40 protein-coding genes, 1 tRNA gene and 1 pseudogene (2 of these 42 only partly in view) are annotated in these 57,671 nt (G+C 63.1%); 17 read left to right on the top strand and 25 right to left on the bottom strand.

What is annotated here, in order from left to right:
• The 3 genes in view from PPN31114_RS23495 to dctP are tightly spaced (at most 11 nt apart) and all read right to left on the bottom strand, a layout consistent with a single transcriptional unit that may run on beyond the window.
• Positions 1 to 272 carry the beginning of a TRAP transporter large permease gene (locus tag PPN31114_RS23495; RefSeq protein WP_150681941.1) on the bottom strand. Its footprint begins 1,072 nt before the window's first position, so only the first 272 of its 1,344 coding nucleotides appear in the window; its start codon is at positions 270 to 272; its stop codon lies beyond the left edge, outside the window.
• A complete protein-coding gene (locus PPN31114_RS23490) occupies positions 272 to 850 on the bottom strand; it encodes a TRAP transporter small permease (RefSeq protein WP_246182715.1) in 579 nt (192 codons plus the stop codon). Before PPN31114_RS23490 ends, PPN31114_RS23495 begins: the two co-directional genes overlap by 1 nt.
• 11 nt (positions 851 to 861) lie before the next feature.
• Complete coding sequence (dctP, locus tag PPN31114_RS23485; RefSeq protein ID WP_150681939.1) at positions 862 to 1,908, bottom strand: TRAP transporter substrate-binding protein DctP; 1,047 nt, start codon at positions 1,906 to 1,908, stop codon at positions 862 to 864.
• A gap of 345 nt (positions 1,909 to 2,253) precedes the next feature.
• Here dctP and PPN31114_RS23480 point away from each other — a divergent pair, with 345 nt between their 5' ends.
• On the top strand, positions 2,254 to 2,925 hold the full coding sequence (locus PPN31114_RS23480) for a GntR family transcriptional regulator (protein ID WP_150681938.1): 672 nt from the start codon (positions 2,254 to 2,256) through the stop codon (positions 2,923 to 2,925).
• Positions 2,926 to 3,055: 130 nt separating this feature from the next.
• Here the strand turns inward: PPN31114_RS23480 and lgt are convergent, their stop codons facing one another.
• Positions 3,056 to 3,943, bottom strand: a complete 888-nt coding sequence (gene lgt, locus PPN31114_RS23475; RefSeq protein WP_150681937.1) for a prolipoprotein diacylglyceryl transferase — start codon at positions 3,941 to 3,943, stop codon at positions 3,056 to 3,058.
• Between the two features lie 146 nt (positions 3,944 to 4,089).
• Entirely contained in the window at positions 4,090 to 5,007 is a 918-nt protein-coding gene (locus tag PPN31114_RS23470) for a LysR family transcriptional regulator (RefSeq protein WP_150681936.1), read from the bottom strand.
• Between the two features lie 179 nt (positions 5,008 to 5,186).
• Between PPN31114_RS23470 and ilvD (PPN31114_RS23465) the strand changes: the two genes are divergently transcribed.
• From ilvD (PPN31114_RS23465) to PPN31114_RS23455, 3 genes are all read left to right on the top strand, one after another.
• Positions 5,187 to 7,064 (top strand): dihydroxy-acid dehydratase, encoded by a 1,878-nt coding sequence (ilvD, locus tag PPN31114_RS23465; RefSeq protein ID WP_150681935.1) that lies wholly within the window; start codon positions 5,187 to 5,189, stop codon positions 7,062 to 7,064.
• Positions 7,065 to 7,212: 148 nt separating this feature from the next.
• Complete coding sequence (ilvD, locus tag PPN31114_RS23460; RefSeq protein WP_150681934.1) at positions 7,213 to 8,886, top strand: dihydroxy-acid dehydratase; 1,674 nt, start codon at positions 7,213 to 7,215, stop codon at positions 8,884 to 8,886.
• Positions 8,887 to 9,089: 203 nt separating this feature from the next.
• Positions 9,090 to 9,440, top strand: a complete 351-nt coding sequence (locus tag PPN31114_RS23455) for a c-type cytochrome (RefSeq protein ID WP_150681933.1) — start codon at positions 9,090 to 9,092, stop codon at positions 9,438 to 9,440.
• On the opposite strand, the gene PPN31114_RS23450 is transcribed toward PPN31114_RS23455, so the two are convergent.
• From PPN31114_RS23450 to PPN31114_RS23440, 3 genes are read right to left on the bottom strand one after another with little or no spacing between them, the layout of a single operon-like run.
• Positions 9,437 to 9,802: a DUF2486 family protein gene (locus PPN31114_RS23450; protein ID WP_174988430.1), complete on the bottom strand. Its 366-nt coding sequence runs from the start codon at positions 9,800 to 9,802 to the stop codon at positions 9,437 to 9,439. The two genes, PPN31114_RS23455 and PPN31114_RS23450, sit on opposite strands and share 4 nt — an antisense overlap.
• A gap of 2 nt (positions 9,803 to 9,804) precedes the next feature.
• Positions 9,805 to 10,221 (bottom strand): DNA polymerase III subunit chi, encoded by a 417-nt coding sequence (locus tag PPN31114_RS23445; protein ID WP_150681931.1) that lies wholly within the window; start codon positions 10,219 to 10,221, stop codon positions 9,805 to 9,807.
• A complete protein-coding gene (locus PPN31114_RS23440; protein WP_150681930.1) occupies positions 10,218 to 11,729 on the bottom strand; it encodes a leucyl aminopeptidase in 1,512 nt (503 codons plus the stop codon). The genes PPN31114_RS23445 and PPN31114_RS23440 overlap by 4 nt, the downstream gene beginning before the upstream one ends.
• 91 nt (positions 11,730 to 11,820) lie before the next feature.
• Between PPN31114_RS23440 and lptF the strand changes: the two genes are divergently transcribed.
• From lptF to PPN31114_RS23410, 6 genes are all read left to right on the top strand, one after another.
• Positions 11,821 to 12,945, top strand: a complete 1,125-nt coding sequence (lptF, locus tag PPN31114_RS23435; RefSeq protein ID WP_150681929.1) for an LPS export ABC transporter permease LptF — start codon at positions 11,821 to 11,823, stop codon at positions 12,943 to 12,945.
• On the top strand, positions 12,945 to 14,084 hold the full coding sequence (gene lptG / locus PPN31114_RS23430; RefSeq protein WP_150681928.1) for an LPS export ABC transporter permease LptG: 1,140 nt from the start codon (positions 12,945 to 12,947) through the stop codon (positions 14,082 to 14,084). The genes lptF and lptG overlap by 1 nt, the downstream gene beginning before the upstream one ends.
• A gap of 10 nt (positions 14,085 to 14,094) precedes the next feature.
• Positions 14,095 to 14,475, top strand: coding sequence for a sirohydrochlorin chelatase (locus PPN31114_RS23425; RefSeq protein WP_150681927.1), 381 nt, complete (start codon positions 14,095 to 14,097; stop codon positions 14,473 to 14,475).
• Between the two features lie 184 nt (positions 14,476 to 14,659).
• Positions 14,660 to 19,261 (top strand): dermonecrotic toxin domain-containing protein, encoded by a 4,602-nt coding sequence (locus PPN31114_RS23420; protein WP_150681926.1) that lies wholly within the window; start codon positions 14,660 to 14,662, stop codon positions 19,259 to 19,261.
• Positions 19,262 to 19,823: 562 nt separating this feature from the next.
• The gene (locus tag PPN31114_RS23415) at positions 19,824 to 23,636 is read left to right on the top strand and encodes a dermonecrotic toxin domain-containing protein (protein WP_150681925.1); all 3,813 of its coding nucleotides are present in this window, start codon (positions 19,824 to 19,826) and stop codon (positions 23,634 to 23,636) included.
• Between the two features lie 35 nt (positions 23,637 to 23,671).
• Positions 23,672 to 28,219, top strand: coding sequence for a dermonecrotic toxin domain-containing protein (locus tag PPN31114_RS23410; protein ID WP_150681924.1), 4,548 nt, complete (start codon positions 23,672 to 23,674; stop codon positions 28,217 to 28,219).
• A 37-nt stretch (positions 28,220 to 28,256) separates the two neighbouring features.
• On the opposite strand, the gene cobA is transcribed toward PPN31114_RS23410, so the two are convergent.
• From cobA to PPN31114_RS23385, 5 genes are all read right to left on the bottom strand, one after another.
• Complete coding sequence (cobA, locus tag PPN31114_RS23405) at positions 28,257 to 29,060, bottom strand: uroporphyrinogen-III C-methyltransferase (RefSeq protein WP_150681923.1); 804 nt, start codon at positions 29,058 to 29,060, stop codon at positions 28,257 to 28,259.
• Between the two features lie 90 nt (positions 29,061 to 29,150).
• Positions 29,151 to 30,452, bottom strand: coding sequence for a sulfate adenylyltransferase subunit 1 (locus tag PPN31114_RS23400; protein WP_150681922.1), 1,302 nt, complete (start codon positions 30,450 to 30,452; stop codon positions 29,151 to 29,153).
• 122 nt (positions 30,453 to 30,574) lie between these two features.
• Positions 30,575 to 31,522: a sulfate adenylyltransferase subunit CysD gene (gene cysD, locus PPN31114_RS23395; protein ID WP_150681921.1), complete on the bottom strand. Its 948-nt coding sequence runs from the start codon at positions 31,520 to 31,522 to the stop codon at positions 30,575 to 30,577.
• A gap of 100 nt (positions 31,523 to 31,622) precedes the next feature.
• Positions 31,623 to 32,399, bottom strand: a complete 777-nt coding sequence (locus PPN31114_RS23390; protein WP_150681988.1) for a phosphoadenylyl-sulfate reductase — start codon at positions 32,397 to 32,399, stop codon at positions 31,623 to 31,625.
• Positions 32,400 to 32,483: 84 nt separating this feature from the next.
• Positions 32,484 to 33,260 carry a sulfite exporter TauE/SafE family protein gene (locus PPN31114_RS23385; RefSeq protein ID WP_150681920.1) on the bottom strand — a complete coding sequence of 259 codons (777 nt, stop codon included), beginning with the start codon at positions 33,258 to 33,260 and terminating at the stop codon, positions 32,484 to 32,486.
• A gap of 133 nt (positions 33,261 to 33,393) precedes the next feature.
• Here PPN31114_RS23385 and PPN31114_RS23380 point away from each other — a divergent pair, with 133 nt between their 5' ends.
• The 4 genes from PPN31114_RS23380 to PPN31114_RS23365 all read left to right on the top strand — a co-directional run bounded on the left by PPN31114_RS23380 (position 33,394) and on the right by PPN31114_RS23365 (position 36,835).
• Positions 33,394 to 34,335, top strand: coding sequence for a CysB family HTH-type transcriptional regulator (locus PPN31114_RS23380; RefSeq protein ID WP_150681919.1), 942 nt, complete (start codon positions 33,394 to 33,396; stop codon positions 34,333 to 34,335).
• 186 nt (positions 34,336 to 34,521) lie between these two features.
• Entirely contained in the window at positions 34,522 to 35,691 is a 1,170-nt protein-coding gene (locus PPN31114_RS23375) for an ABC transporter substrate-binding protein (protein ID WP_150681918.1), read from the top strand.
• A gap of 7 nt (positions 35,692 to 35,698) precedes the next feature.
• Positions 35,699 to 36,583 carry an NAD(P)-dependent oxidoreductase gene (locus PPN31114_RS23370; protein WP_150681917.1) on the top strand — a complete coding sequence of 295 codons (885 nt, stop codon included), beginning with the start codon at positions 35,699 to 35,701 and terminating at the stop codon, positions 36,581 to 36,583.
• Between the two features lie 167 nt (positions 36,584 to 36,750).
• A tRNA-Leu gene (locus PPN31114_RS23365) sits at positions 36,751 to 36,835 on the top strand.
• Positions 36,836 to 36,905: 70 nt separating this feature from the next.
• Here PPN31114_RS23365 and PPN31114_RS23360 read toward each other — a convergent pair.
• The 4 genes from PPN31114_RS23360 to PPN31114_RS23345 all read right to left on the bottom strand — a co-directional run bounded on the left by PPN31114_RS23360 (position 36,906) and on the right by PPN31114_RS23345 (position 40,101).
• Positions 36,906 to 37,241, bottom strand: coding sequence for a hypothetical protein (locus PPN31114_RS23360; RefSeq protein WP_150681916.1), 336 nt, complete (start codon positions 37,239 to 37,241; stop codon positions 36,906 to 36,908).
• A gap of 175 nt (positions 37,242 to 37,416) precedes the next feature.
• Entirely contained in the window at positions 37,417 to 37,761 is a 345-nt protein-coding gene (locus tag PPN31114_RS23355) for a DUF1640 domain-containing protein (RefSeq protein ID WP_174988427.1), read from the bottom strand.
• Between the two features lie 238 nt (positions 37,762 to 37,999).
• Entirely contained in the window at positions 38,000 to 39,127 is a 1,128-nt protein-coding gene (locus PPN31114_RS23350; protein WP_174988424.1) for an ArsO family NAD(P)H-dependent flavin-containing monooxygenase, read from the bottom strand.
• On the bottom strand, positions 39,124 to 40,101 hold the full coding sequence (locus PPN31114_RS23345; RefSeq protein ID WP_150681914.1) for an AraC family transcriptional regulator: 978 nt from the start codon (positions 40,099 to 40,101) through the stop codon (positions 39,124 to 39,126). The genes PPN31114_RS23350 and PPN31114_RS23345 overlap by 4 nt, the downstream gene beginning before the upstream one ends.
• 116 nt (positions 40,102 to 40,217) lie before the next feature.
• Here PPN31114_RS23345 and PPN31114_RS23340 point away from each other — a divergent pair, with 116 nt between their 5' ends.
• Complete coding sequence (locus tag PPN31114_RS23340; RefSeq protein WP_150681913.1) at positions 40,218 to 41,576, top strand: FAD-dependent oxidoreductase; 1,359 nt, start codon at positions 40,218 to 40,220, stop codon at positions 41,574 to 41,576.
• A 200-nt stretch (positions 41,577 to 41,776) separates the two neighbouring features.
• On the top strand, positions 41,777 to 42,640 hold the full coding sequence (locus PPN31114_RS23335) for an NmrA family NAD(P)-binding protein (protein ID WP_150681912.1): 864 nt from the start codon (positions 41,777 to 41,779) through the stop codon (positions 42,638 to 42,640).
• A gap of 11 nt (positions 42,641 to 42,651) precedes the next feature.
• Here the strand turns inward: PPN31114_RS23335 and PPN31114_RS23330 are convergent, their stop codons facing one another.
• The 4 genes and pseudogenes from PPN31114_RS23330 to PPN31114_RS23320 all read right to left on the bottom strand — a co-directional run bounded on the left by PPN31114_RS23330 (position 42,652) and on the right by PPN31114_RS23320 (position 53,692).
• Complete coding sequence (locus tag PPN31114_RS23330) at positions 42,652 to 43,443, bottom strand: alpha/beta hydrolase (protein ID WP_150681986.1); 792 nt, start codon at positions 43,441 to 43,443, stop codon at positions 42,652 to 42,654.
• A gap of 74 nt (positions 43,444 to 43,517) precedes the next feature.
• Entirely contained in the window at positions 43,518 to 44,729 is a 1,212-nt protein-coding gene (locus PPN31114_RS26665) for a glycosyl transferase family 8 (protein ID WP_370865915.1), read from the bottom strand.
• A gap of 300 nt (positions 44,730 to 45,029) precedes the next feature.
• Positions 45,030 to 45,587, bottom strand: a pseudogene (locus PPN31114_RS26660) (tetratricopeptide repeat protein); the annotation flags it as partial.
• Positions 45,588 to 45,805: 218 nt separating this feature from the next.
• A complete protein-coding gene (locus tag PPN31114_RS23320; RefSeq protein ID WP_150681910.1) occupies positions 45,806 to 53,692 on the bottom strand; it encodes an ESPR-type extended signal peptide-containing protein in 7,887 nt (2,628 codons plus the stop codon).
• A 778-nt stretch (positions 53,693 to 54,470) separates the two neighbouring features.
• On the opposite strand from PPN31114_RS23320, the gene PPN31114_RS23315 reads away from it, so the two are divergent.
• Positions 54,471 to 55,016 carry a glutathione peroxidase gene (locus PPN31114_RS23315; protein ID WP_150681909.1) on the top strand — a complete coding sequence of 182 codons (546 nt, stop codon included), beginning with the start codon at positions 54,471 to 54,473 and terminating at the stop codon, positions 55,014 to 55,016.
• Between the two features lie 67 nt (positions 55,017 to 55,083).
• On the opposite strand, the gene PPN31114_RS23310 is transcribed toward PPN31114_RS23315, so the two are convergent.
• From PPN31114_RS23310 to PPN31114_RS23295, 4 genes are all read right to left on the bottom strand, one after another.
• Positions 55,084 to 56,055 carry a VOC family protein gene (locus tag PPN31114_RS23310; RefSeq protein WP_150681908.1) on the bottom strand — a complete coding sequence of 324 codons (972 nt, stop codon included), beginning with the start codon at positions 56,053 to 56,055 and terminating at the stop codon, positions 55,084 to 55,086.
• Positions 56,056 to 56,080: 25 nt separating this feature from the next.
• Positions 56,081 to 57,055, bottom strand: a complete 975-nt coding sequence (locus PPN31114_RS23305) for a PDR/VanB family oxidoreductase (protein WP_150681907.1) — start codon at positions 57,053 to 57,055, stop codon at positions 56,081 to 56,083.
• An 88-nt stretch (positions 57,056 to 57,143) separates the two neighbouring features.
• Positions 57,144 to 57,620 carry a Rid family hydrolase gene (locus tag PPN31114_RS23300; RefSeq protein WP_150681906.1) on the bottom strand — a complete coding sequence of 159 codons (477 nt, stop codon included), beginning with the start codon at positions 57,618 to 57,620 and terminating at the stop codon, positions 57,144 to 57,146.
• Positions 57,621 to 57,632: 12 nt separating this feature from the next.
• Positions 57,633 to 57,671, bottom strand: partial view of an aromatic ring-hydroxylating oxygenase subunit alpha gene (locus PPN31114_RS23295; protein ID WP_150681905.1) — the 3' portion only. The gene runs 993 nt beyond the window's last position; 39 of the gene's 1,032 nt are visible here — the last part of the coding sequence; its start codon lies off the right edge, out of view; its stop codon occupies positions 57,633 to 57,635.

Genomic DNA, 57,671 nt, shown 5'->3' with positions numbered 1-57,671 from the left:
ATCCACGCATGCAGCGCGAGATACAGATCCTGCCCTGCGCGCGATTTACCGATGGCCGCGCCCTTCAGAATGAAGAGCGGAATCGACAGCAACGTGATGCTGGCCATCTCCTCGTAGACGTTTTGCGTGACCGTGTCGAGCGATGACACAGGCATAAAGCCGAACATGAACGCCACCGCCACCGCGCCGAGGGCGAAGGCAATGGGCATGCCCGAGAACATGGCGACGAGCGTAGCGCCGCCGTACAGCAGACCGATTCCGAGTTCGCTCATCAGTGCGTCCCTCCTGCTCGCTTCGCGCCATGCTCGTCGGCCGCATCACTGGCGCGCGAACCCATCTCGCACGCACCGATCGCCACTTGCAACACCAGTTGCACCGTGAGCAAGGTCATGCCCGCCGCCATCAGCCCATAGGGAATGGCGAGGGGCGGACCCCACGTCGAACTACTCGTCTGCCCGTCGACATAGGCTTCCCAGAAGAGCGTCCACGATTTCCAAGCAAAGAACGCGCAAAACGCCAGCGTGGCGATATCGACCAGCCAGCGCCGCACGCGATTCACGCGCGGCGAAAGCAGTGTCGTGATGGCCTCGATGCCGATATGTCCGCGCAGATGTTGCACGTGCGCGGCGCTCACGAACGTGGCGCCCACTAGCAGGAAGACGGCGGCTTCGTCCTGCCAGTCGGTCGCGAGCTTGAGCACGTGCCGCGCGAACACGCTATAGCTGAGTACCAGCGCGGCCCCCACGAGCGCGAGCATGCACACCACCATGAGCAGCCGGCTCACGCCCTGCAACAGGGCGTCGAGCCGACGTAAAACGCGCGTTCGCGGCACCATAGGATCGGCCCCCATGGCAACCCCGCTCATGCAGGCACCTTCTCGGCGAGGGCGAGCAGCTTGGCGCAGGTATCCGACTTGCTGGCGTAATCCTTCCACGCCGTGCGCCGGGCAATATCGCGCCACTTCATCACCGTCGCCTCGTCGAGGTCATAAACCTTCGCACCGGCCTTGGTGTAGACGCTGGCAATCTGCGCATCGTCGGCCTTGGCGGCTTCGGTGCCGAACGACTCCAGGTCTTTGCCGACTTGCAGAATGATTTGCTGCTGGTCTTTCGGCAGCTTGTCGAAAATCTGCTTCGACATGAGCAGCGGCTCGAGCATGAACCAGTACGACTTGTTGCGCCCCGTGGTCAGATGCTTCGACACTTCTTCGAGACGGAACGACATCAGGCTCGTCGACGACGTCATCGCTGCATCCATCGCGCCGGTCTGCATCGCCGCATACAACTCGTTGGACGGCAGCGAGATCACCGCGGCGCCCGCTTCCTTCAACATCATGTCCATCTCGCGGCTGCCCCCGCGCACCTTCATGCCCTTGGCATCTTCAGGCGCGACGAGCGGTGCCGAGCGGCTGGCGACGCCACCGGCTTGCCAGACCCAACTCACGATCACGATGTTCTTATCGGCAAGCACGTCGGTCAGCACTTTGCCGATTTCGCCGTTGCGCCACGCGTTGCCTTGTGCGTACGACGTCACCAGACCGGGCATCAAGCCGATGTTGAGTTCGCGCACCTCGCCGCCGGCGTACGGCAGCGGGTATAGCGAGAGATCGAGCGCGCCCCGGCGCAATGCCGAGAACTGCGCATTGGTCTTCATGAGCGAGCTGCCCGGATAGACCTGAAATTTGAGCGCCCCATTCGTGCGCTTCTCGACTTCCTGCGCGAACTTGCGGCACAGCCGATCGCGAAAGTCGCCTTCGGTGAGGGTGCCCCCGGGGAATTGATGTGAAATCTTGAGCGGACCGGTCTGCGCGAAAGCGCTGCCCCACGGGCTAATCAGCCCGCCGGTCGCGAGCGCCGATGCGGCGCCGAGCATGAGTTGCCGCCGCAGCGGGGAAGGTGTCGTCTCCATGGCGTCTCCTGTCACTTCTGTCAGTGATAAACCGGCGAAGCACGGTGTCTGACGTCGCCCAGGCCGATGTTCGCCCCGGGTGCACCACCGGCCCAACCGGCACTGCATGTACGGATGACTTGCTTTGTTTTTTGATATTTCGAGCGCAGAAGTTGCCGCACTCGAGATGAAATCGTATAGTTATTCCGTCACGGTGTATACAAATTGGCTTCGTAAAAAATACACTTTCGGCGTTAACCCCGATCTTCAGGCACCGCCCAGCGCGCTACCTTGGTCGGACCGATGTCTATCGAGGCCCCGGCAACGGGGTCGATTTGCGACGAACCACGACCTAGCGAGAGCGTCATGACGGTAAAACCGAAGCGATCGGATGCGCTACGCCAGGCCATCGAAGAGAAGATTGCCCTGGGCGAATATCCGCCGGGCATGCGCCTCGACGAAGCCGAGTTGTCTGCCACCTTTGGCGTCTCACGCACGCCGCTGCGCGAGGCGCTAATTCAATTGGGGATGTCGGGCGTGGTGGAAATGCGCCCGAGACGAGGTGCCATCGTTGCCGAAGTCGATCCGAAGCGGCTTTGTGAAATGTTCGAAGTGATGGCGGAACTCGAAGCGATGTGCGGGCGACTCGCCGCACGCCGAATCACCGAGGCCGAGTTGGCGGAATTGCGCACGACGCACATTGCGAGTCAGGCCGCCGCCGAGGCGCGCGATCTCGACCGCTACTACACGATCAACGCGAGTTTCCATGCGCAGATTTATGCGGCGAGTCACAACGCATATCTGCATGAAACGGCCCTGCAATTGCATCAACGTCTGCGCGTCTACCGCCGGATGCAGTTGCGCGTGCGCGACCGGCTGGGGCACTCGTTTGCCGAGCACGACGCGGTCTTTCGCGCCATTGAAGCGGGCGATGCCGATGCCGCCGCCGAATGCTTGCGCGCCCACGTCACCGTGCAAGGCGAGCGCTTCGGCGACTTGATGGCGTCGTTGCGAGCGCTGGAGCGAAAGGCGGGCTGAGGCGGAGAAAGCTGAGCGTCTAATCGACACAACGAAAAACGGGCTGCCAGAGACGATCTGGCAGCCCGTTTCATTGCGTCAATGCGATTTAGCGAAGACGGTCACCCGACCGCCTGCGCGCCCGAACCTGCTATGCGACCGAAGGTGCCGCGCGCCGATGCGCCCACACCAGCATGACGACGCCCGCGACGATCATCGGCAGCGAAAGCCACTGCCCCATCGACAGACCGAACGAGAGCAAGCCGAGGAAGGCATCCGGCTCGCGGGTGAATTCGGCGAGGAAGCGGAACAGCCCGTAGCCCACAAGGAACATGCCCGAGACAGCCCCCACTGGACGCGCCTTACGCGCGAAGAACCAGAGCAACAGGAACAACGCCACGCCTTCGAGCGCGACTTCGAACAACTGCGACGGGTAACGCGGCAGCCCGTGGAACTGGGCAAACACCATTTGCATTGCGCTGTCGGCCATCGCTTGCGGGTGCGCTGCCGCCCACTGCGCGTCTTCAGCCGCCGCTTGCGGGAACAACATCGCCCAGCGCGAATCCGGGCTCGTCACGCGGCCCCACAACTCGCCGTTGATGAAATTGCCCAAACGCCCTGCCGCCAGACCCAGCGGAATCATCGGGGCAATGAGGTCGGTGCCCTCGAGCAGCGAGTGCCCACGACGGCGCGTGAACAGCCACATCGCCACCAGCACGCCGAGGAAGCCACCGTGGAACGACATCCCGCCTTCCCACACCTTGAAGATGTCGAGCGGGTTTGCCAGATAGAACGACAGCTTGTAGAAAATCACATAGCCCAGACGTCCGCCGAGAATCACGCCGATCACGCCGTAGAACAGCATGTCGTCGAGATCCTGCGCCTTCCATCCTTGCGCGGCCATCGACGGCTGGCGCACGCGCAAACGTCCGACCAGCAAAAAGAGAATGAAGCCAACCAGGTACATCAAGCCGTACCAGCGGATGGCGAGCGGGCCGAGATGAATCGCGACCGGGTCGAATTGGGGATGAATCAGCATGGATCAGAAGATATCGATTCGCGAACAAAAGTTCCAAAATTCGGCACACGACGCGCGCCGACCTTCGTGAGAAGGACATGCCTTTCGCCTCGTGAAACGCCGATTGCAGCGTGCCGTCGGATGGCGTGCACAATACCACGAGCTTGTCACTCGTCGAGCGTCGGTCCCGGCGGCGTGTGCGCCACACCGCGCGCCGTCTCGAGAAAGCCTTCGAGCACCGGCGTCACTTCCGCCGTGCGCCAGAGCAACCCCGTCTCGATCAACGTACTTGTCTCGCGCAACGCACGATACTCGACGCCAGTGCGACGCAGATGACACAGCGACTGCGGCACCAGCGCCACGCCCATGCCTGCCGAGACGAGACTCACGATGGTCTGCATCTGAATCGCCTCTTGCCCAACGCGCGGCGTGAGACCGAGTGCCGCATAGCACCCCATGATGATGTCGTAGAACGCCGGGGCCACCCGGCGCGGGAAGATCACGAGCGGCTCGTCGGCAAAGTCCGCGAGGCTGACCGGCTCACCCGATGCACTCCCCCGCCCCGCAGGCAACGCCAGCATCAGCGGCTCGCGCACGATCGGCAGATACGAAAGCTCGTTCGCAAAGCGCGCAGGCACCGGCGGGATGAACAACCCCGCATCGATCCGGCCATCCATCAGCGCCTCGACCTGCACGTCGCTCGTCGCCTCCAACAGTTGCAGGCGCACCCGCGGATAACGCTCGCCAAACTCACGCAATAGCGGCGGCAGGATGCCGTAATCCGCCGTGGAGACGAACCCGAGCGAGAGCGTGCCCACTTCGCCATGCGCCAGCCCCTGCGCGAGCGCGGGTAACGCCTCGGCATCCGCGAGAATGCGCCGCACCTCGGGCAGCAGTTGACGCCCGACCGCCGTCAGTTCCACCGAACGGTTGGTCCGCACGAACAGCGGCGCGCCGAGCGACGCTTCCAGCGCCCGAATCTGCTGCGAGAGCGGCGGCTGGGTCATCGCCAGACGCTGTGCGGCGCGTCCGAAATGCCGTTCTTCGGCCACCGCCACGAAATACCGGAGTTGACGCAGATCCATGATATGTTTTTCGACCTAATCCGAGTCAAATAATATATTTGACAAGCATGCAAGGAAAGACGAATCTTAACGTCCAATTCCGTCCGGCCAGAGCTTCGCCCGCCTCATTTGCGGCGCGGCTGCCTTAAAAAAGGCCCGGCAACTCATTACCCACAAGCACAGCGTTTCACGAGACGACCATGCCTCACTACCGTTCCCGCACCTCCACCCACGGCCGCAACATGGCCGGCGCCCGCGCGCTGTGGCGCGCCACCGGCATGACCGATGCCGACTTCGGCAAGCCGATCATCGCCGTGGTGAACTCCTTCACGCAGTTCGTGCCGGGCCACGTGCACCTGCGCGACCTGGGCGCGATCGTCGCCAAGGAGATCGAGGCCGCCGGTGGCGTCGCCAAAGAATTCAACACGATTGCGGTCGACGACGGCATCGCCATGGGTCACGGCGGCATGCTCTATTCGCTGCCGTCGCGCGAACTGATCGCCGACTCGGTGGAATACATGGTCAACGCGCACTGCGCCGACGCCATGGTCTGCATCTCGAACTGCGACAAGATCACCCCGGGCATGCTCATGGCCGCCATGCGCCTGAACATCCCGGTCGTGTTCGTCTCGGGCGGCCCGATGGAAGCGGGCAAGGTGAAGTCGGGCGACGGCCAAGTCATCGCCAAGATCGACCTGATCGACGCCATGATCAAGGCCGCCGATCCGAAGATCAGCGACGCCGAAGTGGCCGAAGTCGAGCGCAGCGCCTGCCCGACGTGCGGTTCGTGCTCGGGCATGTTCACGGCTAACTCGATGAACTGCCTGACCGAAGCCATTGGCCTCGCGCTGCCGGGCAACGGCACCATCGTGGCCACGCACGCCTGGCGCCGCGGGCTGTTCGAGCAAGCCGGCCGCCTCGTGGTCGACCTGTGCCGCCGCTACTATCAAGAAGAAGACGCCTCGGTGCTGCCGCGCAATATCGCCACCAAGGCCGCGTTCGAAAACGCCATGACGCTCGACGTCGCCATGGGCGGCTCGACCAACACCGTGCTGCACTTGCTGGCCGCCGCCCAAGAAGCCGGTGTCGACTTCAAGATGGCCGACATCGACCGCATCTCGCGCAAAGTCCCGTGCCTGTGCAAGGCCGCACCGGCAACCGACAAGTACCACATCGAAGACGTGCACCGTGCCGGCGGCATCATCGGCATTTTGGGTGAACTCGCTCGCGCCAACCTGCTCGACACCTCGTGCGGCAACGTGCACAGCGGCACGCTCGGCAACGCCATCGCCAACTGGGACGTGGCTGCCAGCGCCGAGAAGGTGAACGACAAGGCCCAAACGTTCTACAGCGCCGCCCCGGGTGGCGTGCCGACGACCGTGGCGTTCAGCCAGTCGTCGACGTATGCGAGCCTCGACGTGAACCGCGAAACCGGTTGCATCCGCGACTTCGAGCACGCCTACACCAAGGACGGCGGTCTGGCCGTGCTGTACGGCAACCTCGCCGAAAAGGGCTGCATCGTGAAGACGGCCGGTGTCGACGAATCGCAGTGGGTCTTCACGGGCCGCGCCCGCGTGTATGAAAGCCAGGACGACGCCGTCGAAGCCATTCTCGGCGACAAGGTGCAGGCAGGCGACGTGGTCGTGATCCGCTACGAAGGTCCGAAGGGCGGCCCGGGCATGCAGGAAATGCTGTACCCGACGTCGTACCTGAAGTCGAAGGGTTTGGGCAAAACCTGCGCGCTGTTCACGGATGGCCGTTTCTCGGGCGGTTCGTCGGGCCTCGTGATCGGTCACGCCTCGCCGGAAGCGGCCGAAGGCGGCACCATCGGTCTGGTGGAAGACGGCGACGTGATCGAAATCGATATCACCACGCGCAAGATGCATCTGGCCGTCTCGGACGAAGAACTGGCCCGCCGCCGTGCCGCCATGGAAGCCCGTGGCGACCAGGCATGGCAGCCGATCGGCCGCGAGCGTGTGGTGTCGCAGGCCCTGCAAGCTTATGCAGCGCTGGCGACCTCCGCCGACCGTGGTGCCGTGCGCGACCTGTCGCAACTGAAGTTGGCCAAGCGTGGCTAAGCCAACCGGCAAGCTGACGTAACAAGACACGGCGCGCCCCTTTTGGAGCGCGCCGTTTTTGTATCCGACGTGTGATACAACAACGCATGTGCGCGACGCCGAGACGCTGAGCGGCGGGCCGCATCCCCACAGGACAGAGGAGACAGTCATGGCATTCAACCGTCGTTCGCGCAACGTCACGCAAGGCGTGGCCCGCTCGCCCAACCGCTCGATGTACTACGCGCTGGGCTACAAGGAAGAAGACTTCGACAATCCGATGATCGGTGTGGCGAACGGCCACTCGACGATCACGCCGTGCAACGCCGGGCTGCAACGCCTGGCCGACGCCGCCGTCGAGGCCATCAAGACCCACCAAGCCAACCCGCAGACGTTCGGCACGCCGACCATCTCCGACGGCATGTCGATGGGCACCGAAGGCATGAAGTATTCGCTCGTCTCGCGCGAAGTCATCGCCGACTGTATCGAGACGGCCGTGCAGGGTCAGTGGATGGACGGCGTGGTCGTCATCGGCGGCTGCGACAAGAACATGCCGGGCGGCATGATCGCGCTCGCCCGCATCAACGTGCCGGGCATCTACGTCTATGGCGGCACGATCAAACCGGGCAACTGGAAGGGCAAAGACCTGACCATCGTCTCGTCGTTCGAAGCCGTGGGCGAGTTCACCGCCGGGCGCATGACCGAGGCCGACTTCAAGGGCATCGAAAAGAACGCCTGCCCCTCGACCGGCTCGTGCGGCGGCATGTACACGGCCAACACGATGAGCTCGTCGTTCGAGGCGCTAGGCATGTCGCTGCTGTACTCGTCGACCATGGCCAACCCCGATCAGGAGAAAGTCGACTCCGCCGCTGAATCGGCGCGCGTGCTGATCGAGGCCGTGAAGCAAGACATCAAGCCGCGCGACATCATCACGCGCAAGTCCATCGAAAACGCCGTGGCGCTCATCATGGCGACGGGCGGCTCGACCAATGCCGTGCTGCACTATCTGGCGATTGCGCACGCCGCCGAAGTCGAATGGAGCATCGAAGACTTCGAGCGCGTACGTGCACGCGTACCGGTCATTTGCGACCTGAAGCCGTCGGGCAAATACGTGGCGACCGATCTGCACAAAGCGGGCGGCATTCCGCAAGTGCTGAAGATTTTGCTCGATGCCGGGCTGCTGCACGGCGACTGCCTGACCATCACCGGCCGCACCATCGCGGAAGAACTGAAAGACGTGCCGTCCGTGCCGCGCGCCGACCAGCACGTGATCTTCCCCGTCGACCGCGCCCTCTATAAGGAAGGCCATCTGGCCATTCTCAAGGGCAACCTTGCCGAAGACGGCGCTGTCGCGAAAATCACCGGCTTGAAGAACCCGGTCATCACCGGCCCGGCACGCGTGTTCGACGACGAGCAAAGCGCGATGGACGCGATTCTCGCAGACAAGATCAAGGCAGGCGACGTGCTCGTACTGCGCTACCTCGGCCCGAAGGGCGGCCCCGGTATGCCGGAAATGCTGGCCCCGACGTCGGCCATCATCGGCAAGGGGTTGGGCGAGTCGGTCGGATTCATCACTGACGGGCGCTTCTCCGGCGGTACGTGGGGCATGGTGGTCGGCCACGTCGCCCCCGAAGCGTTCGTCGGCGGCACCATCGCGCTGGTGCAGGAAGGCGATTCGATCACCATCGACGCGCACAAGCTGGTGCTGCAACTGAATGTGGCGGACGACGAACTCGCGCGCCGACGTGCCGCGTGGAAGGCACCCGCCGCTCGTTACACCCGTGGCGTGATGGCGAAATACGCGGCGCTCGCGCAGCCCGCCAACAAGGGCGCGGTGACCGGCTAATCGCTGGGTTTTGAAGTTCGAAAGCGGCACAACGGCACGGCTGGCCAGCATGGCAGCCGTGCCGTTTTTCGTTGGGCGATTATTGGAAATAAGACGGGCCGGGACGCACCGTATAATGGCGCGTCGATGCGCCCTGCGGCACAGCCGTCCATTCCTATCACGCAGCCTCGCATCGCGATCCATCAACGATCGGGGAGTCGCACATGAAGGATTTGGGCGAGAGGATCGCCGTAGTGATCGCAGGCCTGCTGGTGGCGATAGCCGCCCCCAACGCCATCGCCCAGTCGTCTGCCAACGATGAGGCCATGCTCAAGCTCGCGCGCGATCGCAATTGCATGACATGCCACGCGGCCGACCGCACATTGCTTGCGCCGGCGTTTCGCGACATCGCCAGGCGTTACGCCAGACAGCCCCACGCCGTGGAAGACCTCGTGAAATCCATTTCAGACGGTAGCCGTGGCACGTGGGGCAACATTCCCATGCCCGCCAGCCCGCAATTGGCCCCGGGCGAGGCCGAACGCCTAGCGCGCTGGGTCTTGGGTTTCACGCGCTAAGAACGCACCTGCTTCGCCACTTCCTCGATGACCGCCTGCCGGATGCGATCCGGCAGTTGCGCCTGCAACGCGTCGGCGACTTGCTTGCCGATCAGTTGCACCAGCCACGCCGTCTGATCGATCAACGCGTCGTGGCAACGACGCTCCACCATCGTCGTAATCTCGTCCGCCAGTTGCAGCGTGAGCCGCGCGCTCACGCGCTCTGCAAACACGGCAACATCGGCCGGCACGCCTTGCTCAGCCTGCCTGACCGGCGCCCCAGCCGCCGCCGGTGCGTTTGAGACCGGCACGTCGTCGCCGGGCGCGAGCACTTCGGTCAGCGTGGGAATGCCGGGGTCGGTGCGCTCGGGCTCATACGTCACGGTCAGCCTCGTTGGTCGTAGTTGTTCAGGGTGTAGCCGCGATCGCGGTAGAAGCGGTAACGCTCACGCGCCCCGCCCAAGTCCTCCGGCGCATCGCCCACAATCTCCACCACACGCTCGAAGCGCGCGAAGTGCGTGGGAACGACGTTCGCCAGATTGAGCAGTACCTGATGGTGTTGCGCTTCTTCGTCCGGCGCGGCCAACACCACGGGCGTCTTGGCGGCCACCTCGTCGCCCGTGAAGCAATGCGGCACGAACTCCAGCGGCGAGAACGTCCACAGCGTCTGGTCGAAGGCGCGCAGCACGTCCGGCTCGCCAACGACCACGAGCGTCTGCCCGGCCAGATAGACCTTGCGCGCGAACCGGCACGCGTAATCGAGCCGGTTCGCAACGTGGGTATGAAAATCGACGCGGGTCACCGGGCCTCGCGATCGATCAGGAACTGCGTGAGCAACGGCACCGGACGGCCGGTCGCACCCTTGGCTGCGCCGCTCTTCCATGCCGTACCGGCGATATCCAAGTGCGCCCACTCGTATTTTTCAGTGAACCGCGCCAGGAAGCACGCCGCCGTCACGCTGCCAGCCGGACGCCCGCCGATGTTCGCCATGTCGGCGAAGTTCGACTTGAGCTGCTCCTGATACTCGTCCTCGACCGGCAGACGCCAGGCGGTGTCGCCCGTCGTGCGACCGGCGGCCACGAGCTCGTCGGCCAGCGTGTCGCTCTTCGAGAAGAGCCCCGAATTCACATGGCCCAGGGCGATGATGCACGCGCCGGTGAGCGTCGCCACGTCGATGACGGCAGCGGGCTTGAAGCGCTCGGCATACGTCAGCGCATCGCACAGAATCAAGCGGCCTTCCGCGTCGGTATTGAGCACTTCGATGGTTTGGCCCGACATGCTGGTGACCACGTCGCCCGGCTTGGTCGCCTGACCGCTCGGCATGTTCTCCGTTGCGGGCACGATGGCGATCACGTTGAGCTTGAGGCCCATCTCGGCCACCGCGCGAATCGTGCCCAGCACCGAACCGGCGCCGCACATGTCGTATTTCATCTCGTCCATGCCCTCGCCCGGCTTGAGCGAGATGCCGCCCGTGTCGAAGGTCACGCCCTTGCCGACCAGCACGATCGGGGCCTGCTTGGCCGGGCCGCCTTCGTACTTGAGCACGATGAACTGGGGCGGCTGCACCGAGCCGCGCGCCACGGACAGAAACGACCCCATCTTGAGCGCCTCGATCTGCTTCGGCCCGAGAATTTCGGCCTTGAGCTTGAACTCGCGCGCCAGCTTGCGAGCCTCGTCGGCCAGATACGTCGGCGTGCACACATTGCCCGGCAGGTTGCCGAGGTCTTTGGTGAGCGTCATGCCGTTGGCGATGGCGTCGCCGCGCTTGGCCGCGACCTTAGCGGCCTTCAGGTCGTCCGGGGCGACGGCGAACACGATCTTGCGCAGCGCCACGTTGGCCGGCTCGACCTTGCTCTTCATCTGGGTGAAACGGTAGGTGGCGTCGCGCAGCGCGATCACCGACGTGCGCACGGCCCAGGCGGCATCCTGCTTGGCGATCTTGGCTTGCGGCAGGGTCCAGAGGGCATCGGTCGCGCGCGAGGCCAGCACGGCACGCACGGCGGCGCGCGTGGCATCGTTGAAACCCTTTTGCGAGAGCTGGTCTTCGCGGCCCAGGCCGACGAACAGCACGCGTGCGGGGCTCCAGCCTGCGACTTCGTGCAGCATCAGGGTGCTGCCGAGCTTGCCGTCGAGTTCGCCGCGTTTGACCATGCGGGCGAGCAGACCCTTGCTGGCGGCGTCGAGCGCCTTGGCGAGGCCCGCGAGCGGCTGTTGCTCGAATACGCCGACCACCAGGCATTCCGTCTTCGCATTGGCGAGATCGGCTAGGCCGGTCTTGGTCGAATCGAAGGCTTTTGTGCTAAAGTCCATCGCGCTTTCCTCGGGTAAAATTCGTACGAGCCGCAATTATCCGCTTTTTTCCGCGCTCGCCCAACCGCGAGAGCTCCCCAATCTTCATCACATGATTTTTCAGCGTTCCCTACAGCGCGAGCTGAACTACACCGCTGGGGCCGTCTTCATGGTGCTGATCACCGTCATGCTCACCACCATGATGATCCGCATCCTGGGCTTCGCCGCGTCGGGGAAGGCCGATCCGCGCGATGTTCTCGTGCTCATCGGTCTGGCCGTGGTCGGCTACCTCGCGGTCATCCTGATCGTCACCCTGTTCGTCTCGATTCTGTTCGTGCTGACCCGCTGGTACCGCGACTCCGAAATGGTCGTGTGGTTTGCCTCCGGTCTGTCGATCACCGACTTCATTAAGCCGGTGCTGCGTTTCGCCGCGCCGTATCTGGCCGTCATCACCTTCTGCGCGCTGGTCGCGTGGCCGTGGGCGAACCTCCAGATCTCTGCCCTCGAAGCGCGCTTTGCCCAGCGCGACGACGTTTCGATGATCGCGCCCGGCCAGTTCCGCGAGAGCGCCGCCAATCACCGCGTGTTCTTCGTCGAGACGGTCTCCCCCGACGCCACCAAAGTGCACAACGTGTTCGTCTCGGGCACCGAGAACGGCAAGGTGAACGTCGTGGTCTCGAAAGAAGGTCACATCGAGACGGCCAAGGACGGCAATCGCTACATCGTGCTGGAAAACGGCCGCCGCTACGACGGCGTGCCCGGCCAGCCCGATTACCGCGTGATGGAATTCGAGCGCTACGGCGTGAAGATCGATAACCCCGCGCCGACCGATGTCGACAACACGCCGACCAAGGGCGTGCCGACCGCGCGCCTGTTCCGCGAGATCGCCAATCCGATCTTCCGGGGCGAAATCGTCTGGCGTATCGGCCTGCCGTTGCTCGCACTCTCGCTCGTGCTGCTGGCTGTGCCGCTGGCGTACCAAAACCCGCGCCATGGCCGCACCATCAACCTCGTGATGGCCGTGCTCATTTATCTGGGCTACACCAACCTGCTGAGTCTGTCGCAGGCCTATGTGGCACAGGAACGCCTGCCGCTCGCCATCGGTGTGTGGCTGCTGCATGCGGTTGCGCTCGTCATCATCGTGCTGCTTTATGTGCGCCGCGTGCGTTTCCGCGGGCTGTTCAGCCGCCGTCGCAATCCCGGCAAAAGCGAGTTGAATGCGGGAGGGACTCGCTGATGCGCGTCTACGAGAAATACTTTGCCCGCCAGATCTACCTGGCGTTCCTGTTCGTCTTGCTGGCGTTTGTCGGTCTGTTTGTCTTCTTCGATCTGGTGAGCGAACTGGGCGACGTGGGCCGTGGCGGCTATCGCTTCCAGCACGCGCTGGCCTACGTGTTGCTGTTCGCGCCGCAACGCATGTACGAAATCATTCCGGTCGCCTCGTTGATTGCCGCGATTTATGTCTGCGCGCAGTTGGCGGGTAATTCGGAATTCACGATTTTCCGCGTCTCGGGTCTCTCGACCGGGCAGGCACTGCGCTCGCTGCTCAAGATCGGCCTGCCGGTGGTGCTTATCACGTTCGCCATCGGGGAATTCGTCGCACCGGGTGCCGAGCAACTGGCGCAGAAGATCCGTCTGGAGGCGTTGGGCAGCTCCGTCTCGGCGGGCTTCCGCTCAGGTGTCTGGGTCAAAGACACCGTCGATCAGGACGGCGGACGTGTGACGCGCTTCATCAACGTGGGCACGCTCAACCCCGACAACACCATTGCCGACGTGCGCATTTACGAGTTCGACTCGGCACTGCGCCTGGACAGCGTGCGTCTGGCGAAGCTCGGACAGTTCCAGGCACCGAACTACTGGCAACTGACCGACGTGTCCGAAACCGTCTTCTCGGCCACCGACGATGCCACTGCAAGTAAAGATCCGCTGCGCGCACTTGTGCAGAGCAAGCAAGTGCACATCGACAAAGTGCAGATGAAGTCGGAACTGACGCCGCAGATTCTGTCCGTGCTGATGGTCTCGCCAGACAACATGGCGATCGGCAGTCTGTACAAATACATCGGCCACTTGAAGGAAAACCAGCAGAACACCGATCGCTACAACCTGGCGCTCTGGCAAAAGCTGCTGTATCCGTTTGCCGTGTTCGTGATGATGGCGCTGGCGCTGCCCTTCGCGTACCTGCATGCTCGCGCTGGCGCGATCGGTTTGAAGGTGTTCGGCGGCATCATGCTCGGCATGAGCTTCCAGTTGCTCAACAATCTGTTCTCGCATCTGGGTCTGCTCAACACGTGGCCGGCGTGGTTCACGGCGGCATTGCCATCGCTGTTGTATCTGGTGCTCGCCATCGGGGCGTTGCGCTGGGTCGACAAGCACTGAGCGCGTAGCCATGAGCGGCAAACCGGGTCTCATCCTGTTCGCCCATGGCTCGCGCGATCCGCGCTGGGCGGAGCCGTTCGAGCGGCTGCATAGCAAACTCCGGGCGCAACGCCCGGACGCCGAAGTCCGGCTCGCCTTTCTCGAATTGATGACACCGTCGCTCGACGATGCCGTCGCCGAGCTCGTGGCACTGGGCAGTCTCGATATCACGCTTGTGCCGGTGTTTCTCGGACAGGGCGGGCACCTACGCCGCGACCTTCCTCTGCTGGCCGATGCCTGTCGGCAAAAGCACCCTGCCATCACGCTGCGAGTGAGCACCGCTGTCGGCGAAAACGACGGCGTACTGCAAGCGCTCGCTACCTACTGCACCGACGAACTCGACCGTCGTTAGCCGCGCGGTCGGCCCGCGCTTTTCTCACGCATTTCGTGGCGACTTCCCAATGTCCGCCACGAGCCGAAATCTGGAATCCCCAACGAGTACGCCGAACGAGCATATGTCTCGATGAAGGCACACGCCCCTCTTCGCCCAGTCATCCGGCCGGCAGGTGCGTGCCTTTCAATTCGGAGCATCGTTCATGCAGGCCATCGCGCCCTCGTTGTCAAACGGCACAGCCCCCCTTGCAGCGCCCGTCGACACCCGCGACATACCCACGCAGCCGCCGGAGCGCAGCCACGCGGCGTACGCCGCGCTCGTTGACGTCGCGCCCCAACTGGCACCCGCGCTCGACTTCACGCTGCGCATCGCTGGGCAAGGTTTGGCAGGGGATGATCTGGCAGCGCTGATCGATCACTCGCTGATCGACATCGTCATCGCACAGGAGGCGAATCCGGACATTGCCGCGCCGATTCTGGATCTCGTCGTCAGCGCAATCGAGCAGCGTCGGCCGTTCGAGACGGTGCACGAAGTCTGCGCACGCGCGCTCTCGGAGAAATCGTTGCGCGACTTGAGGCGCTCCATCGGGCGAGCGCAGGCGCGTGCGACGCCCGGTGAAGTGCACTCGTGGCGCACCCATATCTCACGTTGGCTTGGCGATCTGCGCGATTTCCTTGAGCAAGCACGCTGGGCCGGTTCGGGGCATTCGGTAACGGTGAACGGCAGCGAGCCTTTCGCCGCCCCGCTGCCAGATCCGCTTCCAGCGCCGCAGCCGAGACTTCGGCAAATGAATTTCGCACGCCACGGCGTTGTCGGCTTCGTCTTGTTCTGGCTGTACAACATGCGTGTCGCGCACGGCTCGCCACTGCCCGGCATCCCGGGCATCCCCGACGCCCCCGCCTTCCCCAGCAACCCATTTGCGCAGCAGCATCCGCAGATGCCATCGCACTTTGAGCAAGCCGTCGCCGCGTACCGCAACGTTACCGACACCGCGCAACTTGCCGAACCAGCGATCGTGCACGACAACACGCCGTCAGCGGCTGCGCGTTTGCAACTAACAGCGTCGCGCGCCAAGCGCTTACCCCGCGAAGCCCCCACCGAGCAGGCGAGCCCCGCACTAACGCAAGCAGTCTCGCCAACGCACGCTGCATTGCCCGACGTCGATTTTGGCGATATCTCGTTGGGCCCCACGTTCCAGCAATCGGTACGTACATTCGTTGAAACCGTGCGAAACCGGACCGATTCACACGAAGCCGCGCTCGCCCAAGTCGATTCCGTTGTGAATCTCCGGACGCATCTTGAGAGCAAGCTGAAGCAAGCACTGACCGCAGGGGCTAGTGGGCAGCTTGCTTCTCTTGACGATGTCCGTCTGTACAAATTCGACTCGTTCGGCTTCGCGCGAAACCCCGGCACCTACGATCTGAATCATCTGGAGCGCGGTCGCCCGCAGGCTGGCATTCCTATCCTGGACGCTGCATTGCAGATTGTGAGCGGAGACCTGCCGATTTCACTGTCACCAGACGTGACCACGATGGAGTTCTCCCCTGCCACCTACGGCGTGTACGCCGGTGACCTGCGCGGTGATCACTACTACCGCGCCGATGCACAAGTACCGGGATTGTCGATTACCCAGTTGCTAGGCGTGACCGCAGAGTGGCGATGGCTGGGGGATGAAGGCGAGATGCCCGACACCGGTCTGCGTTTGCTCACTGCGCTCGACGGACCGCAACGATGGCTGGCCCGCGACGATCTCCGCTTGTCGCATACGGCGAAAGACATCTCGACCGAAGCGGCCGTACTGGGGGAGCTCGTTCTAACGCAGCCAGAAGCGACGGGCCGAATCGCCGATGGCGGTGAGCACGGGAACGTCACGGCCTACACGCTGCACGCAGGCCCTCACAACATCGTTGTCGCGGGGGTATTCGCCGCCTCGGAACATCCGAATCGCGGCAAAACACTGCTGTATCTCGCAGGCGATGCACGCCCGTGGCGAGAGTACGAGAGTCCGGAAGCCCTGCAAAGCGCATTGGTGTCGTCCCCTCGTTCAGCGCTGCCGGAAGCCATTCTCGCCCGTCTGCCCGCACGCGTTATCGAGCAAACGCCGGACACTCGTCCAACCTTCCGGCTGACGCTCACGCCTAATGATCCGTTGCGAATCGCGCGCGAGGCGTCACTTACCGTGCTGCGCGATGACATGCGCTTTAACGTGACGCAAGCCTGCACGCCTGCGCGTCGTGCGCACTACGCGGCATGGTTTGCTGGCGCCGCGCCGGATGATCGCTACCACGCACTGCAAGTCGATGCCCGTGAGAATGCGCGCCTTTCACCGGGTAAGCACGGGCCCAACCCCGTCGTTCTGCTGCCGCAAAACATCGAACAATCCATCGAAGCCATGCTCGACTTACGTCTCAGGCTTTCGCTCGCGTTACCTGACGAACGGCGCATTGCCCGTGAGATGGTGCGAGACGCGTTGTCCGACGTCGGCGCCAGCGCCCTCGATCCCGACGACATGCGTTTGGAAATCCGCGCGACTGGCCAATCTGCGCAGAGCACACCGCCCACCGATACCCAGCCGATTGTCACGATGAGCCTGATCGATGCGGCGCTCGCGAAAATCGAGGGCACCTTTCCCGAACTGCATGCGGGACAAGTGTTGGCGCTCACGCGCTCTGAGAACGCGGCCAACGTGCCTACGGCCACGACCGAGCCATTGCCCGACGCCGCCGCCCTGATTAAGCAAATTTCGATAAACGGCTATCGAGACCGCTTGCAAAGTGAAGTAGCGGACTTCGCGAGCGCTAACGCACCGCAGATTCGTCACAACCTGCAAATGGTCTTCGCGCTGGATGCCATTGCGAGTGCTACGCAAGCCAAGCTCGATGCCGACCTTATCGCGCTGGCGCGCGCCGTCGCCGACGGTGCGCAGTGGGGAGACGGCTTGGCACCGCGTGGCGCTGTTCCCATTCACTTCACGCGCGAATGGCTATGCATCAACGGCTACGACTCCACGGCGGTGCTGATCACCGACCGAGCCACGCGAAAAATCCTCATGTTCGCGCCACAGCGTAAAGACACCAGTGTCCTCGGCTTTCAAAACCGGGCGGCACTCGATACGTGGATCGGCGAGCAAGTCGGCGACAGCGCGAAGCGCCTCGAGATCGTCGCCATGTTCCGGCCCACGATACATGCAACGATCAATGAATACCTGCTTGCGAATGTGCGCAGCGAGTCTTCGGACCATCGCGTCGCACCACATCGCGCCCTGATCGACGCGATTTGCGCGCCCGTTGACGGCGACATCTTCAAAGCCGCTGGCGAGCGGCTAGCCCAGTACGCCGAGTCGACGATGACAACGGATCGGTCGCTAGATCCGGATGCCGTACGCGAGTCCGTCGTACAACTCACCCGCACCGTGCGCTATTTCGATTTGGCGCTGGGGGCCGCGTCGTGGGTCGCATATCCCATCAAGCCGTTGTCGTTGGCCATTAGCGCTGTCGATGCCGGATTGGGCACGGTCCTATTGGCGGGAGACGGCGAATGGCGCAGGGAAGGCTTGAAGTCGATTGCCACGGCCATCGGCACACAGGGGCTGGCGGCGTCCAGGTTGAAGGTATTGGGCAGCATCCCCGGTGGTGCACGGTTCCGCTTTTTCCGAGAGGGTGAGGTCTCTGGCGAAGACGGCGTCATCAACGGGCTCTATTTCATCGGTAGCCGTTTTGTCGCGAGAATCGACCAATTCACCCATGCGAATCTCGAGTTCGATACGGAGGTGGCGGAGTTCCGTCTGATGGACCCTCGCACACGAGAACTTGGCCCGTATATGAAGTTGGGGCGCAATGGCGCATGGCGCTGCGTGCCGAAGCCTGCGCCGGGAGACGCCACGACGCTCACCGATCCCCACGTGCTGTACGACATCGAGAGAGCTTTCGGTGAACGCTTGCAGGCCGTGAACACCGATATCGATCATGCGCAGCGCCAAGTGTTTCGCAATGCGAAGCAAGTTGCCATGTTTCGTGCCGATGCTGCGCAACGCCCAAATCTGCTAACACCGTCGGCCTATCACAAGCTGCACTTTATCGCGCCCGAAGTTGTCGACCACGCGGCATTGGGCTCGATTGCGGGCGAAATCGAATCCGCGATGGATGCCGAGGCGGCCCTTGAACTCGTCGGCAACATCGTGAACGAAGCGCCGTCGCTGGGTGCCGTCGTCACGACCGTGCAAACGGTTGCTGGCATCAATAACCGCGAGATCGAAGGCGGACTGGTGCGCGCCATGGCCGTGGCAGTGCGCGACAGCCGGGAAGGCACGCTGCTCACGCGGCACGGGGAATACGCGATGGCCCCCACGTCGTCGGCCACGCGGACCTATCTCACGTCGTTGCGGCAATTGGGCACCAGCCAAGCGGCTGACGAAACCATCGAGCTCGGCGGCAACATCGCACTCGCGCGAGACGTCGGCAGTTTGAGCCGCGCCCTCGACGGCAAAGCCACCACCCCCATCACGTATCAGCTCAGTACGCCGCGACACACGATGTTGTTCGGGCGGCGGGTGTCCGAATTGGGCAATCCCGAATATTTCTTCTTCGACCCGGCTGTCGCCTGCATCGTGCACACCGACAGGAAAGTTCTGCTCGAACTCGTGACACGCCATTTGAAGTTCATGCGCCCCACCTACGGTTCCTTCGAAACGCCCGGAAGCCCGGTGGTGGTCCTGCGCCGGATCAAGGTCAACGATCTGGCGCAAACGCCGGTGTCATTTCGCGCGGTCGCTGACTTGAGCCGCGCCCCAGTTCTGCCGCATTGAGATTCCCGGCTCACACCCCTGCCCCTTTTGGACAAGTGATATGCAAGGCGTTACGCCCTCACAGACGATGACACCGCCCCAATCGTGGGCACCCGATGCGAACTCAGAAAATCGCCCCGCCCCCGTCGCACGCCCGGCAGCCTTCGAGACAGTCGCTCCGCCCGTCTTGCACGAGCCAAGCGTCGTTCCCCGCTTGAACGCCGCGCCGGACGCCGCATCGCTGACTCGCCTTTTTGAGACGCTCGACGAGCGTTTGACATCAGACGTGATGGAGCCGAACGGCACGCAACCGCAGCGAAATGCGCTAGCGCGCGGGTTCGACGTAGTAATCGATTATCTCGATCGTTTTCGCTGGGCTGGTTCCGGGCATAGGCAAGCGTTGGCGGCCGGACAGTCACCACTGCTCGAGCCTTCGCCCGCCTCCTCGCCTGCGCCGTTCCCCAGATTCAATATTGGACGTAACGGCGCCGCGGATTACGTCGTGGCGTGGCTGTATTTTTTCTCGGGACTTCGTTCACAGACAGGTTCACCGATGGTCGCGACTGGCGCTCCCGGCAATGGCATGCCCTACACGCTCGCGCCGACGCTAGAGGAATCGGCACACCTGAGCCATCTGCGAGTGCGCCGCGACATCGATGCGCTCGACGCTGCCCATCCATTTGTCGTGAACCAGATGACAGCCTCCCCCAGCCGCCCGCACGACATTGCATCGAACGCGAGCGTCGAAACACCTGAGATCGAGACCGACGTCGCCGCGCTGCTGCATGCAGAAACGACCAATCACGAAGTGCAAGCCTACTTCGAAGCACTTCGCCAGCGCACGCGTGCCCATGAGGCCGCGCTTGCCCGCACCGAGAGGGTCTTCAACCTACGGCAGACACTCTCGGCCGAATTCGAGCGCCGCATACAGGCGGCGGCCTCGCCGCACAACGGCACGCCGCCGCGTCTTGACGACGTCAAACTCACGCAGTTCAACATGTTCCGATTCGACGCCTCAGCGCCGGTATACGACAACGCCCATCTAGAGCGCTGGCGGCCTCGCCAGAGTCTGTCCATCGTTGACGCCGCGATGCAAATTCTTGCCGGCACGTTGCGAATCGACGAGTCGATAACTGACAAGAACGGCCACACCTCGCGTTCCGTGCGCCCCGACTACGGCATACACGTCGGCGCGTTGGATCAGAATCGCCGCTACCACGCGCAAGATCAGGTGCCGGGTTTATCGACTGCCGACCTCTTTGACGTCATCCGACAATGGCAATGGTTGACGACCGGCGACGATGACGCCGGGTATAGCAGTGAATTCGTTCAGGCGCTGCATCATTCCGAGCGCCAGCTTGCTTTCGACGATCTTCAACTGTCCTATTTGGCGAGCCACATCTCGGCAGATGCCGTGGTGCTTGGCGAGATCATTCTGCATCTTCCCGAAGCTGCGGCCAGACACGAAAGCGATGGACACCAGGCGGGCGTCACGGCGTATCAAATCTATGTGCAAACGACCGGATCATCGGACCCCATTGCCCCCGCCGGTATGTTCTTCGTTTCAGCACAACCGGCGCGCGGTGCTGGCTTGCTATATGTCGCTGGCGATCCAAATCCGTGGCGCGAATATCAGGATCGCAGCGCATTGATGCAGGATTTGACGGCACCGACCGGCAGCGGACTGCACGACGTGTTGAAGGCGCGTCTGCCGCGCGCAGACGCCTCACACCAGATCACCGCCATCCAGTTGACGCCGACCCCGGACGACCCGTTGCTTGGTGCACGTTATGCGTCCCTATCGGTCGTACGCAGCGAAATGCGCGACGACTTCAATGCGGCGACGTCGCCCGAGCGCGTCTCCGATTACACGAGTTGGTTTTCCGGCGCGGCACCGCATCTGCGTTCACACGCGTTGCATGCGCTTGGCGCGGCCCGCACCCCAGGCATCGCACTCTCGCCGCCGCGCTCACCCGCGCTCGGCCTGCCTGAGAACATCGCAGACGCCTTCCAATCGCTGCTCGACATGCGCCTGCAAATCTCGACGGCCATGCCCACGCAGCGCCGCGTCGCGCGAAGTCTGGCGAGCGAAGTGCTCAGCGAACTGGGCGCAAAAGGGATCGATCCCGACGACGTTCGCCTGACCATTGGTGAACCGTTACGCGAACTCGACGCCGGTTCCCATCGAACGACCGTCTCTTACCGTCTGCCGGATGCCGTTCTCAAGCATGTCGAGGGCACGCTTGCTGTCACGCCGAGCCAAACGATGTCGCTTAGCACGGTCACGGCGCACCGCGAGCCGTCCACGGCCGTATCGTTACCACCGGCCGACCGCTTGGTCGGTCACTTTTCGGTCGACCGCTTCCGGCTCACTTTCGATCGTCAGTTCCGTGGGTTCATGTCCGAACACCGGGACGCGCTTCGCAGAACTGCCGCGTCGACGTTCGTGCTCGACGCCGTCGCCATGCAAACGCACAAGACGCTGAGTGCCGAACACATAGCGCTTGCCAAATCTGTGGCCAAGCGTGCCGGGTTCGACGATCTCGCGAGACTGCTTCCGGGGGCAGACAACCGGCCGTTCCAACAAGCTTGGCTGAGCGTAGACGACATCGCATCGCTGAGCATCGTTCTCACGGATCGAAGTAATGGGTCGGTACTCTTCTACACGCCAACGTCACCGGACGCCGTCTTGCGCGGCTTCAAGAATCGAAGCGCGCTCGACAAATGGTTGGCGAGTCGATTGCCCGATGCCGACGCACGTGCGCAAATCGTCGCCATGTTCCCTGCCGCCGCGCGCGAGCGTGTGAGCACCCGATTCGAGCAGTTCGCCGCACAGCCTTCGACAAACACAGCCCCGTTTGCCGCCGACGACAAGCCGTTCGCAGGCGAAGTCTTTGTGAGCGTTCTGGACAGCTTCATACGGCACGGCGAAACCGTGAAAGGTGCAGACGACCTCGGAGCAGCCAACTTCGGCACCGGTGTTCTGCTAGCCACCGCCCACGCCATCCGCTGGCTCGATATCGGGCTGGGATTGGGCGCGTGGTTCGGCGAATCGCTGGGGCCTCTGTCGTTGGCGGTGAGCGCCGTCGATGGGGCACTCGGCGTCTCGATGGTCATCGGCGGAGGTGACGAGATGCGCGCTGAAGGGTGGTATTCGCTCGCGACAGCGCTTGGCGCCGGTGCAGCCTCCGCGGCCCGCTACCTGACGATAAAGAGCGTTCTCGCCGCCGACGGTTATGCGTACCTGTTCAACGCCCCTGTGGAGAACAACGACCAACTCGTCGACGGTTTGTATTACGTCGGCGACCGATTCGTCGCGCAATTCGGCGACGACGCGGATTCGGCCGCATTCGCCGGGGTCACCCTGGAGCCCGAAACGGGCGAGTTCCGGTTGATCAACATGGATCTGGCGTCGCTCGGCGGCTATGTGCGCTTAAGCCGTACAGGCAAATGGGGCTTCATCCGTACCCCGCCGCCGGGAACCATGCCCGCCATCAACACGCCTCATGTCGCTTACGCCGTCGAGCGCGCCTATGGGCAGCGGTTGAGTGCGGCCATGAACAGCGGCACATCGGCCGAGCGTCAAGCCTTTCGGAGGGCAAAACGTGAAGCGTACGAGCGCAGTCTTCTGGGGCAAGCGGAGCGGGTGCCGTCGATGGTGCAGAAAGTCCGCTTCCTCGACCCTCGACTCACCGATGCGGCAACCCTGGGTGCCATCGCGGGCGATGTGGAAAGCGCGCAGGCGGCCGAAGCCGCCGCGCAGGAGATCGCCAATCTGGCAGCGCAGGCGTCAGCGGCAGGCGCGACAGTCAGAACCGTCCCGCAGATCAGAGGCCTGGGCAGCGGAGCACTCGACCGGGGCCTAGTCAGAATCATGGCCGTGGCGTCTCGCGATGGCCGCGACGGCGCCCTGCTTGGCGAGTTGGACCGGCTGGCGCAGGCACCCGATGCCTCAGCCACGAAAACCTATGTTGCCCGGCTCCAAGCGTTGGGGCGCAACGAGGCCGCCGGGGAGTCGTTCAGCTTTCGCGGCAATGCGCCGAACAGCGTCAAGATTCGCGACCTTGACAGCCTTTTCCGCGGCAAAGCGACCACGCCCGCCACGTTCGAGATCACGACGAGAGACCACGGCATGTTGATGGGCCGTCGACTGACCCACGACCGCGTTGTCGAATACTTCTTCTTCGATCCAGCGAGCAGCTTTGTTGCGCACACCAGCAGGCGCGACATCGTCGAACTCGCCGCGCACCATCTGAGCAGCGCCCGCGCGGCCTACACCCCCTATTCCCTTGCGGGCCAGCCTGCGGTCATGGTTCGCGAGATCGACGTTGCCCGGCTTGCCGAAGGCGCTGCGGGCACCGTCCGCGCGGGAGATCTCGTGCCTCGTGCGCGCTAACGGCGACATTCGTCCGACGACAAGGAACGCATCACATGAATGTATCCCCCTCGAATTTCGCCCAACGCTTCGACACCGCGACACCGCACGAGGCAACGTATCTCGCACGCCGACAATGCCTGCTCGCGCAAGTGGAACGATTCGACGAACTCGCCGATACCGCCTGCGCGGCGCTTGACGCATCGCCCGAAGCCGCCCCGGCGCTGGGTCTGCTGCTGCGCCTCGCCGAAGCGGGCGTTCCCGCACAGGACTTGGCCGCACTCGACGACGCACTCCTCGAACAAGTGGCGCAGTTGCAGGACGAACATCCGGAACTCGTCCGCTTCTGGTTGGCGGGCTTGCCATCGCGTTTGGCCGATCGCCAGCCTTGGCAGTCTGTGCAAGACGCCTTCCGCGCCTCGCTCTCTTCTCAGGCGCTGCGCGATCTCAAACGCTCGGTCGATCGTTCTGCTACCAAGCCCACTCAAACGGCTGACTACGGCGTCAGTTGGCGCACCTATTTCTCGACGTGGCGCACACAGATTGTCGACCTGATGCACTCGGCGATGTTGTTGGGCTCAGGCCATGTAACGAACCGCCGTGAACGCAATTTCAACACGCTGCACGAACCGGACTTCGCTGAGTTAGCCGAGCAGGCCGCCCATCGAACCTCAGTGCACTTGCCAGATTTCACACGCGCGGGAAAAACCGGGTATTGCATCGCCTTCCTTTACGGTCTTGCCATGGCAGGACGAACGGGGCCTTGGGATGATTTCGCGCTGCTCTCACGCCATTCGACATCGCCATATCCTCAGCTTCCACCGCCCGATTCGGAAAGCGGCGCAGCGTCGGCGTCGATACTCGTACCGCTGTCGAAAATCGTGGCGAATGGCTGGAATGCCTTTATGGAAACCACGGGTCACGCGAGCACGTTGGCCCGTCAGTGGCTCGATGCCCCCTTACCGTTCGACCCGCTGCGCATGCCTGCGGCCCAGGCACAGTGGCCGTCAAGCGTACACGCGCGTGGCGCCCTACAGCCGCCCACCCCGCCACGTCTTCCCCAAATTCGCGCGTTCAACGCCACATCCCCTGCGCTTCAACGCCTATTCGACATTGCGCATTTTTGGCGACACCGCGCCGCGCTCCACCACGAGCAGCAAATATCGTCAGCGCCGTCACTGTCATTCCATGCGCCGCCGACCGAGCAAACGCTGCTGTTCGACCTGCTCGACCGGGCGCCTGAACTCAGCGGCCTTGACGTCGACGCATTGCTGCTCAGACGCCTCACCCCAAGCCAGCCCGATTCGCGCGTGCACCGGGTGCACTATTGGCCCCTGCCCGAGGCAGCGCGACTGGTCCGTTCGGGCAAACTCGATATTCTCAACACGGATAGCGGGACATTTTTCGCCGTCAGCGAGACCACCCCTCCAGGGGCGATTTCGATGGTGCCTGCCGTGATGAACGCCGCACGCTTTGCAGAACTCGTCGGCGTGTGGCGCGCCCAGTGCGATGCGCGCGAGCACGAAACTTGGCAACCGCCCGTCTCGTTGGGGGCGCTCCTGAACTCGACGGATACGGCATCCGTACAGCGGGACATGGCCATTAGCGATCTCACCATTGCGTACGAAGCCGGATGGCTCTCGCATCGAGCGTTGCGCTTGGGCCGCACCGGTTTGCTCCCATGGAGCACCGTTGCGCCGGGCCCGGTTTCCGTCTATACCCATCCGCTTCAATTTTCGTCGACGGGCGATGGCGAAACGACGCGCGTCATGCCCGCCGGTACGTTTGTGCTGTGCGAACGGCCGCAGGCGGGCACCACACTGCTCTACTTGATGGGCGAGCCGGTGGCATGGCGAGAATATGCGACCCCGCAAGCGATGTTGGACGCCATCGGGCAGAACGCCAACGGCTTGCGCGACACGTTGCACACGAGACTGCCGCTCGCGGCTCAGTCTGCGGCTGCACCGCAAGCGCTTTCACCCGCCCTCGCGCCGTTCACGACCGCTGCGCCGATGTCAGTAGCGGCAAACGCGACGCTCGGCGTTATCGCGGCCGAAGTACCGCTTCGTTCTGCCGAGGCGCAAACGAGATCGCGTATCAGTGAGTATCGAAACTGGATCGACGGCGCCGGAACAGGCGATCTGGAACGCGGCCTGATGACGGCGGTGACCAACCCCGCCACCGGTACTCGCGCCCCAGCCAACCACGGACTCACTTGGACCGCTTCAGACATCGACAATATCGCGCAATACCAGACGCTTCGCGGCGACTTGTCGTTCGCGCTGCCCGAACCCCGCGAAATTGCACGCCAGTATGTGAAGTCCGTGCTGACCAAGAACGGCATCACGCAAGTCGACCCGGACGATCTCTTCGTCACCGTCGGCCGTATGCTTGCTCGGATGAGCCTGCCGGATGTTCTCATCCGGAAAGCAACGAATCCGGCTTCGCTCACGGTCGGTCAACTTCTGCGACGGCGCGGTGACGGCGCCTTGGTCTCATGGCCCGCCACGCAAATGCCCGGCGATGGCGAGTTGACGGCGACCAAACTGGTCGAGCAACTCTCCGCCACGGAATACCTTAGTGCGGTGAGCGACGCGTTCGACACGTTATGGCGGACACACTTCGACGAAATGCGCCAGTCGCTCAAGGGGGAGTTCATCGCCCAGTGTTGGCTTGGGAAGCACTCGCCAGAATTCTCTGCCGATGTCATGGAAATCGCACGGCGAGTCGGCGGCCCCATCGAGCTGAGTCGCTTGAGACGCGAAATACTCCGGCAAAGGGTTCCGTCGCCGCAAGTCGTTCGCGAGTGGTTGCGCATTCAGGGCCACGAAACATCGCTGATGGCTATCACGATTCAGGGCAAGCCTGCCGTGTTGTTGCTCGCGGGCTATGCCGACGGGCTGCGCGTTCATGGCTTCAATAATCGGGATGCGCTCACCGCGTGGTTCGATGAGCAGACAAGCAGTACGGCCGGACGTCAACGGCTAGCGGGCACCGTTTCCGGCGTCGACGCGATGCCGACCCACGACATGTGGCTCAAAGACGCGAACATCAACTCCCAGGGCGCGGTGGTACCGGCGGGGACCGGCACCTTCACCGCACTCACCCAGTCGTATCGGGAAAAATATTTACGGGAGTTCGAACCAGCCAAAAAAGGCAAATCGCACGAGAGGCTCATCAATGTGATGCATCATCTCTCGCAGCTAGATTTGCTTATCGGCATGGGAACGTGGATTAGCCCCGAGTTGCGGCCACTGAGCGCGACCATCGCCATGGCCGACGTGGGCTTCGGCGTGGTCGGTTTGAGCGTCGGGATTGTCACAGGAGACGGCGCGGCGCGCCGTCAAGGTTGGCAGTCGCTGGCCTCGGCCGTCGGCAGTCAGGGGCTGGCCTCGGCGCGGTTCAAAGCGCAGGCGGTCCTTACCCAAGACCCGAAGTACACGTTCTTCACCGGGGAGGTGCCGATTGCACGGGAAGCCTTGATTCCAGGCCTTCATCGCACAGGACAGCGCCTGTACGCCGCGATCGACTCGAGTACACGCAGCTACCTGTCGTTCGACGAAACCACGGGTTTTTTTCGCGCCGCGCGACCGCCCAGTTCTGTGCACGCGCCGGAGTCTGGGCCGCTCATGCGGCTCTCACCGAGCGGAAGATGGCATACCGTTTCGCTGGAAGATTTGCCGGTGCCGCCGCTGGAAGATCCTCACATCGGCTGGCGTATCGATCAGCGCTTTCTGGCACGCTACGACGCGTTGCGCGCGCAACGCAATCCCGCCTTCGAGGCGACGCGGCGTGCGAGCGTTGGCGTCGACGCAAACACCGCTGGCGGCACAGCCGTCACGCAGTCCAGTTTGCGAATGCTCAAGTTGGAGTTTCTCGACCGATCGGTGCAAGATCCGGCCGAACTCGGCGCCTTAGCCAGGCGCATTGAGGCCGCACAAAATGCCATCGATGCCGCCGACACCGTCGCGTCCAGCCCCTTGCGCCAAATGGCGGAAGCCGCAGGCGCGCAATATCGTCAGGTCATCCAACGCCCGCATACCTATCTGGGCCACGTCCGGCGGGGTCTGGCGCGAGTCACGGCACTCAGCGCACGCACGGGAATGATCGAGGCCGTGCCGATTTGGTTCAATGAGATCGGACGCCAGTCCCCTGCGGCAGCGGCATCGTTTATGGAAGATCTCAGCCGCGCAGGTACGATTGCCGATTCGCTCATCGCCGGGCCGCCGAACACGATCCCCCTAGCGGATTTGGATAGCATTTTCGACGCGTCGCAGGGAACGTACCGGGTTTTCGAGATGCGCGCGGGGACTCGCACCATGGCGATCGGGCATCGCCCCCTCGGTCACGAGGCGACCACGTACTTCTTCTTCGACCCCAACGAAGCCTTCGTTTCGGCAACAGAGCGAGACCAGCTCGTCAGCATGGTGCGCGCGCACTTGGAGGCGATGTCAGACGTTTATCAGATGGCCCGGGAAGGCGAGGCAACGGTCGTGACGATGGCGGAGATCGATGTGCAGCGCCTGTCCGACGCGCCGTTGCTTCAAGAGTTTGAAGTCATGATTCCGGTACATGAAGCTTTCGGCCTCCCCGCCCGCGCCTGACGCGAGGCACCGATGCGCTCAACGACGAAACGCGCGCTCAGGCGGCTTGATAGGCGGCCAACGTCACGTCGTCAGCGAGGTTATCGACGAGGGTATCCGCATCCGCCCGTGCAAACGCCTGACCGATAAGCAACACGCTCGGCTGTGCGGCGTCGAACCACTGCGCGGCTTCGCCATCGCGTAAAGCGCCCAGCGTGAGCGTCACGCGGCGCTCACGCGGCGTGGTGGCAGCTTCGACGATTGCGACCGGCGTCGATGCAGGCTTGCCTGCGGCGATGAGTTCTGCGGCAATTTGCGGTGCCGAGTCGCGCCCCATGTAATAGACAAGCGAATCGGCGGAGGCGTGCGCGGTGATTTCAGCGGTGTCCGGCGCACGGCTTTGCGTCGCGAACGCCACGCTGCGAGCAACGCCGCGCAGGGTCAGCGAACTTTTGAGTGACGATGCACTGGCGAGCGCCGCCGTAATGCCCGGCACTACGTCCACTTCGATACCGGCGGCTTCCAATGCGCGCAGTTCTTCGTCGGCGCGCCCGAACAGCATCGGATCGCCGCCTTTCAGGCGCACGACGAGCGCATGCGTTCGCGCGTTATCGATCAACTGTTTGTTGATGAAATGCTGGGCGCTGGAGTGCTTGCCGCAACGCTTGCCCACGGCAATCAACTTCGCTTGCGGGCAAAGCGCGAGCATCTCCGGCTCAACCAGGGCGTCGTGCAGCACGACGTCGGCTTGCGCGAGCAAGCGCGCGCCGCGCACTGTGATCAGATCAGCAGCACCGGGACCGGCACCGACCAGATAGACCTTGCCGGGAAGCGTGGCGGATTGCGAAGAAGTTACCGTCATGTTGCAGCCGTCGTCGAGGGGGGCCAGCGCCGGCCCCTTCGAGGGGAGGCCGTGCGCTATGGAGAAGTGATTGCGCCGCGCTAATGCAGCTTATGCAGCCAACGACCGGATCATGCCAGCGGCCACCGTGTGATGCGTCGCTTCGTCGATCAGCACGAAAGCGCCCGTGGCCGGGTTCGCGTCGTAGGTGTCAGCCGTCACCGGCTTTTGCAGGCTCAGTTGCACGCGGCCAATGTCGTTCATCGCCAGCGTGGTCTTGTCTGTGCCGTGCAGGAGCGTGGTCACGTCGAGCACTGTATCGACACTGCCAATCTTCACGTAGACCGAGTTCGTCGATTGCTTGAGCACGTACTTGCGCTGGGGCGCGAGCGCGTCCTCGTCGAACCAGCACACGTCGGCCGACAGCTTGCGCGACGGTTGCAGTGCAGACTCTGCGGCAACGAACGTATCGCCGCGCGACACATCCACATCTTCCGACAGACGAATCGTCACGCACTGACCGGCGTAGGCTTCTTCGAGCAACCCGCGCGGTCCGATGATCTCGGCCACCGTTGCATCGCGCCCGGCGGGCAGCACACGCAGCGCCTGCCCCACGCGCACCGAACCCGATTCCACACGGCCCATGTAGCCGCGGAAGTCGTCGGCATGCGAGCCATCTTGACGCGCCACCAACTGCACCGGAAAGCGCAGTTCACCGCCGGTTTGCGTCACCGGCAGCGACTCGAGCACGTCGAGCAGCGGTTCGTCCTGATACCAGGGCATACGCTCGCTCGCCAGCACGATGTTGTCGCCCTTGAGCGCCGACACCGGCACGAAACGCACGTCTTGCAGGCCCAAGCGATGCGCCAATTCGAGATATGCCGCGCGAATCGCGTCGAACGTGGCTTCGCTGTAATCGACCAGATCCATCTTGTTGATGGCGACGATTACATGCTGCAAGCCCAGCAGCTTGACGATGGCGCTATGGCGCTTCGTCTGTGCAAGCAGTTCGGTGCGGCCGTCGACTTCGGTCACGCGCGTGGCATCGACCAGAATGATCGCGGCATGCGCTGTCGATGCACCCGTGACCATGTTGCGCGTGTATTGCTCGTGGCCCGGGGTGTCCGCGATGATGAACTTGCGGCGCGCCGTCGTGAAGTAGCGATACGCCACGTCGATGGTGATGCCTTGCTCGCGCTCGGCTTCGAGGCCGTCGGTCAGCAGCGAGAAGTCGATATCTTCGCCCGCCGTGCGCTTGTGCTTGGAACGTGCGAGGGCCGACAGTTGGTCGGTCAGCACCGCCTTGCTGTCGTACAGCAGACGGCCGATCAACGTGCTCTTGCCGTCGTCGACGCTGCCCGCCGTAATGAAGCGCAGCACGCCGAGGTCTTCTTGGTGAGGGGTCAGGCTCATGGTCAAATCCACTCGAATCCGTGGCCCCGGTGCTTGCGCATTCGCTGCGGCATGCACCGGTGAGGCCGTTATTTCCGTTTGCTCGATAGCTTGTCAGGCTGCAATGTTCTGCGTCTTTCGACTCAGAAGTAGCCTTGCTTCTTGCGCTGTTCCATCGCCGCCTCGGACGCTTGATCGTCCATGCGCGTGGCGCCGCGCTCGGTGATGTCGGTCACCGCCGTCTCGGCGATGATTTCCACCGGGCTCGCGGCAACGCTGGCCACCGGGCAAGTGCAGCTGATGTCGCCCACTGTGCGAAAGCGCACCGAGGCGAACTCGCTCGACTCGTCGTCTTGCTTCGGCGTGAGCGGCGTCACGGGCACCAGCAGGCCGTTACGGCGCACGATTTCGCGCTCGTGGGCGTAGTAGATCGACGGCAGGTCGAGCTTCTCGCGGGCGATGTATTGCCACACGTCGAGCTCGGTCCAGTTCGAAATCGGGAACACGCGCAGGTGTTCGCCGTTATGCAGGCGCGCGTTGAACAGGTGCCAGAGTTCCGGGCGCTGCGCCTTCGGGTCCCACTGGCCGAATTCGTCGCGGAAGGAGAAGATGCGCTCCTTCGCGCGGGCCTTCTCCTCGTCGCGGCGCGCACCGCCAATCATTGCGTCGAAGCCGTGTTCAGCAATCGTCTCGAGCAGCGTGACGGCCTGCGCGGCGTTGCGCGAATCGGTTTCGCGACGCAGACGCACCGTGCCGCGCTTGATCGAATCTTCCACGTGCCCCACCACCAGTTCGGCACCGAGTGCCTTCGCATGGCGGTCACGGAACTCGATCACTTCCGGATAGTTGTGGCCGGTGTCGATATGCACGAGCGGGAACGGCAGCACCGTCTTGCGGTTCGGGCCGAGGCCGAAGGCCTTGAGCGCGAGGTGCAGCACCACGACCGAATCCTTGCCGCCCGAGAACAGCAGCGCGGGCTTGCGGCACTCGGCCACCACCTCGCGCAGGATGTACATCGATTCCGCTTCGAGCCAGTCCAGATGGTCCATCCGCGCGCCGCTGGCCTGCGCGACTTCGTGCATCGCACCCATAGTGTTCCTTTCCTTGACGATTCCGTGATTCGTTTTGCTTCGATGCGCTGCCTGCGGGTTATGCGGCGTCGCGTCGGTTCCGTTGTGGGTCTCGCGTGCGTTAGTTCGATTGCACCGTGACCGGGATCTTGCTCAGGTTGCCTGCGTGCAGCCCGCATTCCTTGCTGTCGCGCGACTCCCACCACCAGCGGCCCGCCCGGCTGTCTTCGCCGGGGCGGATCGCGCGCGTACACGGTTCGCACCCGATGCTCGGGTAGCCACGGGCGTGCAGCGGGTTCACCGGCACATCGCGCGCGGTGAGGTAGGCCCACACTTGCGCTTCGGTCCAGTCGAACAGCGGGTTGTACTTCGCAATGCCGCGCGCGTCGTCCTGCTCGGCGAACGCGAGTTCACCGCGCGTGACCGATTGCTCGCGACGCTGGCCCGTGAGCCACGCGTCGGCGTCGGCCAATGCGCGTCCCAGCGGCTCGACCTTGCGGACGTTGCAGCACGCTTTGCGCAGGTCCACGCTTTCATAGAAGGCGTTGGCGCCGTGCTCGCTGACATACTTCTCTACCGCGTCAGGCTGCGGGGTGTACTGCACCACGTCGTAGCCGTAACGCGACTTGATCTTGTCGATCATGCCCACCGTCTCTTCATGCAAACGCCCGGTGTTGAGCGAGAAGATCGTGATCGGCAGTTGCTGACGCAGGATAACGTGCGTAATCAGCATGTCTTCCGCGGCCAGGCTGCTCGCGAACTTCACGTTGCGATGCAGCGACGCGATGCGCGCCAGACGCTCGGCCAGCACGGCTTCCATCTCATCGAGCAGGGCTGCGTCCAGATGTTCTGCCTGCGCAACCGTCGACGGCACCGCCGTGGCGGATGCCGAGGAAATCGGGGATGCCGGGGCCGCAGACGCCGTCGGCTGCCAACGGGATTCGTTTCGCATGTCGCGAATTCCTTGTTTTATGTGGGGGTGTCAGCCGACCAGCTTCACTGCTGCGAGCGTGAGCGTGGCCGCCAGCGCCCCGCGCACGATGCGCTCGGGCAAATGGCGGGTAAGCTTCGCGCCCAGCCAGATCCCGGGCAGCGAGCCGATCAACAAACTGCCAAGCAGCGCCCAGTGCACCGTGTCGAGCCAGATATGGCCCAGCGCAGCGATGGCTGTGAGCGGCACCGCGTAAGCGATATCGGTACCGGCGACTTCGGCCGGTTCCAACTGCGGGTACAGCATCAAGATCAGCGTTGCGCCCACGGCACCGGCGCCAATCGAGGAAATCGTCACGAGCACGCCGATCACGGCGCCTACTAATACAGTGGCAATCGTTTGTGTGCGCCCCGTCAATTGCCAGTTCGGGTGCGCCCGCAGGGCGGCGAGCAGCTTGGCGCGAAACAGCAGCGAGAGCACCGTGAGCAGCACCGAGGCCGCGATCGTCAGTTTGATGACGTGCAACGCGCTCTCATCGATACCGCCCAAGCGCTTCAGGCCGAGAATGGTCACCAGCGCCGCCGGCAGTGCGCCGACGGTGAGGCGTCGCACGATGTGCCACTTCACGTGGCCGTGCGAGCGGTGCGCCACCGTGCCGAAGCTTTTCGTGATCGCGGCGAACGCCAGATCGGTCCCGACCGCCACCGGCGCGGCGTAACCCAGCAGGAGCGTGAGCAACGGCGTCATCAGCGAGCCGCCTCCCACGCCGGTCAGGCCGACCAGCAGGCCGACGCCAAATCCGGAAATGGGTTCGAGCCACAGCGACATGAATGACGTTCCTGGTGGGGTCTAAATACCTGAAAGGAATAACGTTATCGAAACAGTGGCACCCACTGTAATGAAAACGCTATATACTTCAAACGAATTAAAAATTGTTTGTATATTTTCTAAAGTTATACAAATGAACCTGCACCAGTTCAGATTTGTGCGCGAAGCGGTCCGTCAGAATTTCAATCTGACGGAAGCGGCCAAAGCGCTGTTCACGTCCCAGCCGGGGGTTTCGAAGGCGATCATCGAGCTTGAAGAAGAGCTTGGCGTCGACATCTTTGCCCGTCATGGCAAGCGCATCCGAAACCTCACCGAGCCTGGGCGCATCATTTTCGAGTCCGTCGAGCGGATCTTGCTGGAGGTGGAAAGCCTCAAGCGGATTGGCAAGGACTACGCCGCCCAAGATCAGGGCAGCCTGACCATTGCGACGACGCACACGCAGGCGCGATATTCGCTGCCGCACGCGGTGGCGGAGTTCAAGCGCCGTTACCCGAAGGTGCGGTTGTCGATTCTGCAAGGCAGCCCGACGCAGATTGCCGAGATGGTGCTGCACGATCAGGCCGATCTGGCCATCGCGACCGAAGCCATCGCCGGTTACAAGGATTTGGTCTCGCTGCCCTGCTATCAGTGGCAACACGTGGCCGTGGTGCCGCCCGATCACCCGCTTTTGCAACTGCCGTCGGTGGGGATCGAAGATTTGGCGAAGTACCCGCTGATTACTTACGATCCGCAGTTTGCCGGGCGCGGCAAGATCGATCAGGCGTTTGCGCTGCGCCATGTGCAGCCGGACATCGTGCTGGAAGCCATCGACGCGGACGTCATCAAGACTTACGTGGAACTGGGGCTTGGCGTAGGCATCTTGGCGGGCGTGGCGTTCGACCCCGAACGCGACCGCAACCTCCGGGCGATTCAGGTGGGCCATCTGTTCGGCACCAACGTCACGCGCGTGGCGCTCAAGCAAGGCGCTTACCTGCGCGGCTATGTGTATACGATGGTCGAGCTGCTCTCGCCGATTCTGACGCGCAAGCTGGTCGAGCAGGCATTGCGGGGCGAGCACGAGAGCTACGAGCTCTGAGAGATGCCGCTCGCGGATCAAGCCGCTGGGCTTTGCGCGTAGACGCTAGAACTATCCAACCCTCAGGCGCTGCTATCTATTAGCAGCGCCTTTGTTTTATGTGGCCGGGCAAACATGTCTTTTGACAGCGTTTGCGCGGCCCGCAGCGTACGGTATCCTTGCGTGATTCGACCAAAAGGAGACCCCATGCGCTCACCCCTTCGCGGTATTCGCCTGTCGGGCGTACTACTCGCCATGACCCTGGCGGGTGTGGTGACGGCAGCACGCGCCGACATTACCGTCGGCATCGATCTGTCATCGACCGGCCCGGCGGCTGCCATCGGCATCGCCAGCAAGAACGCCATGCAACTGTGGCCCGACGAGATCGGGGGGCAGAAGGCGCACTACATCTTCCTGGACGATGGCTCCGACCCCGGCACCGCCGTGAAGAATGCCCGCAAGCTCATGAGCGAGAATAAGGTCGATGTCATCGTCGGCCCGAACATCACGCCGAGCGCGCTGGCGATGTTGGACCCGATTTCCGAGGCCAGCACGCCGATGATCACGCTCATCGGATCGGCCGTGGCGGTGGAGCCGCAGGATGCCAAGCGCCGCTGGGCCTTCAAGATGGCCGCCAACGATTCCGCGATGGCTGACGTGATGACGCGCTACATGGCGAACCATGGCATCAAGACCGTGGGTTTCATCGGCTTTGCCGACGCGTACGGTGAGAGCTGGTGGAAAGAATTCTCGAAGTTTGCCGAGCTGCGCAAGCTGAAAATCGTGGCGCAGGAGCGGTTCAACCGCACCGACACCAGCGTGACCGGGCAAGTGCTCAAGCTAATGTCGGCCAAGCCGGACGCGATTCTGGTGGCCGGTTCGGGCACGCCTGCGGCGCTGCCGCAGCGCACGTTGCAAGAGCGCGGCTATGCCGGGAAGATCTACCAGACGCACGGTATTGCCACGTACGACTTCGTGCGCGTGGGCGGCAAGGATGTTGAAGGCACGCTGTTCCCGACGCAACCGGGCGTGGTCGCGAAGACGCTGCCCGCAGGGCATCCGGCGCGCACCGCCGCATTGGCGTTCACGAAGAAGTACGAAGCCAAGTACGGCGCCGATACGGTGACGCAGTTCGCCGCCGACGCGTATGGCGTGTGGGATCTGCTTAACGACGCCGTGCCTCGTGCGGCCAAGACGGCGCAACCGGGTACGCCGGCGTTCCGCGCCGCGTTGCGCGACGCGCTCGAATCGACGCACAACCTGGCCATTCCTAACGGCATCATGAATTTGAGTCCCGCCGACCACGTTGGGCTCGACCAGCGCGCTGGCGTGATGGGGCAGATCAAGAACGGCAAGTTCGTGTACGTCTCGGATTGATTGCGGCATGACGACATACACCATTGCATTTATTGGTCTGGGCGCGATGGGCGGCCAGATGGTGCGGCACTTGATGGCGGCGGGTCACAAGCTGCATGTTTATGCGCGCCGCCCTGAGGCTGCTGCGGCTTATGTCGACGAGGGCGCGCGAGCGTTTTCGAGTCCGGCGCAGGCGGCGGCGGAAGCCGACTTCGTTATTACCAATGTGACGACCACACACGACGTCGAGCAGGTGCTGCTGGGCGAGGACGGCGTGATTCACGGCGCGCGGCCCGGCACGATTTGTATCGACCACAGCACGATTTCGGCGGAGGCGACGCGCCGCATGGCGTTGCGCCTGTCGCGCGAGGGTATTCAGTTGGTGGATGCGCCGGTGTCGGGCGGGCCGTCGCGGGCTGCGGATGCGTCGTTGTCGATCATGGTTGGCGCGTCGCCGGAGGCTTTCGAGAAAGTGAAGCCGATATTGGCGGCGTTGGGCACGACGATCACGCATGTGGGCGACACGGGCGCGGGTCAGGTGGCGAAGGCGTGCAATCAGATCGTCCAGGTGATCAACATCCAGGGGATTGCCGAGGCCATGTTGTTTGCGGCGCGTAATGGCGTCGATCAAGACAAAGTGATCGACGCGATTTCGCAGGGGTTGGCCGGTAGCCGCATGCTCGACATGATGGGGCCGAAGATGTCGCACCGAGATTTTTCGGCGGGCATCGAGGCGCGGCTTCACGACAAGGACTTTTCGATGATTCTGGAAGCGGTGGCGGATGCGGGACTGGCGTTACCCGCGTTGTCACTGGTGAAGGGGCAATTGTCGGCGCTGATGGAAAACGGCTGGGGGCACGACGATACGTCGTCGCTTCTGCGAGTTCTGGAAGGTCAGCAACAGTTGCACTGAACGGGGAAGATGCCGGGTTCGGGTGCGGTATGGCCCGACCTGGCGTCCGATATTACAGATGGGGTTGTCGACATCAAAAATATCGGTCATAATCTCGCCTTCGTCCGGTAGCTGAATTAGCCCTCTAGACGAATCACGCTGCGACACCGTTCGGTGAACGCACACCTGCCCAGGTGGTGAAATTGGTAGACGCAGGGGACTCAAAATCCCCCGCCGCAAGGCGTGCCGGTTCGATTCCGGCCCTGGGCACCACAACAGCCTTATCTGGCTAACACTCCCAAGAATAAAAACGGCCCGCCAACTTCGACGGACCGGAATTGCCTTATCCCATTAGTTTCGGTGTCATCCCAGCCCCTGGGGAATGCAGAACCCGGCTCGGGCTAATCAACTTGTGCGATACCACGGCTGCCTGCGCGAACGTATCGAAGTAGATGGCATATTCAGAATCCTTAACGTGAGCGCGACGGATCTCCTGCTCGGATTCGATCCATGCGTACCCCAGATACTTGCCGTGGTTCAGAAACCAGATGACGTAGCCCTCTCGTGCGAGCGACTCTGGCACCGCGTGCGGTTTCGCTTTCTTAGTGCGCCTACGCGTCGTCGGTGTGAGCTTCGTGGGCTTCGTGGATTGCGTGTCATCGTCTTTCGCGTCAATCATGAATTGCTCCTTGAATGGATGCTCCTAAACCCAATGGGGGGCACATCCATCATCGCAGCAGGATCGTCACGTGAGTTTCAGTAACTTCCGAATCACGTGACACAACGCGTAGACATTCGATAAGCGCCGGTCCTTTTCCCATGCTTTTGCCGGTCTGGACCGAAACTCAACTCGTTCAACCCGCTTTAGTGATGAAGTACGTGGCGGCAACCAACGCAGTACAAACCGTGATCAACGTACCTATCACTCGCCACGTTTGCACCTCGATGGCCCGATGCACATCGACACGGAGTTCACTAACGTCGACACGAAGCTCGCTCATCTCCTTCCTGACGCTGGCAAACTCGGCGCTCACCTCCTTTCGCATCTTGGAAAACTCGGCGCCCATCTCCTGCCGGACCTTCCCGAACTCAAGATGCATCTCCGAGCGCAATCCACCGACTTCACGCGCCAAATCCTCTTTAGTCGCGAGCGTCGGCAGCACCGCCTCGATTTTCGTTACACGTTCGTGGAGCCTCATACTGTCATTCCTATCGTGGCTGTCGGTATCGTCGATACTTGCGCGCGCTTGGCGCGGGTCAAATTTCCGGAGTGTTCCCATCTTCACCTACACCTTCCGCCGTGACGAGACTCCCGAAGGGTCATGTCACAGCGGGCTGAATTCGAAGTGCAGTACGGCTCATTTCGCGAAAAAACACGGGCGTTTTCCAAACTTTCTCCAACGTCCTCACGCGCATTCGCCGTTGCATGGAATCACTCTATCCCGGCACCCCACCCCGTTGGTTCTGCGTAGTTCGCATTTCCCCTTGATCGAGGTACGCCACCACCTCCTGCGCCGTCGCGCGCGCACTGCGCATCACGCCAATTAACGTCGCCGACGCATACCCCGTCCACTCGCCATAGCCGACCAGCCACAGACGTGGCTCGTCGACGACACGCGTCCCTTCAAGATGAATCCGACCCTCGGCGTCGGCAATTCCCAAACCGGCCAAGTGCGTCAGCGCCGGATGGAAGCCCGTACACCAAATCACCACATCCACTGGCGTGTGCGAGCCATCGGTCCACACCACACCATCGTCAAAAAATCGCTCGAAGGGCCTGACGCTACGCAACGCGCCACGCTTTCGCGCCGCCAGCACGGACGGCACCATCACGATGTGTCCGAGCCCGCTATCCGGATAGGGATCAGGTAACCCGCGCTGCTTCGCCTGCCATCGCGCCGTCGCCCGCTCGAACAACACGCGGCCATCGACGTCATCAGGCAAATAGTCGGGTGGCGTCAGCGTGACCCACGTCGCGTCGCACAGCGACGACACTTCCGCGAAAATCTGCGCGCCTGAATTTCCACCGCCGACCACAAGCACGTGCAGCCCGCGCAAACGCTGCGCACCGTCATAGTCGGCAGAGTGCATTTGCTTGCCACGAAACAACGCCTGCCCCGGATATTCCGGAATCAACGGCGCACGCCACGACCCCGTCGCACTGATCACGGTTTTCGCGATCCAGTCGCCGCGATCCGTTTGCACATGCAGCCCGCTCCCGTCCTTCGACGGTACAACGGCCTCGACATGTACCGGCCGCTCCACGGGCACGTCGTACCGCGCTTCGTACGCGCGCAGGTACTGCACCACATCGTCACGAGACGGATAGTGCCGCTCCCCGCCCGGCATCGGCCAGCCGGGCAACGAACTCCATTGCGCAGGAGAAAAAAGCCGCAACGACGGCCACGCGCGCTGCCACGCGCCGCCCGCCTCCGGCTGATCGTCCAGCACGAGGTAATCGACCTTCCAGCGCCGAAGAAAATATGCCGTTGCCAATGCCGATTGCCCGCCGCCGATCACGAGCGTATCGACGTGCCGCAGCAGAGATTCGTCCAGTGCGCTCATCGATCGCCCCTTCTATGTGTCTCGCCCAGCACGCCCGACTCGTCCACTCCGCCCAACTCACCCACCTCTCCTATCTCTCCCACTTCGTTCGCCTCTTCCACCTCGTCTAGTTCCACGCGCGGACCAACCTGCCGGAAATACCGCCCCGGCGACTCTCCGAACGCCCGCCGGAACATCGCGATGAAATTGCTGGGTGTGGAATAGCCGAGCGAGTCGGCAATGGTGCTGACGGGCTCGCCTCTGGCCAGATGCTCGAGCGCACTCACCAGCCTCGCTTGCTGACGCCAATGCGTGAATCCCATCCCTGTCTCTGCGACGAACAGGCGCCGCGCCGTGCGCGACGACACCCCGGCGTGTTGTGCCAGCGACTCCAGCGATGCCTGCCCGCCAAGGTCCGCCAGCACCGCACGCGCGATGCGCACCACGCGGGCATCGATCGGCATGGGCAAGCTCAACGGTTCGGTGGGCGCGCGCTCGATCTCGTCGACCAGCACCTGCGCCAGACGCAACTCGTCTTCGGTCAGCTCATCACGCGTCGCCCACGTCACGGCCCGCTTCACCAGCGCCGCCAGCAACTCAGAGACGCCAACCACACGCGGCGTCACGGGCAAGCGTCCAGCCGCCGACGGTGCCACCAGCACGATCCACCCGCTCACCACGCCGATGAACGCAACCCGGTGCGTCATTCCCGGCGGAATCCAGCCGGCGCGATAAGGCGGCAGCAGCCACGACCCGTGCGGCGTATGCACATGCACCAGTCCTGAGTGGATACAGAACAACTGACCGCGCACATGGCTATGCCAATCCAACTCGCGAGTGCCCATCCTGAAGAGACTGCGCTTATGGTCGTCGCCACCAAACGCCCAGATCGGCGGTCCGTCGAGCCTGTCGTTGGGCTTGTATCGGGCGAAGGGAGAGTCGGAAAACGAGATCAACAGCTCGTCGGTATCCAAAGGCGGCAGGTCGGCGGTCATCAGTTTGTCCGATTTGCATTATTGAATGACCAAACGATGTTATCAGGTCAGTCGCAGGCGCGCCGACAATGATCGCAACGCCACAGCCGACCGCCTGAGCGCGGTCATCGAAAATCATGTCTGCCTTGCATGTGAACATCATCGGCGCTGGCCTCGGCGGTCTGTGCCTAGCCCAAGGACTGCGCCGCGCTGGCATTTCCTTCGACGTTTTCGAGCGCGACAGCGCCCCTGCCGCCCGCTTCCAGGGCTACCGCCTGCGCATCGACGACAACGGTGTCGATGCGCTCGACCGATGCCTGCCGCCCGCTCAGGCGCGCGGCGTACGCGAGTACGCCGCCGTCGCGCGCACTGGGGGACGCTTCGTCACCCCCACATTGGAGAATGCCGAAGTCGTGCTCCCGCCGAGCTGGCACGACTCGCACATCGAGCCGGGCACGGCAACGCCCCCGCCGAAGACGCGTGCCCCCCAAAAGCCGCGCGCCGACGACGTGCATGGCGACCTGAGCCTGCACCGTCAGACGCTGCGTGAGCTTTTGCTCGATGGCATTCTCGATCGCGTGCATTTCGGCAAAGGGTTTACTCACGCCACGGCGGCCACGGCCGATAACCTGCGTGTCGCGCACTTCGAAGACGGCACATGTAGCGCACCGGGTCTGATCGTGGCTGCCGACGGCACGCATTCGCGAGTGCGAGAGCATCTGCTGCCCGGCATGGCGCCGCGCGACACCGGGAACATCTGCTTCTACGGCCTGACACCGGTCTCGACAGCCCTGCTCGTGCTCATGGACCGCCACGGCGAAGCCGCATTGATGGAAGGCAGCACGGTAGTGTTTGCCGACGGCTTTGCCGTTGTGGTCGACGCGATGCTGTTTCGCCGCCCGCAGGAGATCGCCTCGCGGGTCGCCACCGCCGCCGTAGACTCGCGGCGCAACGGCACCGGCGACGCCGCTCGCATGCCGCTCTCGCGCGTGTCCGACTATCTGTACTGGGCTTTCATCGGCCCCTCGCACACGCTGATCGGCCGAGACGGCATGTCGCCCGACGCCGCCGGTCTTGCGCCGCTCGCCCGCATCGACACGCTCACGCGCCATTGGCACCCGCACTTGCGCTCGCTCTTCTCGCACGCGGTGCCCGATACCGTGCGCACGATGCCGGTGCGCAGCACGGCAAGCCCGCTGCCGTGGCAACTCGACGGGGTTACCGGACTGGGCGACGCGGTTCACACGATGAGCCCTGCTGGCGGCCTCGGCGCCAACACTGCGCTGTGCGATGGCGCCATGCTCGCGGACCATCTGCAAGCCGTCGCCAGTGGCAAGCAGTCGCTCGCGCAAGCCATCGCCGCGTACGAGCGAGATATGTGCGAACGCGCGCGCGAAGCGGTGCGCCTGGCCGATGCGGGTGCCGCCATGCTCAACGCACGCCGTGCCGCGCCGCACGAGACGGCACACACCGCCGCTGACGCGGTTCACCTGTAGCCGTATGCGGTAAGTGGTAACCGGTAAGCGGGTGGCGACTCGCGACGTTTCGCAACGATCTGCAACGGACTTGCCCTCGAATGGCGAGGGATTGGCGAGGAAATGACGACGAAGTAACACGCGCACGCCGGAGTCACCGCTGAAGCGTCGACGCTCCCGTGTTACTTTTACGGCAACGACATTGCGCGCGAGGAATGGCCATGTACACCGTAATGGGTATCACGGGGCGAGTTGGCGGCGTTATCGGGCACGATTTGCTCTCGGCGGGGCTGCCGCTGCGAGCCATCGTTCAGGACCCCGTCAAGTCGAGCCGCTGGGCGACGCTAGGCGGCGAGATCGCCGTGGCGGAAAACGGCGACGTGCAGGCGCTCACCAATGCGTTTCGCGGCAGCGAGGCTGTGTTCGTGATGTTGCCGCCCAACGCCGACCCCGAGCCGGACTTCTCGCACGCCCGTCATCTGATCGACGCCATTCGGCAGGCGCTTGCCGCCACCCGCCCGCAGCGCGTCGTGTGCCTCTCGAGCATAGGTGCCGATTGCGAAGCGCCGAGCTTGCTCAGCGCATTGAGCATGTTCGAGACGGCCATGGTCTCCCTATCGCTGCCGGTCACGTTCTTGCGCCCGGCATGGCTGATGGAAAACTTTTCGTGGGATATCGCGCCAGCGCGCGAGCGGGGCGTGCTGCCGAGCTATCTGCAACCGGTAGAGCGCGCCATTCCGATGGTCTCGACCAGCGATGTCGGCCATATCGCCGCGCGCGCCATGCGAGACGATGTCGCAGGCGAGCGCATCATCGAGATCGAAGGCCCAGAGCGCTACTCGCCGGACGATATCGCCGCCGCCTTGGCCCGTGCATTAGTGCGTGACGTGCATGCCGAAGCGGTACCGCGCGCCGCATGGGACCCGCTCTTCCGCGCGCAGGGCATGCGCAATCCGCTGCCGCGTATTCAGATGCTCGACGGCTTCAACGACGACAGCTTCCGCTTTACCGATGACGGCCGACATGCGATTCGGGGCGACGTCACGCTCGTGGAAGCCATTGCCGCGTTGGTACGCGAAAGCTAACGCCGCGCCCCTCAGCGACCACCCTCACAACGCGGCACAACGCGCAGCATAGCGGGCCATTGCTGCGCCCAATCGCCGTCATGAGTGATACCGTCCACAACACGCGTAATCACGCACCGGCCGCCCACGGCGGCGGCAAACCGCGCAGCAACGGCGGGCGGCACCACGGTATCCGTCGACCCGCTGAAGTGCACCTGCGGCATCGCCACCAATTTCGTCGCGACATCGATTGGATTGCGCGATTCGGGCATCGGCGAGACGTGATGCAGTTCATTCACGTAGGCCACGTCGAGATTCCCCGCCACTGTGCGAAGCGAGGCCACGTCCTGACGGCGTGCGGCGATCAATGCGGCAACCGCGCCACCACCCGAGTAGCCGATCAACTCGATACGCTGCCCCGGCACGCGCGCAGCGATGCGACTCACCGCATCATTCATGGCCTCGATGACCTCGGGGGCGAACCGCTTTCCGGTCCAGTAGGGAATGCCACAACGCGGGTTCATCGCCATCGGCGTGAACTGACACGGTCGCGCCAGATACACCACGTTTGCAGACGGATCGACCGCCGCCAGCGACAGCCCAGTGGCAGCCACGGGCGTGGGATCTAGCGAGGGCTCGGTGCGTGAGAGCCACGCCAGTCCATCGCCTTCGATATAGATGCGTACCGGCGCGTCGGCGCGTGTAATGCGCGAAAACGCGGTCAGCACGAAATTCGGCGTCTGCAACGTTTCGCGATGCAGACCCGCGGGCGCGGCGAGCGCTTCGGCGTGTTCATTGCGATCGAGACTCGCGCAACCCGACATCACGAGCACAGCGATAAAGCACGAACCCGCGAAGGCCCGCCCCCCGCGAATCGCCGTGCAAATCGCCGCGCGTATCACTCCGCAACCTCTCTGCGCTCGGCAACCCACTGCGTCAAATCGGCTGCCGCACGCGCGATGACGGGCGCCCACGCCGCACGCTCAGGCTGCCGGAGCAGGCGCATTCCCGGGTACCACGGCGTATCGTCTCGATCGAGCAACCAGCGCCAATCCGGCACAAACGGCAACAGCACCCACACCGGACGGCCCATCGCCCCGGCCAGATGCACAGGCGACGAGTCGACAGAAATCAGCAGATCTGCCAAATGCAGAATCGCCGCGGTGTCTTCGAAATCGCGAATCTCATCGCTCAGTGACACCATCTGCATACCGCTCGGCGGCGTATCGGCCTGCGACGACGCTGGCCCCTTCTGAATCGACAGGAACGTCGCCCCAGATGCGCCCAGCGGTCCCAACTGATCGAGATGCATCGACCGGTTGATGTCGTTCACGTGCTCCGGCCGCCCCGCCCAAACGATGGCAACCCAGGGTTTCGGCAACGCCGCGAGACGTGCCTGCCAGTGCGCAATGCGTGCCGGGTCGGCGCTGAGATACGGCACTTCGCCGGGCAGATCGTCGAGCTTGAGGCCCATCGCCATCGGCAAACTCATCAACTCGCAATGCTGATCGAAGGCAATCGGCAGCGTGCCGCGCGCCACGATATCTTCGTCACCCCACATGCGCTTCGCGATAGAGAACGTTTCCTGATTAACCTCGAAGATCACGCGCGCCTGACTGCGCTCGCGCGCCCAACGCGCCATGCGCATGAACTGGAACGTATCGCCGTAGCCCTGCTCGTCGTGAATCAGGAGCGTCTGGCCTGGAATCGGCTGACCGTCCCAGCGCGGACGTTGCACCTTGCGCTCGATCGATTGGGTATGTTCCAGACTGTAGCGATAGCGGTATTCGCGCCATCCGCGCTCGAAGTCGCCGAGCAGCAGCAACGCTTCGGCATAATCGAACCGATTGGCCAGATCGCCCGGCACTTGCTGCGCGAGCATACCGAGCACATCGCACCCTGCTTGCGCCTTGCCCTGTGCACGCAGCACCATCGCGAGCAATCGCCACAGCGACATCGGCGCAACGCCGCGCGACACTACTTCACCGAGCAGCGCCTCGGCCCCTGCAAAATCTTGTTCCCGCACCAGCGCCAACGCGCGCTCGTGAATCGCCACCACCTCCGATCGCGCTTGGACGGCAACCTGCGCGTCGCTATCTGCCCCCTGCACTGCCGCAGCCGGAGTACCCGACGCGCCGACTTCGATATCGGCGTGTTCAGGAACCCGCTTATCGATTTCCGCTTGAATGACTGCCAGCAAGGCACGCGCCTCGGCACTCTCCGGTTGCAGCGCCGCCGCGTCGCGGGCACAGGCCAACGCTTCGTCCAGACGACCGGCGAGACGCAGAATTCGTGCGCGCGCGCCAAGCGTGGACGGATGCCGTTCAGCAAACGCGCTCATTACCTCGACGATCTGAAACGCCCCGGCGACGTTGCCACGCGAGAGCTCCACATCGGCAAGGTTGCGATACGCGTCGACAAACTGCGGATCGATCTCAATGGCACGGCGCGCGAGGACCTCCGCTTCATCGAGCCGTCGCAGGGCACTTAGCAGCGCCGCCAGATTGCTGAGGGTATCGGCCCGCTGCGGCGCCAATTCGAGTGCGCGGCGATAGTGGGCTTCAGCGGCATCGGTGCGCCCGAGCAAGCGCGCCGTATTGCCAAGATTGTTCTGCGCATCGGCCGACGCCGGTTGCAGTTCGCTCACGCGCAGCAAGCACGCCATGCTCGGCTCAAGCTCGCCCGCCTCCTGCAACACAATCCCGAGATTGTTCCATCCGGCGGCAAACGTCGGATCGATGGCCACCGCATGCCGCGCAGCCGTCTGCGCTTGCTCCAGCCTGCCCGCCTGGCGGCACATTTCAGCCAAGTCCGACCAGAAAGCCGCAGGCGCACCCGGTGCGTCGCATGCCCGCGTCAGGTGGTTGATCGCCATCTCGCGCTTGCCGTAGGCATGCGCCATCAATGCCAGCAAATAGTGCGCATCGGGCTGATCGGGCGCGGCTTCCAGCACGCGGCGGCAAAGCATTTCTGCCTGCGCAGCCTGCCCGGCCTGCCAATGCGACTGTGCCAGTGCAATAGCCTGGGCGAAGGTAAGCGTACCGGGAGCGGAATCGGGAGAGGAGGACATCGGGGATGTGCCGAACGGCAGAGGCGAGCAGAACCCGCGGTGAAGGACTGCGCAATACTTCCACGGCGGTCGCAGCCATGTCAAATGGTGCGACCGCCGGGTGTGACATCAACGCATCAGAAGCGCTGTTGCACGCGCACGATACCCGTGTGCGAGATGAAGCCCGAACCGACTTGCAACTGGTAGCGAACCGAGGCGCTCAGGTTGTTCGCACGCAGGAGCGTCAGGCCCAGCGAGACATCCGCCAGGTCAGACACCGGCGTGGCGCCCACCGTCGTGAAGCCCGTCTGACCGATCGGGTCGGCCGCGAAGCTCGCTCCCGTGGCCAGACGCGTACGGTTGTACTCGTGCACCCAACGCAGGCTCAACTCCGGCACCAGACTGCCGTACGACGTATCGAACGGCAGCGCAAACTTCGCACCCAACGCGCTGCGCACCGAGCTAGCGGATGCGCTGCTCACCGACAACGCCGTGCCATTGCCACCCGTTTCCGTGTAGCTGTTCTGGTTCAGATAGCTATACGTGAGGCTTGCGAGCGGCGTGACCACTGCGCGGCCCACTGCCAACGGATAACCGAACTCGGCGCTGGCCACATACTGCTGACCATCGAAGCTGCCGTTTGCAACGCCGTTGAAGCCTTGCATCGACACGAGACGCGTCGAGTTGTAGCGCTGAAGCACTGCCGAGCCCGACAGGTTCACGTACCACGGCTCGCCCGTGAAGGCGGCGTAGCCGATCAGCCCGTAACCGTTCACGCTCGTGCTGTTGCCCGACGTGCTGCCATCGTTGTTGATGACCGTGCGCGAGAACTGGAACGCACCGCCGGCACGCCAGTGATCGCCGAATGCACGGTCGGCACCGACCAGCAAGCCGCCGTAGTTGGCGCTGTAACCATCGACACCGTCACGTGCCGACTGGCTGGCGTGACCGCCGAACGCCTGACCCCACACGCCCCAGTTCGATGCGCTGTCGCCCGTCGCCACGCCCGTGCCGCCGGCCTGTGCCACGCGCAAGCCGTTCACGTGCGCATTGACGACGCTGAGCGAGTCGAACGTTGCAGCACCTGCCGCACGCGTGTGCTGAGCCGGTGCCAGTTGCTGGCCGACGCGATTGGCCGAACCCGTCGAGTTGTCGCTAAGCGAACCCAGCGTCGCGTTGTACAGATTGAGCAACTGCGGATCGCTCACGCCGGTGTAGCCGAGCAGCCCGCGCAACGACGAGACAGCGTTCGGGTTGGACGCAATGGTGGCATTGCTGCGCGGGTCGAACGTCGGCGTAGTACCGCCGTTGTTGCCGCCTTCGCTGCCACCGTTGTTACCGCCGTTATTACCGCCGTTATTACCACCGTTGTTACCGCCGTTGTTGCCGCCGTTATTACCACCGTTGTTACCGCCGTTGTTACCCGAGCCTTGGGCCAGCGTCACCACCAGATCCTGATGCGTGCCGTTGGCCACGGCAGCGCCGGTTGCTGCAAGCGTCGTCGAGCCGTTGACCTTGTACACCAGCGAATCGGCGTTGTAGTTGGCCGTGCCCGCAGTGTCGATCACCACGTAGCGTTGACCGGCAGCGAACGAGTAGCCCAGCGATTGAAGTGCGACGCTCGAACCTGAGGCAAGCGTCGTGTTCCCGCTCACCACCAGACGGCCGTAGCCGCTGTCCGTGGACATATCGCCCGTGGTCACCGCGTTTCCTGCGACGCCGATTTGCAGCGTGGCACCGGCCGCCTGCGCATAGTTACCCGCGACCTGAAGCGCGCGATTAACTTGCAACACCGACGAGTCGTTGTAAGCCGTACGCGTGCCGTTCAGGGCGAAGTTGTCGTTCACCAGCAGGTTGCCGCCGTTGAAGTGCACATCGGCGTTCGTGCTCACGATGGTGCCCACACCGCCGCCAAAGCCCGTGAGCGTACCGAACGTCGAATCGGTCGCGCCACTGATGCGCAGGTCGTTGACAGAGCGGTTGATGATCCAGCCACCGATGGTGCCCGCGTTGTTGATCTGACCGATGCTGGCGTTTTGGTCCTGATTCGAGATCGCACCGCCAATTGCCGTGATCACACCACCGGCGAGGTTGTTGATCGTATTGATCCGGTCGCTGTTGTAGATCGCGTAGTAATCGCCCGTGATCAGACCTGCGTTGTTGATCGCGCCGATCGTGCCGCCATACACCGAGCCGCCGATGCTCGACGCACCGTTGTGAATGCCGGCAGGCAGACCAGCGCCGGTCGCCGTGATCTTGCCGCTGGCGAGGTTGTTGATGGCATCGATGGTGCCGCCGAAATTCCCCACCCCGTGCGCCGAGCTGTAAATCGTGCCGCTAGCGCCAGCAATCGTGCCGCTGTTCGTGAGCGTGCCCAGCGTAGCCGACGCGCCATTGCCCGGCGCCTGATTCACAACGGCGTTAAATCCGCTGATCAGCCCGCTATTGCTAAGCGAGCCGAACTGACCTGTGTTCACCAGACCCATCGCCACCACCGAGTTATCGGTCGCGGCAATCGTGCCGGTGTTCATGGCGGACGTGATGACCCCGTTGTTGGAAAAGGCCATCAAACCATCGGCGATGCGTCCGCTGTTTTGCAGACTGGTCAGCGTGCCGTTGTTCGTGAGCTTACCGAGCTCGCCGCTGATCGTACCGAAGGTCGTGCCTGCCACCGTCAGGTTGTTACCGTCGAACGTCCACGTCGGCGACGAATTGATCGCCAGGCCCGACACGAGCGGCGTCGTGCCGCCGATGGTACCGATATTGCCCGGCTTGAAGATCGTCACCACCAGGTCGGTCTTCGACCCGTTACCGACGCTCGCGCCGTTCGCCGACAACGCCGGATAGCCGTTCACCACATAGCGCAGCGTGCCTTCGTTGTAATTGGTCGCGCCGGCCGTATCAACGATGACGTAACGCTGGCCGCTCGCAAACGCGTAACCGAGCGATTGCAGGGCAATCGTCGAGCCCGGCGCAATGTAGCTGTTACCCGAGACGACCAGACGCCCGTAGCCGCTGTCGGTGCTCAAATTACCCGTCGTGTTAGCACCGCTCGCCACGCCGATTTGCAGCGTGCCCGACGCGGCCTGACTGTAGTTGCCCGACACCTGAAGCACACGATTGACCTGCAACACCGACGAGTCGTTGTAAGCGGTACGCGTACCGTTCAGATCGAGGTTGTCGTTGAGCAGCAGGTTGCCGCCGTTGAAGCGCACATCGGCGATGTTGCTCGCGATGGTGCCCACACTGCCACCGAAGCCCGTGAGCGTGCCGAACGTCGAGTCGGTCGCGCCGCTAATGCGCAGATCGTTGTTCGCGCGGTTGATGATCGAGCCAGCGATCGTGCCCGCGTTACTGATCTGATCGATGCCGCCTGCGCCTTGATTCGAGATGGCAGCGCCAACGGCCGTAATCACACCACCGGCCAGGTTGTTGATCGTATTGATCCGGTCGGTGTTGTAGATCCCGTAATAGCCGCTCGAAATCAGACCGGCGTTGTTGATCGCGCCGATCGTGCCGCCGTAAAGCGTACCGGCGATGAGCGACGCGCTGTTCTGAATGCCCAAGGCCGCAGCGGTGCCGGTTGCCGTGATCGTGCCACCGGCAAGGTTGTCGATCGCACCGATAGTCCCGCCGTAATTGGCCAGACCTGCCGCCGAGATCGATCCGTTTCCGCTAGCGCCTGCGATGGTGCCGCTGTTCGTGAGCGTGCCCAGCGTGGTGCTCGGCGTGGCGTTGCCCGACGCACGAACCATCACGCCGAAGTAGCCGCTGATGAGCCCGCTGTTGGCGAGCGACGTGAGCTGCCCGGTGCTGATCAAGCCGACGGCGTTCGACGAACCGTCCGTTGCGACGATCGTGCCGTTGTTGACGGCCGAGGTGATCGAACCGCTGTTGTACACGCCCGTCAATCTGCCGGAGATCAGACCGTTGTTTTCCAGACGCGAGATCGACGTCGCGCTGTTCAACCCAGCCATGTTGTCCGAGAGCAGCGTGCCTTGATTGAGCAGCGTTCCGACCACACCACCGTTGTAGATGGCCGAATCGGTCGGGCCGGTCGAATGCACCAGACCGTTGTTCTCGATGCGGGCAATGGCTCCACCGTTGGTGCCAATGGCCAGCGCCGACGTACCGGTCAGCGTGCCGTTGTTCGTGAGCGTGCCGAGCGAGCCGTTGATCGAACCGAAGGTCGTGCCTGCCACCGTCAGGTTGGCGCCGTCGAACGTCCACGACGGCGACGCGTCGATCGGCGTGCCTGCTGCCAGCGCCGTCGTGCCGCCGATGGTACCGAGGTAGGTCGGCGAGAAGATCGTCACCACCAGATCGACGTTGGCACCATTGCCCACGCGCGCACCGCTGGCCGACAGCGCCGGATAGCCGTTCACCACATAGCGCAGCGTCGATTCGTTGTAGTTGCTCGTGCCTGCCGTATCGATGATGGCGTAACGCTGCCCGCCCGCAAACGCGTAACCGAGCGATTGCAGCGCAATCGTCGAGCCCGGGGTGATGTAGCTATTACCCGAGACGACCAGACGCCCGTAGCCGCTGTCGGTGCTGAAGTTACCCGTTGTGTTCGCGCCGCTTGCCACGCCGATTTGCAGCGTACCGGCTGCGGCCTGCGTGTAGTTGCCCGCCACCTGAAGCACGCGATTGACCTGCAACACCGACGAATCGTTGTAAGCGGTACGCGTACCGCCCAGATCGAAGTTGTTGTTGACCAGCAGGTTGCCGCCGTTGAAGTGCACATCGGCGTTAGTGCTCACGATGGTGCCCACACCACCGCCGAAGCCCGTGAGCGTGCCGAACGTCGAATCGGTCGCGCCACTGATGCGCAGATCGTTCGGCGAGCGATTGATGATCCAACCGGCGATGGTGCCTGCGTTGCTGATCTGCCCCAGCGAAGACGTTGCCGACTGATTCGAAATCGCGCCGCCGAGACCGGTGATCAAACCGCCCGCGAGGTTGTTGATCGCACCGATCGTGTAATCGTTGTAGATGCCGTAGTAACCGCCGGAAATCACACCGGCGTTGTTGATCGTGCCGATCGTGCCCTGCGACGTCAGCGTGCCGTTCGCCGCCCCCGAGTTGACGATACCCGAGACGATGGCGCCGCTGTTGTCGGTCGCGGTAATCAGGCCACCGGCCAGATTGTCGATCGTCGTGATCGTTGCACCGCTGTTGCTCACGCCGCGCGACGGGCCCGAGATCGTGCCACTGTTCGTCAGCGTACTCAGCAGCGAATTGGTGTAGCCATTCCCGCCGTTTGCCACGGCCCACTCACCCGACATCTGACCGCTATTGACCAGCGAACTCAGTTGGCCAGTGTTAGCAAGACCACTCGTTACGCCAACGAGTGTGCCGCTGTTCTCGAAGCGTGTGAGCGAGCCGCCATTGTTGTTCACTGCGGCAAAACTCACCGAGGAGATTTTTCCGCGATTGGTCAACGTGCCGATCGTGCCACCGTTGACGAGACCCGAGTTGCTCGAACCGGTCGCCGCGATGGTGCCGTCGTTCTGGATACTTGCGATGCTGCCCGTGCCAGCCACCGAGAACGCGTAAGTGCCAGTGAGCGTACCCGTGTTGGAAATCGTGCCGAGGTTGCCCGTGATCGTTGCAAACGACGTGCCCGTCACCGTCAGGTTCGAGCCATCGAAGCTCCAGTGCGGCACCAGGGATGCCGACGTGCCGCTGACGAGCCCCGACACGCCGCCCATCGTGGCGACATAGTTCGGGCCGACGAGCGAGACGACGAGATCCTGGCGTCCGTTGTAGATCACCTGCGAGCCGCTACCCGTGAGCGTCGGGTTGCTCACGACGTAGTTCAGCGCGCCGGCGTTATAGGTGGCCGAGGCCGCGTCGATGACGACAAAGCGCTGACCGGCTGCCAGCGTGTAACCCATCGACTTGATGGAAATGGTCGAGCCTGCGGCAACCGTCGCGTTGCCACTCACCACCAATCGGCCATAGCCGGTGTCCGCCACCGGATTGCCCGTCGTGAAGGCACCTGCCCCCGCACCGACTTCGAGCGTGGCGCCGGCGTCTTGTTGATAGTTGCCCGTGACCGAAATCGACTTGTCGACGTGAAGGTTGCTCGCCCCGCTGTTGAACATCGTGAACGTGCCGCCGAGGTCGACGGTATCGTTGAGCACGATGTTGCCGCTCGTCAGGCGCAGGTTCGATTTGTTGTTCAGGAAGTAGCCGGTCGACACGCCATCGCTGCCTGCAAACGTGCCGAAGTTGCTGCCCGTGCCGCCCGTGATCGTCAGATCCTGCGTCGTCTGGTTGCCGACCAATCCGAGAATGACGCCGGCATTGTTAATCGCGCCGAGCGTATTCGATGCGCCGGAGCTGATCGCCGCGGTGCCGCCCCAAATCGTCCCGCCTGCCAGGTTGTTGATTGTGCCGATCGAGCCGGAATTGTTGATCCCGTACATCGCGCCGCGAATCACACCGCCGTTGGTGATCGTGCCGATCGTGGCAGTGGTGGCCGTCCCCGAGACGGTAAAAGTCGCATTGTCGATGCCATAGACGAAGGAGCCATTGCCCGTAGCCGAGATCGTGCCTGCGGCGGCATTTCCGTTTGCCCCCGAGTTGACGATCGACGTAATGGTGCCGCCCATGTTGCGCACACCCGAGGTCGCACCGGTGATCGTGCCGGCGTTGGTCAGCGTCCCGATGCTGCGTCCGGCGCCGTCGTTATACACGCCGTAGTCGCCCTGAATCAGCCCGCCGCTCTGGTTGTTCAACGCATCGATACGATTGGACGTATAGACACCGGCGCCCCCACTACCCATCGTGGTGGAGGTCGTAATCTGGCCGGAGTTCGACAGCGTACCCATCGACCCGAAGTTCTGCACCGCGAAACCGCCCTGCCCGTTGCTCGTTGCTGCGATCAAGCCCGAGTTGGTCAACGTACCAAGGCGCGAGGTGCTGACCACCGCGATCGTCGCAGCGGAAATCGTCCCGGAATTGTCGATCGACGTGATCGTGCTTACGTTCTGAATGGCATTGATGCCGCCCGTAATATTCCCGCTGTTCTCGATGGCGGAAATCTGGCCGAGCGCGTTGCGAATCCCGTAGGAGTTGGTGCCCGAGATCACGCCGGAGGCGTTGTTGTGAATCGTGCCGAGCGTCGCCGCGTTGGCAATACCGACATCCGTCCCCGTGATCGCACCGGAGTTCTCGATACGGTCGAGCGAGCCGATGACGTTGGTAGGGGCGAGGTAGTTGGTCGTATTGATAATGCCGACCTGCCCCTTGATCGTGCCCGTTGCGGACCCGGCAATGGTGTTGGAGATCGTGCCGATCGTCCCGCCCGCGTTGTTGATGCCGTTCGTGCCGCCGGAGATCGTCCCGGTATTTTCGATGCGATCGAGACGGGAAGGTGCAGCAGGATCCACCGGCGCCACGGTGATGCCATTGCCGCGGTCGCTCGCGCCAGTAATAGCGCCGTTGTTCGTCAGCGTCCCGACTGTACCCGACACCTGAACGGCAGCGGCGTTAAACAGCCCATTCGAAATCAAGCCATTGTTGGCGATCGAGCCCAGCGCACCGGCCACGGTCACGCCGGTTTGCGAGCCCGAGATGGTGCCGTTGTTGGTCAGCGTCGACAGGTTCGACAGCACGCTAGTTGCATTGATAGCAATACCCGCTGTGTCACCGGAAACCGCGGCCCCGGCACCCACCTGAATCTGCCCAGTCAGGTTGTCGAAACTCACGGACTTGACGCCGGTCATCGAGACGTTCAGATCGGTACCGTTCCAGTCCCATACGGGGAACCAACCCATTGCGCCGCCGGGGACAAGCGCGTACGAGTTGGTATCCGACTGCGTGACTGTCCCCACGGGTGACGGCGTTGCCTGAACCACGCCCGAGAGTACGGCCAGCGCCGCGGCGGCCGCCGCCTTGCGTGCACGGCGACGGTCCACCGAACGTGACTTGCCACTATGGCCGCAGGCGATTTCCGACGCGACCTGATACATGCCAAGACTGGCGCTCCACACCACGCGGTAGACGTGATTCATTTGATTCCCCTGATGAATGTTCTTTTAATGCGACGAATGCTGAATTCGGTACGATCCCGCGCGAAAACCCGCGATAGCAACGCAAAAACTCCGCCGTGCGGGCGAAGTCCGTTGATGAGGTGCGGGTGAAGCGGGACGGGGCGCCGACGCTAGTGCGTCATGGCGCGAGATAAGGCAACGCGTCGGTCGGGTAAGACGGGAACTGTCGGAAATGCGTCGCTTTGCCATGCAGCAAAGGAAATTTGCGCTCGCGCAAACGCGCCTGACGTCTGAAAAGCAGTACGAAGCATTCGGACAACCCCGTTTTATTGACTTGCGCTGTGGATCAGCGCTGTGTGCTTGTTATATGCGGTAACTTTTTTAATCCCGCGAATACTTTCACAAGCTTTCACGACTGTCAATCGGGAATCATCTACGGCCAATTTGCCGTTGATTTCATTGATATTTTTACGTCACACACGAACAACACATCGCCTAGAAAATTTCCCCAAATATGTAACATTCATATAACAAACGGTGAAATCACCGAGAAAACGATCGTCCTTTTTTAATGACTTCTACGCCTCGGCAAGCCAGACGACGATCAACTTACATAATCCTTACATTCGTGCCGGAATCACCCGATTGTGATAAATCGATACCGCTACTGCGCCGGTGCCCCCCTCCGGTGGATGTGCGCCCCGTCAGCGGGGTTTGCGGGCTTCCGATACACTCGGCTTCGTTGATCGCAGCGACTCCCGGATCACTCTCGAATCACTTTCGCCAAAGGAATTTACGTATGAGCACGACTATCGAATCTATCGCCGTCAACCGTAACGACGGCACGCCGTCCAAGCTTGGCGATTACGCAGGCAAGGTGCGTCTGGTGGTGAATGTCGCGTCCAAATGCGGCCTGACGCCGCAATACGAAGGACTGGAGCGTCTGTACGAAGACAAGCGCGGCGCGGGTCTCGAAGTGCTGGCCTTCCCGGCCAACAACTTCAAAGGCCAGGAACCCGGCACGGATCAGGAGATCCTCGACTTCTGCTCCACGCAATACAACGTGACGTTCCCGCTGTTCGCAAAAATCTCGGTGCTGGGTGACGACCGTCATCCGCTGTACGCCGCCCTGGTCGATGCCAAGCCGGAAGCTACGGGCGAAGGCCCGTTCCGCGAGCGCTTGAAAGGCTTTGGTGTCGAGCGGGAGAACCCCGCCGATGTGCTGTGGAACTTCGAGAAGTTTCTGGTGGGCCGCAACGGTGAAGTCGTCGCGCGCTTCTCACCGGATGTGAAGGCCGACGATCCGCGTCTGGTCGCCGCCATCGACGCCGAACTGGCGAAGTAAGTTATCGCAAAAACAGGCGCGCCGTTCCCCCCGGATCGGCGCGCCTGCCATGACCGGCCCAGCCAGCTCAGCGCTTGACCGTGTCGGTCATGAACTTGCCCGTGGGCGCTTCACCGCCCTTCTTCTGGCGCCGCGTCGTGCCATCGATGCCACCATCGACCGCCCACTCCGCGAACACCGTCGGCCCCGGCTCGAAGTCGCGCGGCTGCCACTCGGGCGTCAAGACATCCTCATCGGCGTAATACTCGATCAACGCCCCGCAGGGGTTCTTGAAGTACCAGAAATACGCGGACGAAATCGGATGACGGCCCGGGCCGAGTTGCGTCTCCCAGCCGCAGCGGTCGATGTGCATGCCGCCACCGAACACCTCGTGGATATCGCGCACCGTGAACGCCACGTGGTTCAGTCCGCGCTTACCGTTGGGCAAGGCGAGCAAGAACAGATCGTGGTGCCCGCCGTGCGGCGCACAGCGCATGAACGCGCCGCGATCGGGATAGCGGTCCGACAACTCGAAGCCCAGCATGTCTTCATAGAACTTCTGCGTCGCGGCGAGCGCATTGGTGAAGAACACCACGTGCCCGACCTCGATCGGCTGCGCCCGCTCGTACACCGGACTCGGCGTGTTCACGCGTTGCGCGGGCAGCCCCCACGGATTCGTCGGTGCGCCCTTCAGATCGAGCGCCCGCTTAGCGCTCACTTCCACACGCACGGCTAAACCGTTCGGATCGATGCAGCCCGTCGCGCCATCGCGGAAGTAGTAACCCGGCTGACCGGCCAGCTTGTCGGCAATAGCGGCGACCTCATCGGCCGTCGTCACGCCCCACGTCACCTCGCGCAACGTCGGGCCGTCTTCCATCGCAGGCGGCAGCGACGGATCGTCGTGCCGCACGGCCAGCACACGGCCGCCGTTGAGCGTTTCGAAACGCGCGCCGTTCGCATCGGCGGAAACTTCGGTGAGCCCCCAGTCGGCAAGAAAGCGGCGGCAGGTGTCGAGGTCGGTCACCCCGTAGGTAATTTGTTCGATGCCCAGAATCGTCATGGCAGTCTCGGGTGATGAATGGGAATCAAAGATCGAGCGTGAGACGGTCGCCCTTGCAACCGGACACGCAGATCATCATGACTTTGTTCTCGGCGCGCTCGCCAGCGCTCAATACCGAGTCGCGGTGATCGGGGCAGCCTTCGAGCACGCGCGTCTCGCACGCACCGCACACCCCTTCCATACAACTGTGTTCAGCGTCGATGCCCGCAGCAAGCAATGTGTCGAGCAGCGTCGCTCCCGCAGGCACCGCAATCTCCTTGCCGCTTTTCGCCAGCTTGACGACATAGCCTTCGCTCGTCGCGGGGGGCGGTGCATCGGGCGCAGCGGCGAAACGTTCGATATGCACGTTGGCAATACCCGCTTCGGCGCAGGCTGCTTCGAAAGCATCGAGCATCACGCCCGGGCCGCAGCAATACGCGTGCGTGCCTGCGGGTTGCCCCGCGAGGAAACTCGTCAGCGATGCTGGCTTGCCGCCTTGCTGATCGTCAAAGTGATAGGTGATATCGCCGCCCAGCGCGCTGATCTCGTCGATAAAAGCGGCTTGCGGCGCCGTACGCGCGCAGTAGAGCAGCTTCACGCTGCGCCCCAACGAGCGCAGGCGGCGATACATGCACAGAATCGGCGTGACACCGATACCGCCCGCCACCAGCACCGTGTGCGCTGCGCTCTCGTCGAGTTCGAAATGATTGCGCGGTGCCGAGATATCAAGCGTCATGCCCACGCGGAAATTGTCGTGAATAAAGCGCGACCCGCCGCGGCTCTTCGGATCGGCGAGGATGCCGAGCACATAACGGTTTGCCTCTCCGGGCGCGTTCACGAGCGAGTAGCTGCGCACCAGTCCGCTTGGCAGATGCAGGTCGATATGCGCGCCCGGCGTGAAGTCCGGGAACGTCGGCGCCGACGCGCCGCCAACGGCCGCAGGCACGAGTTCGATGCTCATGATGCCCGCCGCTTCGTAACGAAGCGTACGCACCATCGCACTCAGATTTGACTTGCTCATGACCCAGCTCTCTGATGTTGCTTGCAGGAGTGCCCTGCGTCTGTAATGAAAAACCACCGGCTCGGGAAAACGCCGCCGTCTGCGCCGTTCAACCCGCTTTCGACAAATCGATATCGAGACGCGCGAACGCCTCGATCTCCACGCGCAATTCGGGAAACACCAGCCCGCTCACGGCCACCAGCGTCGAGCACGGATACGCGCCACCGTTCTCTGCCACATCGGCGAAGAACTCTCGGCGTGCGCGCCCTACGTCGTCCTTGTCCGCGATGTCGGTCACGTACACGACGAGTTTGTAGATGTTCGCGAGCCTGCCGCCGCCCGCTTCGACCAACGCGCGAATCTTGCCCAAGACAACGAGCGTCTGCTCGTAAGCCGTCAACGGCTGCGCAGCGTCGCGCGTGGCCGGATGCGCCGTCATGCCCGAGAGCAGAATCTCGTTACCGAAGCGAATGCCGTTGGTCCACGTCGCCGTGCCCAAATCGGGCACAGCCTGCGCACGAATGCGCTCGGCTTGCGGTGCGGCCCCGGTGTCGGCGTGCGTGCGCGCTTGAGCGTTCGATGTCATGACGTGCGCGGCTTACGCCTTCCCCTGTTGCATACGTTCGAGCTCTGCCTT

Origin of the sequence: Pandoraea pneumonica (assembly GCF_902459645.1) — a bacterium.
In the GTDB taxonomy this organism is placed as follows: Bacteria; Pseudomonadota; Gammaproteobacteria; order Burkholderiales; family Burkholderiaceae; genus Pandoraea; species Pandoraea pneumonica.
Note: the sequence above shows the minus strand (reverse complement) of the source record. Positions and strands in the feature narration are given on the sequence as shown.

What these genes read in the sequence shown, in the direction of transcription:
- cobA (WP_150681923.1), bottom strand. Translation starts at nt 29,060, where the DNA reads ATGACGGTAACTTCTTCGCAATCCGCCACGCTTCCCGGCAAGGTCTAT.
- PPN31114_RS23340 (WP_150681913.1), top strand. Translation starts at nt 40,218, where the DNA reads ATGTCTGCCTTGCATGTGAACATCATCGGCGCTGGCCTCGGCGGTCTG.
- PPN31114_RS23360 (WP_150681916.1), bottom strand. Translation starts at nt 37,241, where the DNA reads ATGATTGACGCGAAAGACGATGACACGCAATCCACGAAGCCCACGAAG.
- PPN31114_RS23355 (WP_174988427.1), bottom strand. Translation starts at nt 37,761, where the DNA reads ATGAGGCTCCACGAACGTGTAACGAAAATCGAGGCGGTGCTGCCGACG.
- lptF (WP_150681929.1), top strand. Translation starts at nt 11,821, where the DNA reads ATGATTTTTCAGCGTTCCCTACAGCGCGAGCTGAACTACACCGCTGGG.
- PPN31114_RS23345 (WP_150681914.1), bottom strand. Translation starts at nt 40,101, where the DNA reads ATGACCGCCGACCTGCCGCCTTTGGATACCGACGAGCTGTTGATCTCG.
- PPN31114_RS23400 (WP_150681922.1), bottom strand. Translation starts at nt 30,452, where the DNA reads ATGAGCCTGACCCCTCACCAAGAAGACCTCGGCGTGCTGCGCTTCATT.
- dctP (WP_150681939.1), bottom strand. Translation starts at nt 1,908, where the DNA reads ATGGAGACGACACCTTCCCCGCTGCGGCGGCAACTCATGCTCGGCGCC.
- lgt (WP_150681937.1), bottom strand. Translation starts at nt 3,943, where the DNA reads ATGCTGATTCATCCCCAATTCGACCCGGTCGCGATTCATCTCGGCCCG.
- ilvD (WP_150681934.1), top strand. Translation starts at nt 7,213, where the DNA reads ATGGCATTCAACCGTCGTTCGCGCAACGTCACGCAAGGCGTGGCCCGC.
- PPN31114_RS23330 (WP_150681986.1), bottom strand. Translation starts at nt 43,443, where the DNA reads ATGTCGGGTTGCGCGAGTCTCGATCGCAATGAACACGCCGAAGCGCTC.
- PPN31114_RS23470 (WP_150681936.1), bottom strand. Translation starts at nt 5,007, where the DNA reads ATGGATCTGCGTCAACTCCGGTATTTCGTGGCGGTGGCCGAAGAACGG.
- PPN31114_RS23410 (WP_150681924.1), top strand. Translation starts at nt 23,672, where the DNA reads ATGAATGTATCCCCCTCGAATTTCGCCCAACGCTTCGACACCGCGACA.
- lptG (WP_150681928.1), top strand. Translation starts at nt 12,945, where the DNA reads ATGCGCGTCTACGAGAAATACTTTGCCCGCCAGATCTACCTGGCGTTC.
- PPN31114_RS23380 (WP_150681919.1), top strand. Translation starts at nt 33,394, where the DNA reads ATGAACCTGCACCAGTTCAGATTTGTGCGCGAAGCGGTCCGTCAGAAT.
- PPN31114_RS23490 (WP_246182715.1), bottom strand. Translation starts at nt 850, where the DNA reads ATGGGGGCCGATCCTATGGTGCCGCGAACGCGCGTTTTACGTCGGCTC.
- PPN31114_RS23315 (WP_150681909.1), top strand. Translation starts at nt 54,471, where the DNA reads ATGAGCACGACTATCGAATCTATCGCCGTCAACCGTAACGACGGCACG.
- ilvD (WP_150681935.1), top strand. Translation starts at nt 5,187, where the DNA reads ATGCCTCACTACCGTTCCCGCACCTCCACCCACGGCCGCAACATGGCC.
- PPN31114_RS23440 (WP_150681930.1), bottom strand. Translation starts at nt 11,729, where the DNA reads ATGGACTTTAGCACAAAAGCCTTCGATTCGACCAAGACCGGCCTAGCC.
- PPN31114_RS23455 (WP_150681933.1), top strand. Translation starts at nt 9,090, where the DNA reads ATGAAGGATTTGGGCGAGAGGATCGCCGTAGTGATCGCAGGCCTGCTG.
- PPN31114_RS23425 (WP_150681927.1), top strand. Translation starts at nt 14,095, where the DNA reads ATGAGCGGCAAACCGGGTCTCATCCTGTTCGCCCATGGCTCGCGCGAT.
- cysD (WP_150681921.1), bottom strand. Translation starts at nt 31,522, where the DNA reads ATGGGTGCGATGCACGAAGTCGCGCAGGCCAGCGGCGCGCGGATGGAC.
- PPN31114_RS23415 (WP_150681925.1), top strand. Translation starts at nt 19,824, where the DNA reads ATGCCCTACACGCTCGCGCCGACGCTAGAGGAATCGGCACACCTGAGC.
- PPN31114_RS23420 (WP_150681926.1), top strand. Translation starts at nt 14,660, where the DNA reads ATGCAGGCCATCGCGCCCTCGTTGTCAAACGGCACAGCCCCCCTTGCA.
- PPN31114_RS23385 (WP_150681920.1), bottom strand. Translation starts at nt 33,260, where the DNA reads ATGTCGCTGTGGCTCGAACCCATTTCCGGATTTGGCGTCGGCCTGCTG.
- PPN31114_RS23300 (WP_150681906.1), bottom strand. Translation starts at nt 57,620, where the DNA reads ATGACATCGAACGCTCAAGCGCGCACGCACGCCGACACCGGGGCCGCA.
- PPN31114_RS23320 (WP_150681910.1), bottom strand. Translation starts at nt 53,692, where the DNA reads ATGAATCACGTCTACCGCGTGGTGTGGAGCGCCAGTCTTGGCATGTAT.
- PPN31114_RS23375 (WP_150681918.1), top strand. Translation starts at nt 34,522, where the DNA reads ATGCGCTCACCCCTTCGCGGTATTCGCCTGTCGGGCGTACTACTCGCC.
- PPN31114_RS23310 (WP_150681908.1), bottom strand. Translation starts at nt 56,055, where the DNA reads ATGACGATTCTGGGCATCGAACAAATTACCTACGGGGTGACCGACCTC.
- PPN31114_RS23335 (WP_150681912.1), top strand. Translation starts at nt 41,777, where the DNA reads ATGTACACCGTAATGGGTATCACGGGGCGAGTTGGCGGCGTTATCGGG.
- PPN31114_RS23350 (WP_174988424.1), bottom strand. Translation starts at nt 39,127, where the DNA reads ATGAGCGCACTGGACGAATCTCTGCTGCGGCACGTCGATACGCTCGTG.
- PPN31114_RS23370 (WP_150681917.1), top strand. Translation starts at nt 35,699, where the DNA reads ATGACGACATACACCATTGCATTTATTGGTCTGGGCGCGATGGGCGGC.
- PPN31114_RS23480 (WP_150681938.1), top strand. Translation starts at nt 2,254, where the DNA reads ATGACGGTAAAACCGAAGCGATCGGATGCGCTACGCCAGGCCATCGAA.
- PPN31114_RS23305 (WP_150681907.1), bottom strand. Translation starts at nt 57,055, where the DNA reads ATGAGCAAGTCAAATCTGAGTGCGATGGTGCGTACGCTTCGTTACGAA.